This window comes from Planomonospora antibiotica (assembly GCF_014647955.1).
Classification (GTDB): Bacteria; Actinomycetota; Actinomycetes; order Streptosporangiales; family Streptosporangiaceae; genus Planomonospora; species Planomonospora parontospora.
Genome location: NZ_BMQE01000005.1, coordinates 1 through 54,726 on the forward strand (window position 1 = coordinate 1; position 54,726 = coordinate 54,726).

At 73.5% G+C, this 54,726-nt stretch carries 57 protein-coding genes and 1 pseudogene (1 of these 58 only partly in view); 29 read left to right on the forward strand and 29 right to left on the reverse strand.

Annotation, left to right across the window (positions count from 1 at the left end; all coding sequences use genetic code 11):
• The 6 genes from IEZ06_RS36120 to IEZ06_RS06060 all read left to right on the forward strand — a co-directional run.
• Positions 1 to 1,847 (forward strand): condensation domain-containing protein (locus IEZ06_RS36120; protein WP_229797823.1); only part of this gene is annotated, 1,847 nt, incomplete at its 5' end.
• Positions 1,844 to 6,013, forward strand: coding sequence for a non-ribosomal peptide synthetase (locus IEZ06_RS06040; RefSeq protein WP_189235656.1), 4,170 nt, complete (start codon positions 1,844 to 1,846; stop codon positions 6,011 to 6,013). The genes IEZ06_RS36120 and IEZ06_RS06040, both read left to right, overlap by 4 nt.
• A complete protein-coding gene (locus IEZ06_RS06045) occupies positions 6,010 to 6,231 on the forward strand; it encodes an MbtH family protein (RefSeq protein WP_189235657.1) in 222 nt (73 codons plus the stop codon). Before IEZ06_RS06040 ends, IEZ06_RS06045 begins: the two co-directional genes overlap by 4 nt.
• A 141-nt stretch (positions 6,232 to 6,372) precedes the next feature.
• The gene (locus IEZ06_RS06050; RefSeq protein ID WP_189235658.1) at positions 6,373 to 7,092 is read left to right on the forward strand and encodes a thioesterase II family protein; all 720 of its coding nucleotides are present in this window, start codon (positions 6,373 to 6,375) and stop codon (positions 7,090 to 7,092) included.
• Between the two features lie 207 nt (positions 7,093 to 7,299).
• Positions 7,300 to 7,638, forward strand: a complete 339-nt coding sequence (locus IEZ06_RS06055; protein ID WP_229797824.1) for a PadR family transcriptional regulator — start codon at positions 7,300 to 7,302, stop codon at positions 7,636 to 7,638.
• Positions 7,635 to 8,540 (forward strand): HAAS signaling domain-containing protein, encoded by a 906-nt coding sequence (locus tag IEZ06_RS06060; protein WP_229797825.1) that lies wholly within the window; start codon positions 7,635 to 7,637, stop codon positions 8,538 to 8,540. The genes IEZ06_RS06055 and IEZ06_RS06060 overlap by 4 nt, the downstream gene beginning before the upstream one ends.
• 87 nt (positions 8,541 to 8,627) lie before the next feature.
• Here the strand turns inward: IEZ06_RS06060 and IEZ06_RS06065 are convergent, their stop codons facing one another.
• A complete protein-coding gene (locus tag IEZ06_RS06065; protein WP_189235660.1) occupies positions 8,628 to 9,539 on the reverse strand; it encodes an esterase/lipase family protein in 912 nt (303 codons plus the stop codon).
• 342 nt (positions 9,540 to 9,881) lie between these two features.
• Here IEZ06_RS06065 and argG point away from each other — a divergent pair, with 342 nt between their 5' ends.
• Positions 9,882 to 11,327, forward strand: a complete 1,446-nt coding sequence (gene argG, locus IEZ06_RS06070; protein ID WP_189235661.1) for an argininosuccinate synthase — start codon at positions 9,882 to 9,884, stop codon at positions 11,325 to 11,327.
• Positions 11,328 to 11,345: 18 nt separating this feature from the next.
• Here argG and IEZ06_RS06075 read toward each other — a convergent pair whose 3' ends face one another.
• On the reverse strand, positions 11,346 to 12,023 hold the full coding sequence (locus IEZ06_RS06075) for a response regulator (RefSeq protein ID WP_189235662.1): 678 nt from the start codon (positions 12,021 to 12,023) through the stop codon (positions 11,346 to 11,348).
• Positions 12,020 to 13,084 (reverse strand): sensor histidine kinase, encoded by a 1,065-nt coding sequence (locus IEZ06_RS06080; RefSeq protein ID WP_189235663.1) that lies wholly within the window; start codon positions 13,082 to 13,084, stop codon positions 12,020 to 12,022. The genes IEZ06_RS06075 and IEZ06_RS06080 overlap by 4 nt, the downstream gene beginning before the upstream one ends.
• 131 nt (positions 13,085 to 13,215) lie before the next feature.
• Here IEZ06_RS06080 and IEZ06_RS06085 point away from each other — a divergent pair, with 131 nt between their 5' ends.
• The 3 genes from IEZ06_RS06085 (at position 13,216) to bar (ending at position 16,539) form a co-directional block, all read left to right on the forward strand.
• Complete coding sequence (locus IEZ06_RS06085; protein ID WP_203871770.1) at positions 13,216 to 14,289, forward strand: hypothetical protein; 1,074 nt, start codon at positions 13,216 to 13,218, stop codon at positions 14,287 to 14,289.
• 214 nt (positions 14,290 to 14,503) lie between these two features.
• Positions 14,504 to 15,412, forward strand: a complete 909-nt coding sequence (locus IEZ06_RS06090) for a carbamate kinase (protein ID WP_189235664.1) — start codon at positions 14,504 to 14,506, stop codon at positions 15,410 to 15,412.
• 26 nt (positions 15,413 to 15,438) lie between these two features.
• On the forward strand, positions 15,439 to 16,539 hold the full coding sequence (bar, locus tag IEZ06_RS06095) for a barbiturase (RefSeq protein WP_189235665.1): 1,101 nt from the start codon (positions 15,439 to 15,441) through the stop codon (positions 16,537 to 16,539).
• 120 nt (positions 16,540 to 16,659) lie between these two features.
• Here the strand turns inward: bar and IEZ06_RS37105 are convergent, their stop codons facing one another.
• A complete protein-coding gene (locus tag IEZ06_RS37105) occupies positions 16,660 to 16,794 on the reverse strand; it encodes a hypothetical protein (protein ID WP_268245581.1) in 135 nt (44 codons plus the stop codon).
• 380 nt (positions 16,795 to 17,174) lie between these two features.
• Here IEZ06_RS37105 and IEZ06_RS06100 point away from each other — a divergent pair, with 380 nt between their 5' ends.
• On the forward strand, positions 17,175 to 17,747 hold the full coding sequence (locus IEZ06_RS06100; protein WP_189235666.1) for an SseB family protein: 573 nt from the start codon (positions 17,175 to 17,177) through the stop codon (positions 17,745 to 17,747).
• Here IEZ06_RS06100 and IEZ06_RS06105 read toward each other — a convergent pair.
• Positions 17,656 to 18,687, reverse strand: coding sequence for a cation:proton antiporter (locus IEZ06_RS06105; protein WP_189235667.1), 1,032 nt, complete (start codon positions 18,685 to 18,687; stop codon positions 17,656 to 17,658). The two genes, IEZ06_RS06100 and IEZ06_RS06105, sit on opposite strands and share 92 nt — an antisense overlap.
• Positions 18,666 to 19,658 (reverse strand): hypothetical protein, encoded by a 993-nt coding sequence (locus tag IEZ06_RS06110; RefSeq protein WP_189235668.1) that lies wholly within the window; start codon positions 19,656 to 19,658, stop codon positions 18,666 to 18,668. Before IEZ06_RS06110 ends, IEZ06_RS06105 begins: the two co-directional genes overlap by 22 nt.
• Before the next feature lie 192 nt (positions 19,659 to 19,850).
• Between IEZ06_RS06110 and IEZ06_RS06115 the strand changes: the two genes are divergently transcribed.
• From IEZ06_RS06115 to IEZ06_RS06125, 3 genes are all read left to right on the forward strand, one after another.
• Entirely contained in the window at positions 19,851 to 20,672 is an 822-nt protein-coding gene (locus IEZ06_RS06115) for a prepilin peptidase (RefSeq protein ID WP_229797826.1), read from the forward strand.
• Between the two features lie 147 nt (positions 20,673 to 20,819).
• On the forward strand, positions 20,820 to 21,284 hold the full coding sequence (locus IEZ06_RS06120) for an excisionase family DNA-binding protein (RefSeq protein WP_189235670.1): 465 nt from the start codon (positions 20,820 to 20,822) through the stop codon (positions 21,282 to 21,284).
• 3 nt (positions 21,285 to 21,287) lie between these two features.
• Positions 21,288 to 21,839, forward strand: a complete 552-nt coding sequence (locus tag IEZ06_RS06125; RefSeq protein WP_189235671.1) for a PIN domain-containing protein — start codon at positions 21,288 to 21,290, stop codon at positions 21,837 to 21,839.
• A gap of 71 nt (positions 21,840 to 21,910) precedes the next feature.
• On the opposite strand, the gene IEZ06_RS06130 is transcribed toward IEZ06_RS06125, so the two are convergent.
• A complete protein-coding gene (locus tag IEZ06_RS06130; protein ID WP_189235672.1) occupies positions 21,911 to 22,870 on the reverse strand; it encodes a GlxA family transcriptional regulator in 960 nt (319 codons plus the stop codon).
• Positions 22,871 to 22,981: 111 nt separating this feature from the next.
• Here IEZ06_RS06130 and IEZ06_RS06135 point away from each other — a divergent pair, with 111 nt between their 5' ends.
• A complete protein-coding gene (locus IEZ06_RS06135; RefSeq protein WP_189235673.1) occupies positions 22,982 to 23,278 on the forward strand; it encodes a putative quinol monooxygenase in 297 nt (98 codons plus the stop codon).
• Positions 23,279 to 23,378: 100 nt separating this feature from the next.
• Here IEZ06_RS06135 and IEZ06_RS06140 read toward each other — a convergent pair whose 3' ends face one another.
• Entirely contained in the window at positions 23,379 to 23,588 is a 210-nt protein-coding gene (locus IEZ06_RS06140; RefSeq protein WP_189235674.1) for a hypothetical protein, read from the reverse strand.
• A gap of 156 nt (positions 23,589 to 23,744) precedes the next feature.
• Between IEZ06_RS06140 and IEZ06_RS06145 the strand changes: the two genes are divergently transcribed.
• On the forward strand, positions 23,745 to 23,882 hold the full coding sequence (locus tag IEZ06_RS06145) for a hypothetical protein (protein WP_189235675.1): 138 nt from the start codon (positions 23,745 to 23,747) through the stop codon (positions 23,880 to 23,882).
• Positions 23,883 to 24,062: 180 nt separating this feature from the next.
• On the opposite strand, the gene IEZ06_RS06150 is transcribed toward IEZ06_RS06145, so the two are convergent.
• From IEZ06_RS06150 to IEZ06_RS06170, 5 genes are all read right to left on the reverse strand, one after another.
• Positions 24,063 to 24,380 carry a helix-turn-helix domain-containing protein gene (locus IEZ06_RS06150; RefSeq protein WP_189235676.1) on the reverse strand — a complete coding sequence of 106 codons (318 nt, stop codon included), beginning with the start codon at positions 24,378 to 24,380 and terminating at the stop codon, positions 24,063 to 24,065.
• On the reverse strand, positions 24,377 to 24,742 hold the full coding sequence (locus tag IEZ06_RS06155) for a type II toxin-antitoxin system RelE/ParE family toxin (RefSeq protein ID WP_189235677.1): 366 nt from the start codon (positions 24,740 to 24,742) through the stop codon (positions 24,377 to 24,379). The genes IEZ06_RS06150 and IEZ06_RS06155 overlap by 4 nt, the downstream gene beginning before the upstream one ends.
• A gap of 70 nt (positions 24,743 to 24,812) precedes the next feature.
• Entirely contained in the window at positions 24,813 to 25,376 is a 564-nt protein-coding gene (locus tag IEZ06_RS06160; protein WP_189235678.1) for a hypothetical protein, read from the reverse strand.
• A 211-nt stretch (positions 25,377 to 25,587) separates the two neighbouring features.
• Positions 25,588 to 25,911 (reverse strand): ArsR/SmtB family transcription factor, encoded by a 324-nt coding sequence (locus IEZ06_RS06165; RefSeq protein ID WP_203871769.1) that lies wholly within the window; start codon positions 25,909 to 25,911, stop codon positions 25,588 to 25,590.
• 199 nt (positions 25,912 to 26,110) lie between these two features.
• Entirely contained in the window at positions 26,111 to 27,112 is a 1,002-nt protein-coding gene (locus IEZ06_RS06170; RefSeq protein WP_189235679.1) for a serine hydrolase, read from the reverse strand.
• Between the two features lie 135 nt (positions 27,113 to 27,247).
• Between IEZ06_RS06170 and aroC the strand changes: the two genes are divergently transcribed.
• The 5 genes from aroC to IEZ06_RS06195 all read left to right on the forward strand — a co-directional run bounded on the left by aroC (position 27,248) and on the right by IEZ06_RS06195 (position 31,377).
• Complete coding sequence (gene aroC, locus IEZ06_RS06175; RefSeq protein ID WP_203871768.1) at positions 27,248 to 28,426, forward strand: chorismate synthase; 1,179 nt, start codon at positions 27,248 to 27,250, stop codon at positions 28,424 to 28,426.
• A gap of 57 nt (positions 28,427 to 28,483) precedes the next feature.
• Positions 28,484 to 28,984 (forward strand): shikimate kinase, encoded by a 501-nt coding sequence (locus IEZ06_RS06180; RefSeq protein WP_189235680.1) that lies wholly within the window; start codon positions 28,484 to 28,486, stop codon positions 28,982 to 28,984.
• Positions 28,981 to 30,057, forward strand: coding sequence for a 3-dehydroquinate synthase (aroB, locus tag IEZ06_RS06185; RefSeq protein WP_189235681.1), 1,077 nt, complete (start codon positions 28,981 to 28,983; stop codon positions 30,055 to 30,057). The genes IEZ06_RS06180 and aroB overlap by 4 nt, the downstream gene beginning before the upstream one ends.
• A 71-nt stretch (positions 30,058 to 30,128) precedes the next feature.
• A complete protein-coding gene (gene aroQ, locus IEZ06_RS06190) occupies positions 30,129 to 30,560 on the forward strand; it encodes a type II 3-dehydroquinate dehydratase (RefSeq protein WP_189235862.1) in 432 nt (143 codons plus the stop codon).
• Between the two features lie 19 nt (positions 30,561 to 30,579).
• A complete protein-coding gene (locus tag IEZ06_RS06195) occupies positions 30,580 to 31,377 on the forward strand; it encodes an SGNH/GDSL hydrolase family protein (protein WP_189235682.1) in 798 nt (265 codons plus the stop codon).
• Positions 31,378 to 31,536: 159 nt separating this feature from the next.
• Here the strand turns inward: IEZ06_RS06195 and IEZ06_RS06200 are convergent, their stop codons facing one another.
• Positions 31,537 to 33,504, reverse strand: coding sequence for an ATP-dependent DNA helicase (locus IEZ06_RS06200; RefSeq protein ID WP_189235863.1), 1,968 nt, complete (start codon positions 33,502 to 33,504; stop codon positions 31,537 to 31,539).
• Between the two features lie 456 nt (positions 33,505 to 33,960).
• Between IEZ06_RS06200 and IEZ06_RS06205 the strand changes: the two genes are divergently transcribed.
• Together IEZ06_RS06205 and IEZ06_RS06210 are read left to right on the forward strand one after the other, a co-directional pair.
• Positions 33,961 to 35,361: a hypothetical protein gene (locus IEZ06_RS06205; RefSeq protein WP_189235683.1), complete on the forward strand. Its 1,401-nt coding sequence runs from the start codon at positions 33,961 to 33,963 to the stop codon at positions 35,359 to 35,361.
• 81 nt (positions 35,362 to 35,442) lie between these two features.
• Entirely contained in the window at positions 35,443 to 37,026 is a 1,584-nt protein-coding gene (locus IEZ06_RS06210; RefSeq protein ID WP_189235684.1) for a Na+/H+ antiporter, read from the forward strand.
• A gap of 103 nt (positions 37,027 to 37,129) precedes the next feature.
• Here the strand turns inward: IEZ06_RS06210 and IEZ06_RS06215 are convergent, their stop codons facing one another.
• Positions 37,130 to 37,720 (reverse strand): helix-turn-helix domain-containing protein, encoded by a 591-nt coding sequence (locus IEZ06_RS06215; RefSeq protein ID WP_189235685.1) that lies wholly within the window; start codon positions 37,718 to 37,720, stop codon positions 37,130 to 37,132.
• Between the two features lie 142 nt (positions 37,721 to 37,862).
• Positions 37,863 to 38,120, reverse strand: coding sequence for a ubiquitin carboxyl-terminal hydrolase 14 (locus IEZ06_RS06220; protein WP_189235686.1), 258 nt, complete (start codon positions 38,118 to 38,120; stop codon positions 37,863 to 37,865).
• Between the two features lie 115 nt (positions 38,121 to 38,235).
• Here IEZ06_RS06220 and IEZ06_RS06225 point away from each other — a divergent pair, with 115 nt between their 5' ends.
• The 4 genes from IEZ06_RS06225 to IEZ06_RS06240 all read left to right on the forward strand — a co-directional run bounded on the left by IEZ06_RS06225 (position 38,236) and on the right by IEZ06_RS06240 (position 40,486).
• Positions 38,236 to 38,634, forward strand: coding sequence for a DUF8711 family protein (locus IEZ06_RS06225; protein WP_068895742.1), 399 nt, complete (start codon positions 38,236 to 38,238; stop codon positions 38,632 to 38,634).
• An 80-nt stretch (positions 38,635 to 38,714) separates the two neighbouring features.
• The gene (locus tag IEZ06_RS06230; protein WP_068895740.1) at positions 38,715 to 39,056 is read left to right on the forward strand and encodes a YidH family protein; all 342 of its coding nucleotides are present in this window, start codon (positions 38,715 to 38,717) and stop codon (positions 39,054 to 39,056) included.
• Positions 39,057 to 39,062: 6 nt separating this feature from the next.
• Positions 39,063 to 39,449 carry a DUF202 domain-containing protein gene (locus tag IEZ06_RS06235; protein ID WP_189235687.1) on the forward strand — a complete coding sequence of 129 codons (387 nt, stop codon included), beginning with the start codon at positions 39,063 to 39,065 and terminating at the stop codon, positions 39,447 to 39,449.
• Between the two features lie 152 nt (positions 39,450 to 39,601).
• Positions 39,602 to 40,486, forward strand: a complete 885-nt coding sequence (locus IEZ06_RS06240) for an alpha/beta fold hydrolase (RefSeq protein WP_189235688.1) — start codon at positions 39,602 to 39,604, stop codon at positions 40,484 to 40,486.
• Between the two features lie 101 nt (positions 40,487 to 40,587).
• On the opposite strand, the gene IEZ06_RS37110 is transcribed toward IEZ06_RS06240, so the two are convergent.
• Positions 40,588 to 40,722, reverse strand: coding sequence for a hypothetical protein (locus tag IEZ06_RS37110; protein WP_268245582.1), 135 nt, complete (start codon positions 40,720 to 40,722; stop codon positions 40,588 to 40,590).
• Positions 40,723 to 40,817: 95 nt separating this feature from the next.
• Entirely contained in the window at positions 40,818 to 41,933 is a 1,116-nt protein-coding gene (locus IEZ06_RS06245) for a ferritin-like domain-containing protein (protein WP_189235689.1), read from the reverse strand.
• An 88-nt stretch (positions 41,934 to 42,021) separates the two neighbouring features.
• Here IEZ06_RS06245 and IEZ06_RS06250 point away from each other — a divergent pair, with 88 nt between their 5' ends.
• Positions 42,022 to 42,660 (forward strand): TetR/AcrR family transcriptional regulator C-terminal domain-containing protein, encoded by a 639-nt coding sequence (locus IEZ06_RS06250; protein ID WP_189235690.1) that lies wholly within the window; start codon positions 42,022 to 42,024, stop codon positions 42,658 to 42,660.
• Positions 42,661 to 42,732: 72 nt separating this feature from the next.
• On the opposite strand, the gene IEZ06_RS06255 is transcribed toward IEZ06_RS06250, so the two are convergent.
• From IEZ06_RS06255 to IEZ06_RS06270, 5 genes and pseudogenes are all read right to left on the reverse strand, one after another.
• Positions 42,733 to 43,209 (reverse strand): aggregation-promoting factor C-terminal-like domain-containing protein, encoded by a 477-nt coding sequence (locus IEZ06_RS06255; RefSeq protein WP_229797827.1) that lies wholly within the window; start codon positions 43,207 to 43,209, stop codon positions 42,733 to 42,735.
• Positions 43,210 to 43,725: 516 nt separating this feature from the next.
• Positions 43,726 to 44,604: an alpha/beta fold hydrolase gene (locus IEZ06_RS06260; RefSeq protein ID WP_189235692.1), complete on the reverse strand. Its 879-nt coding sequence runs from the start codon at positions 44,602 to 44,604 to the stop codon at positions 43,726 to 43,728.
• A gap of 3 nt (positions 44,605 to 44,607) precedes the next feature.
• Positions 44,608 to 45,300, reverse strand: a complete 693-nt coding sequence (locus IEZ06_RS37460) for a helix-turn-helix domain-containing protein (RefSeq protein ID WP_308427615.1) — start codon at positions 45,298 to 45,300, stop codon at positions 44,608 to 44,610.
• A 1,673-nt stretch (positions 45,301 to 46,973) separates the two neighbouring features.
• Positions 46,974 to 47,330 (reverse strand): annotated as a pseudogene (locus IEZ06_RS36130) (AAA family ATPase); the annotation flags it as partial.
• Positions 47,331 to 47,472: 142 nt separating this feature from the next.
• Entirely contained in the window at positions 47,473 to 48,078 is a 606-nt protein-coding gene (locus IEZ06_RS06270; RefSeq protein WP_189235693.1) for a TetR/AcrR family transcriptional regulator, read from the reverse strand.
• Between the two features lie 82 nt (positions 48,079 to 48,160).
• Between IEZ06_RS06270 and IEZ06_RS06275 the strand changes: the two genes are divergently transcribed.
• Positions 48,161 to 48,583, forward strand: a complete 423-nt coding sequence (locus IEZ06_RS06275) for a VOC family protein (RefSeq protein WP_189235694.1) — start codon at positions 48,161 to 48,163, stop codon at positions 48,581 to 48,583.
• Positions 48,584 to 48,699: 116 nt separating this feature from the next.
• Here the strand turns inward: IEZ06_RS06275 and IEZ06_RS06280 are convergent, their stop codons facing one another.
• The 6 genes from IEZ06_RS06280 to IEZ06_RS06305 form a co-directional block, all read right to left on the reverse strand.
• The gene (locus IEZ06_RS06280) at positions 48,700 to 49,320 is read right to left on the reverse strand and encodes a response regulator (protein ID WP_189235695.1); all 621 of its coding nucleotides are present in this window, start codon (positions 49,318 to 49,320) and stop codon (positions 48,700 to 48,702) included.
• A complete protein-coding gene (locus IEZ06_RS06285) occupies positions 49,317 to 50,525 on the reverse strand; it encodes a sensor histidine kinase (RefSeq protein WP_189235696.1) in 1,209 nt (402 codons plus the stop codon). The genes IEZ06_RS06280 and IEZ06_RS06285 overlap by 4 nt, the downstream gene beginning before the upstream one ends.
• Before the next feature lie 35 nt (positions 50,526 to 50,560).
• Complete coding sequence (locus tag IEZ06_RS06290; RefSeq protein WP_189235697.1) at positions 50,561 to 52,381, reverse strand: hypothetical protein; 1,821 nt, start codon at positions 52,379 to 52,381, stop codon at positions 50,561 to 50,563.
• Complete coding sequence (locus tag IEZ06_RS06295) at positions 52,366 to 53,133, reverse strand: ABC transporter ATP-binding protein (RefSeq protein WP_189235698.1); 768 nt, start codon at positions 53,131 to 53,133, stop codon at positions 52,366 to 52,368. The genes IEZ06_RS06290 and IEZ06_RS06295 overlap by 16 nt, the downstream gene beginning before the upstream one ends.
• A gap of 178 nt (positions 53,134 to 53,311) precedes the next feature.
• Positions 53,312 to 54,667 (reverse strand): FAD-binding oxidoreductase, encoded by a 1,356-nt coding sequence (locus tag IEZ06_RS06300; protein WP_189235699.1) that lies wholly within the window; start codon positions 54,665 to 54,667, stop codon positions 53,312 to 53,314.
• On the reverse strand, positions 54,664 to 54,726 hold the end of the coding sequence (locus tag IEZ06_RS06305) for an alpha/beta hydrolase (protein ID WP_189235700.1). Its footprint extends 786 nt past the window's final position; only the last 63 of its 849 coding nucleotides appear in the window; the start codon falls outside the window, past its right edge — the gene reads right to left on this strand; the stop codon is at positions 54,664 to 54,666. Before IEZ06_RS06305 ends, IEZ06_RS06300 begins: the two co-directional genes overlap by 4 nt.

Sequence of the window (54,726 nt, forward strand, 5' to 3'; positions counted from 1 at the left end):
GGTTGGTGGCGCGGGCGCGTGAGGCGGGGGTGGTGTTCTCGCCGCGGGAGGTGTTCCGGCACCAGAGTGTGCGGGCGCTGGCGGCGGTCGCGACCGAGGAGCCGGCCGGTGCGGTGGGGGAGCCGGAGGGGGCGGGGGTCGGCCCGGTGGACCCGACCCCGATCATGCACTGGTTGCGGGAACTTCCCGGTCCGGTCCGCGACTTCAGCCAGACGGTGGTGCTGCAGGTCCCGCCGGGCCTGGGACTGGAGGCACTGACGGCCGCGCTGCAGGCCGTACTGGACCGGCACGACACGCTCCGCCTGACCTGCCCCGACGGTGGACGGTGGCTGGACGGCGCGGACCCGGCACCCGGTGATCCCCCCGCGCTGGAGGTCCTGCCTCCGGGCGCGGTCCGGGCGGGCGGGTGCATCCAGCGGGTGGCGGCCGACGCACCGGAGGACGGGCCCGCCGGCGCCCCGGTGGACGGACCTGGTGGCACCTCGGTGAACAGATCTGGTGGCGTCCCGGTGGACGGGCCCGGTGGGCAGGACGCCTGGGCGCGGGCGGTGGCCGAAGCGTCGGCGCGGTCGCGGGCGGAGCTGGACCCCGCTACCGGCCGGATGGTCCGGGTGGTGTGGCTGGACGCGGGTCCGCGGGCGTCGGGCCGGCTGGTGGTGACGGTCCATCACCTGTCGGTGGACGCCGTCTCCTGGCGGATCCTGCTCCCGGACCTGTTCACCGCCTGGGAGGCCGCGACCCGGGGGCGGACCCCGGGGCTGCCGCCGGTGCCGGTCTCCTTCCGCACCTGGGCGCGGCGGCTCCGCGCCGAGGCGGAGATCAGAGCGGATGAGCTGGACTTCTGGCGCCGGACCCTGGACGGGGACACCCCGTCATCCGGTCCCGCGAGCGACGGCTCCGGACGTCCCGGCCCGGCCGGATCCCCTCCCGGCCCTCCACGGCCGGACGATCCCTCCCGGGACGGCTCCCGGCAGCCGGACCCGGCCCAGAAGGGCCGTCGGAGGCCGGTCCCGGCCCGGGACGGCTCCCGGTGGCCGGACCCCGTGCGGGACACCTTCGGCACCCAGCGCCACCTCACCGTCGAACTGCCCCCGGAGGTCACCGAGCCCCTGCTGACCCGCCTCCCGGCGGCCTTCCACGGCAGGGTCGGCGACGTGCTGCTCGCCGGGCTCGCCCTCGCGGTGGCCCGTTGCACCGGGCAGGAGTCGGTCCTGGTGGACCTGGAGGGCCACGGCCGGGAGGAGATCACCGGCGCGGCGGACCTGTCGCGGACCGTCGGCTGGTTCACCACCATCCACCCGGTACGGCTCGAGCCCGGCCCGGCGGACTGGACCGACCTGCACGGCCCCACCGCGGCCCGGGCGGTCAAGCGGGTCAAGGAGCAGCTGCGGGCCGTCCCGGACAACGGCATCGGGTACGGCCTGCTCCGCCACCTCGACCCGGAGGCCGCCGCCGAGCTGGCCGCCCGCCCGGTGCCGGAGCTGGCCTTCAACTACCTCGGCAGGACGCAGGCCGACACCGGGGCGGACTGGTCCCCGGCCCCCGAATCCGATCTGGTGGGCGGCGGCCATTCCGCGGACCTCGCCCTCCCGCACGCCCTGGAGGTCAACGCCCTCACCCTGGACGCGCCCGGCGGGCCGCGCCTGCGGGCGACGTGGTCGTGGGCGGCCCGCCTGTACGAGGAGGAGCGGGTCCGGGAGCTGGCGGAGGCGTGGTCCACCGCGCTCACCGGGCTGTCGCGGCACACCGGTGGCGGCCTCACCCCGTCGGACCTGCTGGTGCCCGTCAGCCAGGAGGAGATCGACGCGTTCGCAGCGGAACTCGACGCGGAGTGGAGCGCCCGATGACCAGTGCCGGACCGACGAGCGGTACCCGCCGGGCGGGCACCGGAGCACAGGGCACCGGAACACAGGGCACCGGGGCACAGGACGCCGGACCGCGGGCCGCCGACCCGGTGAACCCGGTGAGTCCGGCGCCGTCCGTCCCGGGCGGCCAGCTCGAGGACATCCTGCCGCTCTCACCGCTGCAGCAGGGCCTGTACTTCCACGCCCTGTTCGACGAGGCCGCGCCCGACGTCTACACCGCCCAGCTCACCCTCGACCTGGAGGGCCCGCTGGACGCGGACAGGCTCGCCGCGGCCGCCGCCCGGCTGCTGGCCCGCCACCCCAACCTGCGCGTCTCCTTCCGGCAGCGGGCGGGCGGCGACCCCGTCCAGCTGGTGCACCGGCGGGTCGAGGTGCCGTGGCGTCTGGTGGAGGGCTCAGATCCGGAGCGGGTGGCGGCCCGGGAGCGGGAGCGCCGTTTCGAGCTGGTGCGGCCGCCGCTGGTGCGGTTCGCGCTGGTGCGGCTCGGGCCGGAGCGGCACCGGCTGGTGTTCACCAACCACCACATCGTGCTGGACGGCTGGTCGACGCCGTTGCTGGCGGCCGAGCTGCTGGCGCTGTACACCGGGGAGGAGCCCGCGCCCGCGCCGCCGTACAAGGAGCATCTGGCCTGGCTGGCCCGGCAGGACCGGGCGGCGGCGCGGCAGGCCTGGCGCCGTTCCCTGGCCGGGCTCGACGGGCCCACCCTGGTCGCGCCCGAGCTCGGCGATGGGCCTCCGGGGGACCCCGGCCGGGTCCGCGCCCGCCTCGGCGAGGAGGCGACCGGCCGGCTCACCGCGGCCCTGCGCGCCCGCTCCCTGACCCTCAACACCGCGGTCCAGGGGGCCTGGGCGCTGCTGCTCGCCCAGCTCACCGGCCGCGACGACGTCGTCTTCGGAGGCACGGTCTCCGGCCGCCCGCCCGAGCTGCCCGGCGTCGAGCGCATGGTCGGCCTGTTCATCAACACGCTCCCCGTCCGGGTACGGCTCCGCCCCCGCGGGACCCTCTCCGGGCTGCTGGCGCGCCTGCAGGCCGAGCAGGCCGAGCTGCTGCCCCACCACCACCTCGGTCTGGCCGAGATCCAGGGCCTCCACGGCGCGGGCCGGCTCTTCGACACCATGACGGTCCTGGAGAACTACCCCGCGGGCACCGCCGTGACGGAGATCGACGGAGGGCTCCGGCTCGCCGGGGCCGGGGGGACCGACGCCACGCACTACCCGCTCGCCCTGGCCGTCACCGGCGGGCGGACCGTCTCCCTGCGCCTGGACCACCGGCCCGACGCCTTCTCCCCGGCCGAGGCCCGGCGGCTCCTGGACCGGCTCGTCCGCCTGCTCGAAACCGCGGCGGCGGACCCCGACGTGCCGCTGGCCCGGCTCGACCTGCTGACGGACGAGGAGCGCGCCCTCGTGCTGGCGCCGCCGGAACGGGAGGCGCCCCCGCCGGACGGGAGCGTGGTGAGCGCCTTCGCCGCGCAGGCGGCCCGTACCCCGGACGCCGAGGCGGTCGTGGCGGAGGGCACGAGCCTGACCTACGCCGAACTCGACCGGCGCGCCGACCGGCTCGCCCGCCGGCTGACCGCGCTCGGCGTGCGCGCGGAGACCCCGGTCGCGGTCCTGCTGGACCGCTCGGCGGAGGTCGTCGTGGCGACCCTGGCGATCGCCAGGGCCGGCGGGGCGTACGTGCCGCTCCACCAGGGCCACCCGCCCGACCGGATGAGCTGGGTCGTGGCCGACACCGGCGCGCCCGTGCTGATCGCCGACCGCGACCCCGGCTTCGCCTGCGACGCCGCGGTGCTCCGCCTCGACGCCCCGGACGGCGCGGCCGGAACGGGCGGTCCTGGCACCTCGGCAGGCGCGGCCGGAACGGAACCCCCGGCCGGTGCAGCGGGAACGGGCACCGCGGGCGCCCCGGCCACCTCGTACGGCGCCGAGGCCCAGAGCCCCTCCGGCGGCACGGACACCGAACCCGGGCGGGACCCGCGGCACGTCCGGATCCACCCTGACCGGCTCGCCTACGTGATCTACACCTCCGGCTCGACCGGCACCCCCAAGGGTGTGGCCGTACGGCACCGGGACGTCCTCGCCCTCGCCGCCGACCACCGGTGGGCCGTACGGCACCGGCGGCTGCTGATGCACTCGCCGCACGCCTTCGACGCCTCCACCTACGAGCTGTGGGTGCCGCTGCTGACCGGCGGCACGGTCGTCGTCGCGCCGCCCGGCGGGCTGGATCCCGGCCGCCTGCGCGACCTCGTGGCACGGCACCGGCCGACCGCCCTGTTCATCACGACCGCGCTGTTCAACCTGGTCGCGGAGGAGGACCCGGCCGCGTTCGGCGCCCTCGCGGAGGTCCTCACCGGCGGCGAGGCCGCCTCGCCCGAGGCGATGCGCCGGGTGCTCCTGGCCTGCCCGGACACGGTGCTCGGGCACGTCTACGGGCCCACCGAGACCACGACCTACGCCACCTACCACGCCGTGCGAGCCGTCCCGGGCGCCGCCGCGCCGCCCATCGGCCGGACCCTGGACGGCATGCGCGCCCACCTGCTCGACGGCTTCCTCCGGCCGGTCCCGCCCGGGGCGGTGGGCGAGCTGTACCTGTCGGGCGCGGGCCTGGCCCGCGGCTACCTGGGCCGCCCCGCCCTGACCGCCGAACGGTTCACCGCCTGCCCGTACGGCACGGGCGAGCGGATGTACCGGACCGGGGACCTCGCCAGATGGACGGCCGACGGCGAGCTGGAGTACGCCGGCCGGGCCGACGCCCAGGTCAAGATCCGGGGCTTCCGGATCGAACCGGGAGAGATCGAGGCGGCGCTGACCCGGCACCCGTCGGTCGGTCGGGCGGCGGTGGTCGCGCGGGGCGACCACCTGGTCGCCTACGTCACCGGCCTCACGGACGCCCCCGCGGGCGGCCTCACGGGCGGTCCCGCGGATGGCTCTGCGGACACTCCCGCGGGCGGCTCCACAGCCGGTCCCGGCGGTCCCGCGGGCGGTCCCGCCGGAGCGTCCGGCGGGGCCGCGGATCCCGGAGGGCTGCGGGAGCATCTGGCGCGGACCCTGCCCGAGTACATGGTCCCGCGGACCGTCGTGGTCCTGGACGCGCTGCCGCTCACCCCGAACGGAAAGGTCGACCGGGCCGCCCTCCCCGAGCCGGACGCGCCGGCGTCCGGGCGGGATCCCCGGACGCCCGCCGAGGAACGGCTCTGCCGCCTGTTCGCCGAGGTCCTCGGCCTGGACCGGGTCGGCGCCGACGACGGTTTCTTCGACCTGGGCGGCGACAGCATCGCGGTCCTGCGGCTCGTCTCCCGCGCCCGGAGCGAAGGACTGGAGATCAGCCCCCGCGAGGTGTTCGCCCGCCAGACGCCCGAGGCCCTGGCCCCGGGGGCCCCCGGCGGCTCCACCGGCCGGGAGGTGCTGCTCCCGCTCCGCGCCGCCGGCGGCAGGCCCCCGCTGTTCTGCGTGCACCCCGGCGCCGGGCTCGGCTGGCCGTACTCCGGCCTGCTCCGCCATCTCGGTCCCGACCAGCCCGTCTACGCCCTCCAGGCGCGGACGCTGACCGAGCCCGGCCACACCGCCCCGTCGATCGAGGCCGCGGCCCTGGACTACCTGGAGCGGATCCGCGAGGTCCAGCCGCGCGGGCCGTACCGGCTGGCGGGCTGGTCGATGGGCGGCCTGATCGCGCACGCCATGGCCGTCGAGCTGCGCGGGCGTGGCGAGGAGGTCGCGCTGCTGGCGCTGCTCGACGCCTACCCCGGCGCAGGCCCCGGCGTCGTCCCGGAACAGGACGAGGCGCTGTCCGGCCTGCTGGCCGCGATCGGCTATAGAGGATCGGGGGAGGCCGATGACATCATGGCGTTCGTGCGCGCACACGGCGGCCGGTACGCCACCCTCGACGAGCCGACCCTGCGCGCCGTCCACCGCCACTACCGCAACGGCGTGAAGATCTCCCGGGAGTACGCCCCGCGCGTCTTCGACGGGGACGTGCTCTTCTTCACCGCCGCCCGGGGCCGTGAGGCGGACGCCCCCGCCGCCGCCGACTGGAAGCCGTACGTCACCGGAGCCGTCGTCGACCACGCCGTCGACTGCGACCACGAGAGCATGCTGAACCCCGGACCGGTCGCGGAGATCGCCGCGCTGCTGAGGAAGGAACTGCCATGACGACCAACCCCTTCGAGGACCCCGACGGCACCTACCTGGCCCTGGTCAACGACGAGGGCCAGTACTCCCTGTGGCCCGCGTGGGCCGAGGTCCCGCCCGGCTGGACCGTCGCCTTCGGCGAGGACACCCGCCAGGCCTGCCTGGACCACATCGAGGCGAACTGGACCGACATGCGCCCGAGGAGCCTGATCGAGGCGATGGGGGAGATGGGAGAATGATCCGCCGGACCGGGCGCGCAGCCCGGCCCGGAGCGGGAGCCGGAGCATGACCTGGGCCCGCAGCGGGAGCCGGGGCACGACCTGGGCCCGCAGCACGCGGGACCCGGGACAGGACCGGGCCCGGAGCGGAGGAGAGACCCGATGACCTGGTTGCGCTGCCCCCGCCCCCGCCCGGCGGCGACCACCCGGCTGATCTGCTTCGCGCACGCGGGCGGCTCGGCCACCGCCTACCGCGACTGGCCCGCGCTGCTGCCGGACACCGTCGAGCTGTACGGCGTGCAGCTCCCCGGCCGCGCCGACCGCTACGGCGAGCCGCTCCCCGAGAGCATGGACGCCCTGGCCGCCGCGGTCGCCGGGGAGCTGGCCCCGCTGCTGGACCGGCGGTTCGCGCTGTTCGGGCACAGCCTGGGGGCCCTGGTCGCCTACGAGGTCACCCGGATACTGGAGGGACGCGGCACCGGCCCGGTCCGGCTGTTCGCCTCGGGCTGCGCGGCGCCGCACGAGCGCCGGGACCGCGGATACGCGGAGTACGACGACGACCGCCTGGTCGCCGTGCTCAACCGGCTCGGCGGCACCGAGACGGAGGTCCTGGCCCACGGGGAGCTGCGCAAGCTCGTCCTGCCGTACGTCCGCGGCGACTTCCGGCTGGCCGAGAGATACCTCCACCGGCCCGGCCTGCCGCTGCGCACCCCGATCTCCGTCCTCGTCGGCGACGCCGACCCGGTCGTCACCCCCGCCCAGGCCAAGGCCTGGGAGACGCACACGGCCTCGGACTTCTCCATGGCCGTCTTCCCCGGCGGCCACTTCTACCTGCAGCCGCTGCGGGAGCAGGTCGTCGCCGAGGTCGCCGGAAGGATCTAGCCGAGCGGCTCCGCAGGGGCGGCAGGCGGCCGGGTCGGGGCGGGGCCGCGCGACCCGGGCCCGGGCAGCCGGGAGGCAGCGTTGACGCGGGTGGCCCGGTGGCCCCGGAAGCACCGGGCCGAGGGGGGTTCCACCGCGAAGCGCGGCGTCCCCGGCGGCCGGGATGATCGATCGACAATACTGTGCGGCGCACATTATGGTGTGAGTGTGACCCCTGAGGATCTGATCCAGAGCCAGGCGCAGGAGCTGCGCCGCGGCACGGTCGTGCTGGCCTGCCTGATGCTGCTCGAGCAGCCGCAGTACGGCTACGCCCTGCTGGAGACGCTCAACCGCGCCGGGGTCGCCGTCGACGGCAACACCCTCTATCCGTTGCTGCGCCGCCTGGAGAAGCAGGGGCTGCTCACCAGCGAGTGGAACACCGAGGAGTCCCGGCCGCGGAAGTTCTACCGGGCCAGCCCGGAGGGCTCCCGCGTGGGCGCGCTGCTGGCGCGCGAGTGGGAGGACCTCGTCACGACGATCCAACGGCTTATCGAGGAGAATCGTTGAGCACGCTCACCGAACGTTACGTACAGGAGGTCGTCCGGCGGATCCCGGGCGACCAGCGCGACGAGGTCGCCGGCGAGTTGCGCGCCACGATCGCCGACACGCTCGAGGCACGCGGCGCCCCGGAGGCCGAGCGCGACGTGCTCATCGAGATGGGCGATCCGATCAGGCTCGCCGCCGGTTACGCCGACCGTCCGCTCACACTGATCGGCCCCGAGCTCTACCCGGCGTACACGCGGCTGATGGCGGTCCTGCTCTCCACGGTGCTGCCGCTGACGGTCGCCGCGGCCGTGGTGCTCGACGTCCTCGACCACAACGACGCCGGTTCGGCGATCGGAGCGGGCATCGGCGCGCTGTTCGCCGTCGGCGCCCAGCTCGTCGTCTGGCCGACCGCGGTGTTCGCGCTGATCGAGCGGTCACGGCTGCGCCGCGGCAGCGCGCTCACCGCCCCGTGGACCCCCGACGACCTGCCGGAGCCCGGCAGGTCGCCGGCCAGGCGGACGGCGAGGGCCTACGCCTCGGCGGTCTGGGACATGCTGCTGCTGGCGCTGATCGTCTGGCAGCACGCCGCGAAGCCGTACGGCACGGACGGCGGCGAGCGCGCGGAGGTGCTCCTGTGGTCGGGCTGGATGTGGCCGGTGGTGGCCGGCCTGGCCGGGATGGCGCTGGCCGAGCTGGTGCGGATCGCCGTCGGAGGATGGAACCTGAGACTGGCCACCGGGTACGCGGCCGCCGGCGCGGTGTTCGCGCTGCCGCTGGCATGGGTCCTGTACCGGCACGAGTTCTTCGACCCGGCCTTCCTCGCCGACGTGGAGGTGGCCCCGGCCTTCTACACCGTCGCCGCGCTCGGCGTGCTCGCCGTGACCGCGGGCGACGTGGTCAGGCGGTTCCGCGAGGCCGTATGAGGCGGTCCGTCGCCGTCCCGCGCGCCGGAGGTGAGGCGGCCGTCCGGTTCGAACGGCCGCCTCCGCGGCAGGCCGGGTGGAAGGCGGTCAGAGGATGAGGGCGGAGCAGTCCGGGCGATAGTCCCCGGGCAGCGGTCCGGGCTCCTCCAGCGCCTTGCCGACGTAGGAGAGCATCACCGGGTCCAGCGTCGTCAGGTTGTGCCCGAAGGCCCCCTCGATGAGCCCCTTGAGCGGGCAGTCGTCCTGGAGCATGCGGTTGCCCACCTGCTCCGGCGGGCCCTCGACGAACGTGGAGGCGGCCGTCTGCTCGGCCTTCAGCCCGAGGGCGGTGTAGTCGACGCCGGGCTCGACCATGGAGGGCGTGTTGAGCGCCTCCATCAGCTCCGAGCCCGGCGCCAGCTCCTCGCAGACGGTCTCCGGCCCGCAGTCCTCGCGCAGCCCCTCCGCCGGGCTGTGGTGCGGTGACCCCAGCGTGACCAGCTCGGACACCTTGGCCGCCCCGCCCTCGAACCGCATGTACGCCCGGGGGACGATCCCGCCCAGGCTGTGCCCGACGATCGCGGCCTTCTCCGCCCCGGTCGCCTGGAGCACCCCCTCGACGAAGATCCCCAGCGTCCGCGCCGACTCCCGGACCGACCGGCTCCACCCGTAGTCGAGCGCGAAGACGCAGTAGCCCTGCTTGGACAGGTACGCCGCGGCCACCGGCCACGTCACCGCCCCGGTGGTCCTGGCCCCGTGCACCAGGACCACCGGGTACGGCGTCGCTTCGCGGGGCCGGCAGCCGAAGTCGTTGGCGTCCGCCAGCCCCTCGGAGGCCAGCCGCCGGGCCTCGGCGACGTGGTCGGCCTGCGGCGAGGGCGGCGCGGCGGGCGGCCCGCCCTCCCGCCGCACCAGCGTCTCGGCCAGCAGGACGAGCGCCGCGAGCCCGGCCGCGACGCACAGGGCGACCACGGCGAGCACCGCGGCCGCGGCGGCGCGGCCGGGACGGAGCCGATCCACGTGATCTCTCCTCCGACTCTCGGATGGGGGTGTGCAGAGGCGTTCAGGGTGTGCAGAGGCGTTCAGGGTGTGCAGAGGCGTTCAGTGCGTGCAGGCGTTCAGTGCGTGCAGGCGTTCAGTGCGTGCAGAGGCGTTCGAGGCAAGCCTCGCGCTCCGCCGGGTCCCGCTCTAGTGCATCCCCGCACCGGTCGCCGCCGCGTCGTTGGCGCGGTGTGACAACCGGCGGATCCCGGTCCGGCGACCGTCTCGTGCCCCTGCCGGCCGAGAGGTCCGGCGGCCCGCTCCGACCCGGGAGCCGGGAAGCGGTTGCATGAACATGCGCTTCTATGTAAATTCATTCGTATGTCGAAGGTACTCACCTCTCTGCCCGTGGGCCAGCGTGTCGGAATCGCCTTCTCCGGGGGGCTGGACACCTCGGTGGCGGTCGCGTGGATGCGCGAGAAAGGGGCGGTCCCCTGCACCTACACCGCCGACATCGGGCAGTACGACGAGCCTGACATCGGGTCGGTGCCCGGGCGGGCCACCGCCTACGGGGCGGAGGTCGCCCGGCTGGTCGACTGCCGGGCGGCGCTCGTGGAGGAAGGCCTCGCGGCGCTGGCCTGCGGGGCGTTCCACATCCGATCGGGCGGGCGCGTCTACTTCAACACCACGCCGCTCGGGCGGGCCGTCACGGGGACCCTGCTGGTGCGGGCGATGCTCGAGGACGACGTCCAGATCTGGGGCGACGGCTCCACGTTCAAGGGCAACGACATCGAGCGGTTCTACCGGTACGGCCTGCTCGCCAACCCGTCCCTGCGGATCTACAAGCCCTGGCTGGACGCCGATTTCGTCACCGAGCTCGGCGGCCGCAAGGAGATGTCCGAGTGGCTGCTCGCCCGCGGCCTGCCCTACCGGGACAGCGCCGAGAAGGCCTACTCCACCGACGCCAACATCTGGGGCGCGACCCATGAGGCCAAGGCGCTCGAGCACCTCGACGTCGGCGTCGAACTGGTCGAGCCGATCATGGGCGTGCGGTTCTGGGACCCGGCCGTCGAGGTCTCCCCCGAGGACGTCACGATCGGCTTCGAGCAGGGGCGGCCGGTGACGATCAACGGCAAGACGTTCGCGTCCGCCGTCGACCTGGTGCTGGAGGCCAACGCCATCGGCGGACGGCACGGCCTGGGCATGTCCGACCAGATCGAGAACCGCATCATCGAGGCCAAGAGCCGCGGCGTCTACGAGGCTCCGGGGATGGCCCTGCTGCACACCGCGTACGAGCGGCTGGTCAACGCCATCCACAACGAGGACACCGTCGCCGTCTACCACAACGAGGGGCGCCGCCTCGGCCGGCTGATGTACGAGGGCCGCTGGCTGGACCCGCAGGCGCTGATGCTGCGCGAGTCGCTGCAGCGCTGGGTCGGGACGGCCGTCACCGGCGAGGTGACCCTCCGGCTGCGGCGCGGCGAGGACTACTCCATCCTGGAGACGTCCGGCCCGGCCTTCAGCTACCACCCGGACAAGCTCTCCATGGAGCGCACCGAGGACTCGGCCTTCGGCCCGGTCGACCGCATCGGCCAGCTGACCATGCGCAACCTCGACATCGCCGACTCCCGCGCCAAGCTCGAGCAGTACGTCGGCCTCGGCCTGCTCGGCACCCCCCAGCCGATGATCGGCGCCGCCCAGGCCGCCGCGACCGGCCTGATCGGCGCCATGCCCGAGGGCGGCGCGGAAGCCATCGCCTCCCGCGGCAAGCTCCCGGACGCCGACGAACTCCTCGACCACGCCGCCATGGAGTCCGGCACCGACTGACCCGCCGGGAGACCGCCCCTATCCGCGATCCATGTGGCCGGCGCCCCACGCCCATGCCGCGATGCCGACCCGGTTGGCCGCGCCGGTCTTGCGCTGGACGTTGGCGATGTGCGTCTTGACCGTGCCGACGCTGATCGTCAGCCCGGCGGCGATGTCGGCGTTCGTCCCGCCGCGCGCCACGAGCCGGGCGATCTCCAGCTCGCGGTCGGTCAGCGACTCGGCGGGCGGTCGCTCCGGCGCCGGGGGGACGCGCAGGTGGCGGAGGAGCCGGACGGTGATCTGCGGGCTGATCAGCGCGTCGCCGGCCATGGCCGCGCGGACCGCCTCGACGAGCAGCGCGGGCCCCGACCGCTTCAGCAGGAACCCGCAGGCGCCGTCGCGCAGCGCCGTGTGGACGTACTCGTCGAGGTCGAAGGTGGTCACCACGATCACCCGCGTCTCGGCCGCCAGCAGCCTGGTGACCTCCAGCCCGTCCAGACGCGGCATGCGGATGTCGGTGAGCACCACGTCGGGGCGCAGGTGGCGGGCCTGTTCGAGCGCGCTGCGCCCGTCGGCGGCCTCGGCCACGACGGTCATGTCCGGCTGGGAGTCGAGGATGAGCCGGAAGCCGATCCGCACGTCCTCCTGGTCGTCGGCGATGAGGATCCGGGTGCCGGCGCCGCCGCGGTGGCGGGGCGCGGGATCCGGCGCCCTCATGCGGCGTCCTCACGCGGGGCCTTCGCGGGCAGGAGAGCGGTGACGTGCCAGCCGTCCCGGGTGGGGCCCGCCGACAGCGAGCCGCCCAGCACGCCCGCCCGCTCCGTCAGCCCGGCCAGCCCGAAGCCGCCCCTGCGGGTGCCGTCGGACCGCCCGCCCCTGCCGGCGGCCTCGGACCGTCCGCCGCCGTCGTCGGCGATCCGCACCCGCACCGACCGTCCCTGCGCGGTGACCTCGACCTGGACGCGGGTCGCCCTCCCGGCGTGCCGGCGCACGTTGGTGAGCGCCTCGGTCACCACGCGGTAGACCGTGGCGGACGTCTCGCGGGACAGGTCGAGGCCGGGGTCCACCGTGAGGAGCACCGGCGGAGAGAAACCGTCGACGAGCCCTTCCAGGCCTTCGACGCCCGGCAGGTGCCGGTCTCGCCCGGCGCCCGGCCGGTCGTGGAGCATCTCCAGGGTCCTGTCCATGGAGGCCAGCGCCCGTACGCCGGCCTCCTCGATGCGCCGCAGGGCGTCGGCCACCGCGGGCGGCAGCGGGCCGGGCACGGTGCGGGCGGCCTGGGCCTGGACGAGCATCCCGTTGACGTCGTGGGCGACGTAGTCGTGCAGGTCGCGGGCGAGCGCGAGGCGCTGCTCCCGCTCGGCCCCGGCCACCGCGCGGCGCCGGGCGGAGTCCAGCGAACGCATGTACAGGCCCAGCGCGGCGGCGGCGACCGCCAGGAGGGACCAGCCCGCGCAACCGGTGACCATGAGCGACGGCTCACCCGGCCACAGCGCGCGTATGAGCACCGAGGCGATCGCGGCGCCCGGCAGCCCCGCCGCGGAGATCACCCGGCGGCCGGGCGCACGCCGGGCCGCCAGCAGGACCAGCGTCATCAGTGCGAGCACCTCGGCCATCATCCACAGCGGGGCGGAGGCCTGCCGTCCCAGCAGCGGATGGGCGGCGGTGATCACGAGCGACACGGCGCCGGCCGCCTCCGCCGCCGGGGCGACGGGCACCCGCGGGGCGAGAGCCGAGATCACGGCGCCCAGCGCCGTGAGAACCGCGATCATGTCCATGGCACGGACTCTAGAAGGAAAGCGGCGGCGGGCGGATCCGCCGAACGGCGGATCATCGGGGGCCGCGGCCGCGCAGGATCCGCCGGATGGCGGATGGGCGACAAGCCCGGCCCCGGACCAGGCTTGTCGCCGTGAACATGCCACTGAACACGACACTCACTCGGACAGAGGCCCGATGGACCCGGTGGGCGGCGCCCGCGGCGGGCGCGTGGTCGCTCGGATACGGCGCGCTCGGGCTGTGGTGGTCGCGCGGCGGGCCCGGATTCCCCTTCGGGGAGGGGGACGTCCCCGACGCGCGTGCGGAGTCGCTCCTCGGCTCGGCGACCGCGGCGGGGACCGCCCCCGCCATCGCGGTCCTCGGAGCCGCGGGCGCACTGCTGGCACTGCTCCTCGCTCTGGTACGGCCGCGCGGTGCCCTCCGCGCCGTGGTGCTCGCCCCCGCGTGGGCGGTCGCCTTCACGCTGGCCGCGCTCGTCCCCGACGGACGGGTCCTGCTCGCGCTGGCCTACGCGCCGATCGCCCTGATCGGGGCGCCGTGGGGCTGGCCCGACGTGGACTACTTCGAGGTCGCGCTGCCGTGGCCGGTGCTGAACATGCTGGTCTGCCTGGCCGGCGGAGTGCTGTGGGGTGCCGCGGCGCTGGCGTTCCAGCGGCGCACCCGGGGCGCCTGCGAGGGCTGCGGCCGGGTGGAGGGCCGGGCCGCCGGCTGGGCGAGCCCCGCCTCGGCGGGGCGGTGGGGCCGCCGGGCGGCGTACGTCGCCTTCGTCGTGCCGCTGCTCTACGCCGTGGTGCGGTGGGCGTGGGCGCTGGGCGTCCCGCTGCTGATCTCCGAGCGGGAGGTCGAGGGGCTGCACCGCAGCGGACTGGTCTGGGGAGGGGCGGCTCTGGCGACGCTGGCGGTGCTCGGCGGGATCCTCTCGCTCGGGCTGACGCAGCGCTGGGGGGAGGTCTGGCCCCGCTGGGTGGTGGGGCTGGCCGGCAGGCGGGTGCCCCCGGCCTTCCCCGTCGGCTTCGCCTCGCTGGTCACGCTCGTGCTGGCGTCGGCCGGCGCCATGATGGTGCGCATCACCGACTGGGGCGACCCGGCCGCCTGGCTGGTCAACCCGATGGCGTACTGGCCCCTGTGGGCCGTCGCGCTCGGTGTCGCCACGCTCGGGTACCACCTGCGCAGGCGGGGCGGGTGCCGCCGCTGCGGGTCGCCCTGAGAGGCCGTCCCCGCCCGGGGCGGCGCGGCCACCGGCGGGAGGCGGTGAGGCCGCCCGGGACGGCGGGCGAGTGCCGAAGCGCTGGTGCCGGCCGGAGCGGTGGGTGCCGGAGCGGTGGCGCCGGCCGGGGTGGCGAGTCCTGTCGAAGAACACCGGTTCCTTGGGCAACGAGTGCCCATGAGCCGGTGCCCGGCGGGCGGCTACCGTCGCCCCTGTGGGTGAACGTGTGCTGATCGCGCTCGGCGGCAACGCCATGACGGCCTCGGACGGGAGCGCCTCCCCGGATGACCAGCGCCGTGCGGTCGAGGGGGCGATGGGCCACGTCGCGGCGCTGCTCGCGGCCGGCCACCAGGTGGTCCTCACCCACGGCAACGGCCCCCAGGTCGGCAACCTGGTGCTGAAGAACCAGCTCGCCGCCGACATCGTGCCGCCGGTGCCGCTCGACTGGTGCGGCGCGCAGACCCAGGCCACGATCGGCACGCTCGTCCTCAACGCCCTGGAGGGCCGGGCCGCCGTCGTGGTGACCCGCACGCTCGTCGACCCCGCAGACCCCGCCTTCACCGATCCGGTCAAGCCGATCGGCCGCTACTTCACCGAGGACGAGGCCCGCCGGTTCGAAGTGCTCGGCCAGACCTGGCGCCGCTTCGAGCGCGGCTGGCGCCGGGTGGTCGCCTCCCCGGAACCGCTGCAGATCCTGGACGCGCCCGCGGTGGCGGCGCTGATGGCCGCCGGGTTCGTCGTCGTGGCGGCGGGCGGCGGGGGAGTGCCGGTGGTCCGCACCCCTTCCGGGCGGCTGGCCGGAGTCGAGGCCGTGATCGACAAGGACCTCGCCGCCGCCCTGCTGGCCCGGACCGTCCGGGCGGCCACCCTGGTGATCGCCACCGACGTGCCCTGCGCCTGGACCGGCTTCGGCACGCCCGCCGCCCGCCCGATCGGCGCGGTCACCGCCGCCGGCCTCCGGGAGCTGCAGACGGCCGGCCACTTCGCCGGGGGCAGCATGGGCCCGAAGGTGGAGGCCGCCCTGCGCTTCGTCGAGCACGGCGGCGACCGGGCGGTGATCACCTCGCTGGAGGGCATCGGAGCGGCGGTCGCCGGGGAGACCGGAACCGTGGTGCGAAAGTGAAACCCTAGGACGGAAAGGCGGCCGGGATGCCGGAACCGATCGAAGTGCGCAAGGTGGCCATCGAGAGCGTGACCGACGCCTCCGGGCTGGAGAGGCTGATCGACGACGGGGTGATCGAGGCGCACCGGGTGCTCGCGGTGATCGGCAAGACCGAGGGCAACGGCGGGGTGAACGACTACACCCGCATCCTCGCCGACCGGGCCTTCCGCGAGGTGCTCGCCGCCAAGGGCCACCCGGCCCCCGACAGCGTGCCGCTGGTGTGGTCCGGCGGCACCGACGGCGTGCTCAGCCCGCACGCCACGATCTTCGCCACGACGGACCCCGGTCCGGACGCCGCACCGGGCGACGAGCCGCGCCTCAGCGTCGGGATCGCGATGAGCGACGTCATCCTGCCCGAGGACATCGGCCGCCCCGCCATGGTGGAGAAGGTCGCCGCCGGGGTGCGCGAGGCCATGAAGGCCGCCGGGATCGACGACCCCGCCGACGTGCACTACGTGCAGACCAAGACGCCGCTGCTGACCCTGGCCACCATCAACGACGCCAAGTCGCGCGGCAGGGACGTGGTGACCGAGGACACCGGCCCGTCCATGGACATCTCCAACTCCACCACCGCGCTCGGCATCGCCGTCGCCCTCGGTGAGATCGAGATGCCCCGGGCCGACCAGATCCACCGGGACCTGTCGCTGTACTCCTCCGTGGCGTCCTGCTCCAGCGGCGTCGAGCTCGACCGGGCCCAGATCGTCGTCGTCGGCAACGTCCGCGGCATCGGCGGGCGCTACCGTATCGGCCACTCGGTCATGAAGGACGCGCTGGACGCCGACGGCATCTGGGAGGCGATCCGCTCCAGCGGCATCGACCTGCCCGAGCGCCCGCACCCGTCCGACCTGAAGGGCCGCCTGGTCAACGTCTTCATGAAGTGCGAGGCCGACCCCTCCGGCAGCGTCCGGGGCCGCCGCAACATCATGCTCGACGACTCCGACGTGCACTGGCACCGCCAGATCAAGGCCACCGTCGGCGGTGTCGCGGCCAGCGTCACCGGCGACCCCGCCGTCTTCGTCAGCGTCGCCGCGGTCCACCAGGGCCCCAGCGGCGGCGGCCCGGTGGCCGCCATCGCCGACCTCGGCTGACAGTGAGGACGCAGGCGAACGCCGCCCGGCCCGGTCCTGCCCCGGGCCGGGCACTCCCGCCGCCCTCCGCCCGCCGCCCGCCGCCCTCCGCCGGCCGCCCGCCGTACGGCGTGCGGCGCGTCAGCTCCAGAGCGCGTAGATGACGGCGAGGGTCCCGCCGAAGAACAGGGCCTCGACCGCGTAGCGGGCGGCCCGAGTGACCTGCGGCTCGCCGGTTCGGTTGCCGCTTCCGACCGTGTCCAGCATCGTTCTCACCAGATCCTCCGGAGGAGGCCCCGGGCTTCAGACCGGGGAGGAATCGGGACCCCCGAGCGCCGCGTTCTGGTAACGTCTCGCGCGGTGGCGATAACCAAGCCACCACCAGTACGACCGCCCCAGGGCATGGGGTGGCTGCGCGGGGAGGCTTCGGGGTTGCCCAGCCGGCGAACCGCGAACCTCAACATGGTTCCCTCCTCAGGGATCAGGTTGGAATCCTCCGCCTTCCGGCGGAGGAGGATGTCAACTTCCGTCTCCTCCGTCGAGGGGCATCGTCGCCCGCCCCCGTCCCGGGCGCACAGGGTGGGCGTCCCGGTCCGACCGGGACGCCGGAACCGCGCGTCCCGGTCCTTATGACGCCGCCGGTAGGGTGAATGTTCGTGCCGACCATTCCGCAACCCCTGGTCCCCGGAGACGACGGCGGCTCCGACGCCGCCGTGGCGTCCGCGCTCGCCGCCCACGCCGCGGGCACGGCCGGCGCGGCCGAGGTGATCGCCGCGCTGAGCGGCGCCCGGCTCCTGGTCCCGGTGGTCGCGCTGCTGACCTCCTCGGAGGTCGGCGAGCACGGCCTGCGGCAGGAGAAGGAGAGCGAGATGGCCCTGCCGAAGCTCGTCGGCAGGGACGGCCGGGAGGCGGTGCTCGCCTTCACCGGGGCCGAGCCGCTGCGGCTCTGGCGCCAGGACGCCCGCCCCATCCAGTCCACGACGCCCCAGGTCTGCCAGGCCGCCGCGGCCGAGGGTGCCGCCGCCGTGGTGGTCGACGTCGCCGGGCCGGTGCCGTTCGTGATCGAGGGCGGCGTGCTCGCCGCGTTCGCCGCCGTGCGGTCCGGGACCCTCGATCAGCTGGGCCCCGACAGCGGGGTCACCGTGGCGCGGATGGCACAGGCCCCCGAGCCTCCCGCCCCGGCCCCCAGGCGTCGGCGGCTCGGTTGGCCACGACGTGGACGAGGTTGATCGTCAGGATCGCCGGAGCGACCACGGCGACGAAACCGCCGAAGTCGCGTTCGAAGACCAGGGCGAGGATCACCGCGGTGACGCCGTTCTGCTGGGCCAGCCCCAGGTGCACCCGGTCGACCACCGGAAGGCCGCGGGTGAGCACCAGCGCCGCGACCATCTGCGCGGCGAACGCGGCCAGGCCGAGCAGCACGCCCATGCCGAGGCTCGTGCCGCCCACCAGCAGCAGCCCCATCAGGAACGCCGAGAGCGCGAACGCCGCGCTCACCGCCCGCAGCAGCCAGCGCGAGTCCGGCAGCCGCAGATACAGGCCCGCCGCCGCCAGGCCCAGCATGAGGGAGCTCCACGCGGCCGACACGACCGCGCCGGCCGCCGCCAGGTAGCTCAGCACCGGCGGGGCGTTCCTGACCAGCCGCCACACCAGGTAGGCGACCAGCGCGAACAGCGCGTTCAGCCCCAGGTCGGCGAAGTAGTCCGCGGACAGGCCGCCCTCGCCCGAGCCCCGGACCAGCGCCGCCGCGTAGACCGCCAGGATGATCGTCACCGGGTCGTCGAAGGACGACCACGCGCCGAGGATCGTCTTGGCCCGCGCGGAGAGCCGGTCGTCCTTCATCACGGAGGCGACCGAGAGCGGGTCGATCTGGGCGACCACCACCGCCATGATCAGGGCGCGCGGATCACCCGAGACGAGGTAGACCACCCCGGCGATGAACGCCGTCTTCAGCACCACCCCGACCGTGACCGCCAGCACGATCAGCCGGGTGTGCTCCCTGGCCTCGGCCCGGTCGATGCCGTGCGTGCTGCCGTACAGGCCGATGGCCAGCAGCAGGCTGCTGAACAGCACGTAGGCGGAGGAGTGCTCCAGGCCGTCCAGCCCGCCGAGCTCGGCGGCCAGCCAGCCGGCGGCGACGACGGCGATCAGGAGCCCGATTCGGGCCAATGCTCACTCCTCTGGACGGACCGCAGGTGGCCCCCGGGCTTCGGGGGCCGCTCGCGCTGGTTGATCGGGGGAAGGGTGAAGTGGCCGCGGATCATGTCCACCAGCCGGGCCATCTTGTCGTCGGCGACGTCCACCTTGCGCTGGTCGAGCGTCACCCCGACCAGGTAGCGGGTCTCGTCGACCCAGTACAGGTACAGCGCGCCGCGCTCGACGTCGAGCACGGTCCGGATGAGGATGCCGCCCTCGATCCGCCGGAACTGGTTGTTGAGCCTGCCGGTGAGCCAGTTGAGCTGGTTGCCGGCCTTCAGGTAGAGCTCCCGGCGCTCCTCCTGGACGGTGTCGTGGAAGAAGTGCGCCAGGTCGGCGTCGTCGAGCACGTCGGTGTAGAAGCAGCACCGCCCGCCGGCGTAGTAGGCGACGAAGTGCAGGTCGTCCTGGTCGAGCATGGAGACGCAGCTGCCGAGCGCCTTCTCCACCGACGGCCCGACGTCCGGCACGGTGCGGATCAGGATCTCCGACTCGCCGATCACCTTCCGTTTGGTGGCGGTCGGCAGCGGGCCCATCCCGGCCTCCAGGTACGGCAGGTACAGGCCCCGGTTGTACTGGATCAGCAGGTAGACGCCGGTGGTGAGGGCGAACGCGCTGACCCCCGTGGTGATGAGCCCGTGCAGCTCGCCCGGGACGCGGCCCCGCCACAGCACCGGGCCGAACGCGGCGGCGAACCCCAGCGCGGCCTCGCCCGCGGCGGTGACCGTCAGCGCGGCCACCATCAGCACCGGGAGCCGGGCCCGGATCCGGCCGAGCACCGTGGCGATCGCGGCGAGCGTCACGATCACCCCGACGACCGTGACGGCGCGGGCGGTGTCGTAGTCCTCGCCCTCGATGTACCACGCGAGGAACTCCAGCAGGACGGGGAGCAGGACCAGCGACGCGATGACGACCGGCAGCCGTGCGAAGCGGTCCCTGTCCACGTGATCCGGCCCTCCCCGGGGGTAAGAGTGGCCTCCAGACTCCATGATCGTCACGACGGACGTCAATGACCTCCGACGTCAGGTGGATCAACGACCGGGGGACGGCCGGGGTTCCCCGTCCTCCGCAGGCCGCACGCCCCCGGTGAGCCGATGCCGCAGGACAGGGAGGACCCGCCGGGCTATGGTCGGTCGGTGATCCTCGTGCCCGTCCTCGCGGCCCTCGCCGGTCTGCTGATCGGACTGCGGTCCCGTGTCCTGGTGGTCCGGTACGCGGTCCCCGAAGGAGGACGAACCGGAGCAGGACCCGGCCCGGAGCCCGGAGCAGGACCCGGCCCGGAGCCTGGAGCCGGGCCGGAGCCCGATCGCCGGTCCGGACCCGGCGCCGCCGCCCGTGCCGTACGGCCCGAGCCCGGTCGCGCCGTACGGCCCGGCCCGCCGCCGCTGGCGGTGGAGGCGCTGACGGCGGCGGCGCTGGGGGCGCTCGCCCTGCGGGCGGTGGCGGGCGGGCCCCTCCCGGACCGGTCGGCGGCCGCCGCCGCCGTGGCGTGGTCGGCGGAACTGCTGGCCCTGTGCTGGCTGGCCGCGGTCTGCGTCCTGCTGGCCTTCGTCGATGCGGCCGTCCACCGGCTGCCCGACCGGTTCACCCTCGCCGCCTACCTCGGCACCGCCGCCCCCCTCGCGGTGGCCGCCGCGGCCGGCGGCCGGTGGGACGACCTGCTGGGAGCCGGACTGGGCGGCCTGGCGCTGGCCGTCTTCTATCTGGTGCTGTTCCTGGTCAACCCGGCCGGCATGGGGCTGGGCGACGTCAAGCTCGCGGCGAGCCTGGGCACGGCGCTGGGCTGGTTCGGCTGGGACGTCCTGGTCGCCGGTGCTTTCCTGGGCTTCCTGGCGGGCGGCCTGTACGGCGGGGCGCTGCTGCTCGCCCGCCGCGCGAACCGCAAGAGCGAGATCCCCTTCGGCCCGTTCATGATCATCGGCGCGTTCGCCGTCCTCCTGGCGGGTCCTGTCCCCTGATCTGCCCTGTGCGGCCCGGAGGCGCCGGCGCCACACCGGTTGGTCTGTCCGTGAACTCTGCCGACAGGGGTGAAGATCTTTCCGCTCAGAGGCCCATCTCCTTGCGTTTGTATCGAGTAATGCGAATAATGCGAATAGGAGGTGGGGATGACTTCTATCGCACAGGTCGGCTCGGTGTCGCCTGGAGCTGTTGATCCCGAGAAGGCGGCCAGAGCGCTGCGACGCATCAACGACTACCTCGTCCACAGTCCGAGCGACAGCGAGGAATTCGAGATCCTCGTCGAAGGCGGTGGCGATCAGGCTCTGGTGCTGCCGCGTCAGGCGGTGGAGATGTTCGCGTACATCCTCGGAGCAATGGCACGAGGACAGGGCGTCCAGATCATGCCGCTCAACGCCGAACTCACGACTCAGCAGGCCGCCGACCTACTCAACGTCTCCCGCCCGTATCTCATCGGTCTTCTCGAACGCGGTGAGATCGACTATCGCCTCGTCGGGCGCCATCGACGGGTCCGGTTCGAGGCTGTCACGGAGTACATGCGCCATGACGATCTCAAACGCAGAGCCGTGGTCGACGAACTGTCACGCCTCGGACAAGAGCTCGGCGAGGATTGATCCGTGGCTCCGGTGGTCGTCTACGACGCCTGCGCGCTGTACGGCAACGCCGTTCGGGACCTGCTCATTCGAGTGGGTCGGGCACGCCTCGTACAGCCCCGATGGACCCATCAGATCCTTGACGAGCTCGACCGTGCACTCGCCAGGCGTCCCGCCGCGACAGAGGCGAAGCGTGAACGTCTGCGGACGCTCATGCTCCAAGCGGTGGCGGACTGCCTTGTCACCGGGTTCGAGCCGCTGGTCGAAGGGCTGAAACTGCCGGACCCGGACGACCGCCACGTACTCGCTGCAGCGATCAAAGCCGGAGCGGAGGTCATCGTCACCTCGAATCTCGCGGACTTCCCCGCCGATGCGTTGGACCCGTGGGGCATCGTCGCCAAGTCTCCGGACGCGTTCCTGCTGGACCTCGTGGACATCGCTGACAGAGTCGTCTTCTCGTGCGTTCAGCAGATAGCCGACCAACGGATCAATCCGCCGGAGACGCTGGACGAGGTGCTCAAGCAGCTTGAGCGCGGCGGTTTGGTGGAGACCGCCGCCGCGCTGCGCTTCGGCTGAGCGCACCCGGATAGGCCGTCGCAGATTCCATTGGCGGCGGTCATCGCCGGTGAGATGCCGACGGTCCCGGTTCACCGCCCGCGCAGATCCGCGACCGTGCTTCCGGTACGGCGGCGCAGCAGGACGCGCAGCGTGCCCGGATGCTCGTAGCCGACCCTGCGGGCGATGGACTCCATGGACAGGTCGGTGGTGCGCAGCAGGTGGCGGGCCTGCTCGACGCGCAGATCCTGGACGAACCGCACCGGCGAGGTGCCCATGACGCGGCGTACGGCCCGCTGGAGGGTGCGCTCGCCGACACCGAGCGCACCGGCGGCGTCGGCGATGCTGAGCGGCTGGTCCAGGCGCGCGCGGATCCAGCGTTCGAAGGCGGCGACGGTCGGATCGTGCTGGGCGAGCGCGCCGGGGATGGTGTAGGCCGACTGCGACGGCCGCTCGTCGACCACCAGGTAGCGGGCGACGAGATCGGCCAGGGCGGGGCTGCTCATCCGCACGACCGCCAGGGCCAGGTCGACGTGGCCGAAGGCCGCGCCCGCCGTGATCACGCCGTCGGAGGCGGTCACCATGCGGGTCTGGTCGAGCGTGACCTTCGGATAGCGGGGCCGGAAATGCGGTGCCAGCCACCAGCTGGTGGTCGCCCGCCGCCCGTCGAGCACCCCGGACTCGGCCAGCAGGAAGGTGCCCGTACAGGCGGAGGCGACCGAGACGCCCCGCTCGCGGGACTCGGCCAGCAGCCGCCGCACCTCCGCCGTCGCGGGTCCGGCCGCCTCGGCGAGGAGGGCGCCGGGCCGGCGCTCGGCGAGCGCGGGCACGATCAGCAGGTCGGCCCGCCCGGCCTCGCCGACCGGCGCGCAGGACACCAGATGCCCCGCACCGGTGCGGACCTGCGGGTCGAAGCCGACCGTGGTCACCCGCCACGCGGGCGGCGGCTGCGGGAGCTCCTCGCGCATCGCGCCGGCCGCCTGCAGCACGTCCAGAATCGCCGCGAACCCGGAGTCGAACACGCCGTCGTACGCCAGCACCGCCACATCCATGACGGAAACGGTACCGGCAAAGTCGTTTCCGCCGCTGGGGCCGGAACCGGCGCGGTCTTAGGTTTCTGCTGACACCGAGATTCCTCCCGACACCGAGATGAGGAGCACACGATGAAGATCGGACTGCTGGCCCGGATCGAGGCCAAGCCGGAGTACGCCGACAAGGTCGAGGCCCTGCTGGGCGAGGCGCTCGAACTGGCCCGGCAGGAGGACCACACCCTCGCCTGGTTCGCCTTCCGGCTGGACGCGAACACCTTCGGGGTCTTCGACACCTTCGCCGACGAGGAGGGGCGTACCGCCCACCTGGAGGGCCGGATCGCCGCGGCGCTGATGGAGGTGGCGCCGACCATGCTGAGCGCGGCCCCGGACATCCGCCCGGTGGACCTGCTGGCGGTCAAGCTCCCTTGAGCCGGACGCGACGGACGGCGGTGGCCTTCCCGGCCGCCGCCGTCCGTCGCGATGACAGGTTGGAGTGCCTGATCCAGATCGTCGAGTGCCGCGAGCAGAACTACTGGAACAGCCAGGAGATCGACTTGATCTTTGAGACGCCGACAGCCATGCCGATGAGTTTCGCGTCCGTGGTCGCCATATCCGTGATGTGCAGGGGTTCGGCCATGGCGATGACCGTCGCATCGACGCAGCCGAGCGGCGCGGTCACCAACCGACGGGCCAGTTCGGTGGCGCGGTCCAGGTCCTCGCGGGTCGGCGCCACGATCATGAAGTCGCCGCCCGAACAGGTCCGCGCGCCAAGCTCTCACCGCAGAGCGACCTGTACGCCCTGGGCTGCGTCCTGCACGAACTGCTCGCCGACGAACTGCGCGCTTACCCGGCCGACGATCCCAGGCCTCTGGAGCTGCGACGGCAGATCGGCGAGTTGGAGAAGGGCAGGGGCGAGGCCGAGGCCGCCCGCCGTACGCTCACCGACCTCCTCGAGGATCTCACCCGCCTGTACGGCCCGTGCCACCCCGCGGCGGTGCGGGTCCGCGAGAGCCTGGGGCGCCTGGAGCTCTGAACCGTCCCCGGCCCGCAGGCCGGACGCCGTCCTTCCTCATGCACCTGGTCGGGTCGGCCTGGGCGATACCGGCCTCGACTGCGAATGCCTCACCCGAGGATCGGTTATCGGGTTGAGTCCCGCCTGAGGTGCCCCATCAACTCTCGGCAGACTTGTGGCGTTCCTGAAAGAGGATGTTCTCTACGCGATGGCCGTGATGTCCCCGTCATCGAAGTAGATCGATTGGTGGAGGCGTCCTCCGATGGCGATGGCGTAACGTGCGAGGACGTCGTTTCCGGAGACCTTGCCCTGCTCGATCTGGGAGATCCGGCCCTTGGTCACGCCCATCCGGACGGCGACGTCCTGCTGGGTGAAACCGCGAGATCGGCGGATTTCGGCAAGCCGGTGCCCGCGCACTTGAGCGAGCAGTTCCTGCTTGCCCGCCTCCACGGCTTCTTCGCCGCCGGCCCGTTCGACATGCTCTGCTCGAACGTCGCTCCAGCGCACGTAGCCTGTCATCGCCCCTCCTCGTCTTCTTGGGCTCGTTCCTTCAGGTAGATCTCGTAGCGCTCTTCCGCCAGCGGGATGGCTTCTTTGTGCCAGTCGTTCCATCTTCCCGCCTTGTCGCCGGCCACCAGCAGGATGGCCGATCGCCATGGGTCGAAGACGAAGAGGACTCTCACGGTTCCGGGTCGTAGCTCCTTGAGGTTCTGAATCGTAGAGCTGGTGATCGTGTCCACCAGGGGTCTGCCGAGGCCCGGTCCTCCTTCGGCAAGGGCATCGATCGCCTGGACGACGCGAGAATGATCAGACCCGTCAAGCTGTGAGATCCACTCATGTACTTCATGGACAACGTATATGTCCCATTCTCCCTCGACCATGGGCGGAAGTATAGTGATCGGTAAACCTCCGGTTGAGGTATGGAGAGATTGGAGGGGCGTTTTCCTCCGGTCAGGCCGGGACGGCCGGGACGATCAGTTCCTCGCCGATGAGCCCGTTCAGCCGGCGGGCCTCGTCCTCGGTGAGGAGCATCAGCACCGTCGCCTGGCCGTTGTCCATGCCGTGGAAGCGGCGGCCGTCGCCCTCCAGCTCGTCCATCAGGTAGGAGACGACCATCGGGTCGGCCCAGTCGTCGACGACGTCGACGGTCCAGCGCCGCCGCCGGCCGCCGGCGGTGTACTCGAGCCAGGCCTGACCGGTGCCGAGGTCGACGTGGTCGCGCACGTCGGTCAGCGCGTCGGGGCGGCCCGCGATCCGGCAGAGCTGCCGGGTGATCTCGACGTAGGCGCCGGGACCGTCGACGCACTCGGTGTCGAAGTTCCACACGCGCTCGGAGAACCGGCGTCCCCACGGCTCGGCCTCGACCTCGATGCCCAGCACGAACAGCAGCAGGGTGAACGGCTCGCTCTCGTACGCCTCACGGGGGAACGAGTGCAGCAGCTCCTCCACGGTCCTGCCGGGGGCGAGGCCGATCCCGGCCCCGGCGAGCGCCGCGAGCTGATCTTCAAGCGTCATGCGCCGATGCTAGCGAGCGGCCGGTGCGGAGGCCCCCCGCAGGGCGAGGAACCGTGCCGGTGCACAGGGCGGCGGGCGGCGCGGCGGCCCGGACGCCGGCGGACGGGAGCCTCGACGGGACGCCTGTGGCGGTGAGCCCGAACGGATGGGAGCCCCGACGGGACGCCTGTGGCGGTGAGATCCGAAACCGCCGGCCGCCTGATGCCCGCCGTCAGCCGGGCTCCGTGCCGGAGCGCTCGGCCACGTCGGTGGCGGCGGCGGCCAGGGCCAGCACGGGGAAGATCGCATGCGCCGGCACCCGGTAGACGCCCCGCTCGGGCTGCTCGACCAGCCCGGCCGAGGCCAGCGTCTTGAGGTGGTGGTAGAGCTGGCCGGGGGAGGCGAGCCCCAGCGCGGTCTGCAGTTCGGCGATGGGCCGGGGCCCGGTGACCAGCAGCTGCAGGATCTCGAAGCGCGCCGGGTGCCCGGCGGCGGCCAGCACGGCGGCCAGCGGCCCGGCCGGCCTGCGCAGCAGCCAGCCGGGGAAGCGGTTCATCTCCCACTCCCACCCGTAGCCGCCGAACCGGGCCCGGCCGCCGTAGGTGAACAGACCGGTCTCGTCGTCGGCCGTCTCCGGCTCCCGCGCGGCGGGGGCGGCGAGCCGGGCCTCGAGGGCCGCGACCCGCGCCTCGAGGTCCTGGAGCCTGTCGTCGACGCCGGTCAGCGGAACCTCACCTCACTGCCTCACTGCTGTCTCACTTCAGCGCCGCGCGCACCTTCGCGAAGAAGGCGGGGTCGGTCGCCAGCCGCACGATGAACTCCTGATGAGCATAGCTGCGCATCGCGGAGTACCAGGTGGCCTCCGGGAGCCGGTGCAGGACCAGGACGGTCTCGCGCGGCTTCTCGCCGGGCCGGACGGTGTACATGGCCTCGCTGACGACGCCGGGCAGCGCGCCCCCCTTGGTGCCGATGCGCAGCTGGGCGGGATCGGCGCCGGGCTGCCGCATCGGCCACTCCAGGTGCCTGCTCGCCACCGCGTCCTTCCTGAGCCCGGCGAGCACCCGGCGCAGGACGCCGGGTTCGACGCGGGTCACCGTCTCGGCCCAGGCGGCCTGCCGGGTGAAGTCCGGCAGCGCGGGCGTCACCTGCCTGCCCGCCTTGACGTACCGCTTCAGGCAGGCGTCGGCGGACAGCGTGCAGCCGCCGAAGGCGCGCAGCATCTCGCCGTTGATCGTGCCGACACCGGTCCGCGCGATCCGGCGCAGCTCGCCGGGGCCGAGGCGGTCGCGGAGCAGGTCGGCGGCGGCGTTGTCGCTCTCCTCGATCATGGCGGAGACGAGCTGGTCGAGCGTGACGCTCGCGCCCGCCTTGAGCCGCTTGAGCGCCCTCTCGTGGGCGCCGCCGTCGGTGCCGGGCACGTGGTAGGCGTTCCACAGGGCCACCGGGACGCGCTCGCCCGGCGCGGCCCGGCCCCGGCGGACCGCGTCGGCGTAGGCGGCGAGGTGAATGATCTTGATGCTCGACGCCACCGGGGAGAGGCGGCCTGCGTTGTGGCTGATGCCCCGGGTCACCAGCGCGACGTCGCCGGGATGCTCCTTCATGTAGGCGAACACCGCCTCGGCGTCCTTCAGCTCGGTGGGAGTGGGAGTGGGAGTGGGACTGGAGGTGGGAGCGGGAGTGGAGGTGGGAGGGAGGGCGGCGCCGGCCATCGGGGCGGTCAGGGCGGCGGCCAGGGAGATGCTGAGGATGGTGTTCATGACTCCACGCTAACCGATAATCCGGAATTTCGAAGTATCAAGTTTCCAGAAGCGTGGATACGTGGTGATCCGCCCGGTGTCTCACCTGGTGAGCTGCGGCCATTCCAGTGGGCGACACGTGGAAGACTGGTCCCCATGTTGCGCTGGTTGACCGCCGGAGAGTCCCACGGCCCCGAACTCGTCGCGATCCTCGAAGGACTGCCCGCCGGGGTGGAGGTGACGACGGCCGACATCGACAGGGCGCTGGCCAGGCGCCGCCTGGGCTACGGCCGCGGCGCCCGGATGAAGTTCGAGCAGGACCTGGTCACGATCGTCGGCGGCGTACGGCACGGCCGCACGCTCGGCAGCCCCGTCGCGATCCGCGTGGGCAACACCGAGTGGCCCAAGTGGGAGACCGTCATGGCCGCCGACCCGGTGGACCCGGCGGTGCTGGAGGGCCAGGCCCGCAACGCGCCGCGCTCCCGCCCCCGCCCCGGCCACGCCGACCTCGCCGGCATGCAGAAGTACGGCTTCGACGACGCCCGCCCGGTGCTCGACCGGGCCAGCGCCCGCGAGACCGCCGCCCGCGTCGCCCTCGGCCAGGTCGCCAGGGGCTTCCTCAAGCAGGCCCTCGGCGTCGACATCGTCAGCCACGTCGTCTCCATCGGCTCGGCGCAGACCACCGAGGGCGTCGTGCCGGGCCCCGGCGACATGGACGCCGTCGACGCCGACCCGGTGCGCTGCGCCGACCCGGCCGGCAGCGCCGCGATGGTCGCCGAGATCGACAGGGCCCACAAGGACGGCGACACCCTCGGCGGCGTCGTCGAGGTGATCGCCTACGGCCTCCCGCCGGGCCTGGGCAGCTACACCCACTGGGACCGCCGCCTCGACGCCCGCCTCGCCGCCGCGCTGATGGGCATCCAGGCGATCAAGGGCGTCGCCGTCGGCGACGGCTTCGAGACCGCCCGCCGCCCCGGCTCCCGGGCCCACGACGAGATCGAGAACACCTCCGACGGCGTGCGCCGGATCACCAACCGGGCCGGCGGCGTCGAGGGCGGCATGACCAACGGCGAGGCGCTGCGCGTCAGCGCCGCGATGAAGCCGATCTCCACCGTGCCGCGCGCGCTGGCCACGATCGACGTGCTGACCGGCGAGGCGGCCCGCGCCCACCACGAGCGCTCCGACGTCTGCGCGGTCCCGGCCGCTGCGATCGTCGCCGAGGCGATGGTCGCGCTGGTCCTGGCCGACGCCGCGATCGAGAAGTTCGGCGGCGACTCCGTCGAGGAGGTCGCCCGCAACCTGTCGGGCTACCTGTCGTCACTGGTGATCAAATAGTCGGTGGCCGGTCAGGTGACCGGATCGAACGAGCGAGAGAGCGGAACGAGGGCTGTGATGGGACCGCGCGCCGTACTGATCGGTGCTCCCGGGTCGGGCAAGTCGACCGTGGGCAGGCTGCTGGCCGAGCGGCTCGGCGTCGCCTTCCGCGACACCGACGCCGACGTGGAGGCCGCGGCGGGCAAGCCGGTGAGCGACATCTTCGTCGAGGACGGCGAGGAGCGCTTCCGCGAACTGGAGGCCGAGGCCGTACGGCGGGCGCTGGCCGAGCACGACGGCGTGCTCTCCCTGGGCGGCGGCGCGGTCCTGGACGAGGCGACCCGCGGGCTGCTGGCCGGCCACCGCGTCGTCTACCTGGAGGTCGGCCTGGCGCAGGCGGTGACCCGGGTGGGCCTGGGCTCGGCCCGGCCGCTGCTGGTCTTCAACCCGCGCAGCCAGCTGAAGAAGCTGATGGACGCCCGCCGCCCGGTCTACGAGGCGCTGGCCGCCGTGACGGTCGCCACGGACGAGCGCGAGCCCGCCGAGGTCGTCGACGAGATCGTGAAGGGACTGGCGTGACGATCACCAGGATCAGCGTCGGCGGGGAGTCCCCGTACGACGTCGTGGTGGGCACCGGGATCCTCGGCGAACTGCCCGGCCTGCTCGGGCCCCGGGTCCGCACCGTCGCGGTCGTGCACCCGGAGGGCCTGCCGGAGATCGCCCGGCCCGTCTGCGGCGCGATCGAGACGGCCGGCTACGAGGTCGTCCGGCTCCCCGTGCCCGACGCCGAGCAGGCCAAGACGGCCGAGGTGGCCGCCGCGCTCTGGTCGGCCTTCGGCCGCCACGGCATGACCCGCTCCGACGCCGTGGTCGGCGTCGGCGGCGGAGCCACCACCGACCTGGCCGGGTTCGCCGCCGCCACCTGGCTGCGCGGCGTCAAGGTGGTGCAGGTCCCGACCACCCTGCTCGGCATGGTGGACGCCGCGGTCGGCGGCAAGACCGGCATCAACACCCCCGAGGGCAAGAACCTCGTCGGCTCCTTCCACCCGCCCGCCGGCGTCCTGTGCGACCTGGCCACGCTGGTGACGGTGCCCCGCGCCGACTACGTCGGCGGGCTCGCGGAGATCGTCAAGGGCGGCTTCATCGCCGACCCGGAGATCCTGGCGCTCATCGAGGCCGACCCCGAGGGCGCCCGCCACCCCGACGGGCGGCACACCCGCGAGCTGATCGAGCGGAAGATCCGGGTCAAGGCCCGGGTCGTCGGCGCCGACCTGCGCGAGAGCGGCCTGCGGGAGATCCTCAACTACGGCCACACGCTGGCGCACGCCATCGAGCGGGTCGAGGACTACCGGATGCGCCACGGCGAGGCCGTCGCCATCGGCATGGTCTACGCCGCCGAGCTGTCCCGCCTGGACGGCCGGATCGGCATCGACCTGGTGGACCGGACCCGCGCGATCCTGACCGCGGTCGGCCTGCCCACGGCCTACCGCCGGGAGGCCTGGCCCGAGCTCCGCGACCACATGCGGCTGGACAAGAAGAGCCGGGGCGCCACGCTGCGCTTCGTCGTCCTGGACGACCTGGCGAAGGTGTCCGCTCTGGAGGACCCGCCGGAGGCCCTGCTGGAGGCCGCCTACAACGAGATCGCCAGGTGAGCGGGGCGGCGGACCCGGTACGGCGGGGCGGGACGCCCGCCCGCGCCGCGAGTGAGGAGTGTGACGAGCAGATGAGGACCGTCTACGTTCTCAACGGCCCCAACCTGTCGCGGCTCGGCACCCGCGAGCCGGACGTCTACGGCGCGGAGACCTTCGCCGACCTGGCCGCGCTCTGCCGGCAGACCGGCCGGGAGCTGGGCCTGTCGGTGGAGGTCAGGCAGACCGACGACGAGGCCGAGCTGGTGGGCTGGCTGCACGAGGCGGCCGACGGCAAGGTCCCGGTGGTGCTGAACCCCGCGGCGTTCACCCACTACTCCTACGCGCTGCGCGACGCCATCGCCCAGCGCACCGCGCCCCTGGTCGAGGTGCACATCTCCAACCCGGCCGCGCGCGAGGAGTTCCGGCACACCTCGGTGGTCGCCGCCGTCGCCACCGGGACGATCGCCGGGTTCGGCCTCGCCTCCTACGTGCTGGCGCTGCGGGCCGTCGCCGACCTGGCCTGAACCGGACCGGAGGATCACCATGACGCGCTACAGGTCCTTCGTCGCGCTCGGCGACAGCTTCACCGAGGGCATGAACGACCCGGCCGTGCACCCGGCCGTGGACGCCTCCGGCCTGCCGGTCGAGAGCGGGCGCTTCCGCGGCTGGGCCGACCGGGTGGCCGAGCGCCTGGCCGCGCTCGACCCGGAGTTCCGCTACGCCAACCTCGCCGTGCGCGGCAAGCTCATCGACCAGGTCGTCGCCGACCAGGTGCCGGTCGCCGTCGAGATGCGCCCCGACCTGGTCAGCTTCTGCGCCGGCGGCAACGACCTGCTCCGCCCGGGCAGCGACCCGGACCGGATGGCCAAGAAGCTCGCGGGAGCCGTACGGCGGCTGCGGGCCACCGGGGCCGAGGTGCTGCTGTTCACCGGGGTGGACCCGCGCGACACCCCGCTGATGCGCCGCGCCCGCGGCACCTTCGCGGTCTTCTACCTGCACGTCCGCTCCATCGCCGACCTGTACGGCTGCCGCCTGGTCGACCAGTGGTCGATGCAGGGCCTGCGGGACTGGCGGGCGTGGAGCGACGACCGCCTGCACATGAACGAGGAAGGTCACCGGATGGTGGCCGCCAAGGTGTGCGAGGTGCTCGGCGTGCCCTGCGACGACGACTGGCGGTTCACCTGGCCGCCCCGGGAGAACGTCGATCCCCGGATCAAGCGCCGCGAGGACGTCCAGTGGGTCCGCACCCACCTCGGCCCGTGGGTGCTGCGCCGCCTGCGCGGCCGCTCCTCCGGCGACGACCTCGACCCCAAGCGGCCGGACCTGAAGCCCTTCGCCTGACGTCCGGGCGCCCCGGCCGGGGACGCCGACCGCGGGGGACGGCCGGGGAAGGCCGGGGCCGGGGCGGGCGGAGGAGCGCCGCGCGGCGGCCCGCGACGGGGCCTGGACGCGGAAGGGCGGCGGGACCCGCCGCGGGCGGACGACGGGATCCGCGACGGGTCAGGACGCGGACAGCCGGCGGAGCGCCTCGCGGACCTTGGCCGGGTCGTTCGTGGGCCAGAAGGGCGGCAGGGAGGCGCGCAGGAAGCCGGCGTAGCGGGCGGTGGCCAGCCGGGGATCGAGGACCGCGACCACGCCCTTGTCGTGCTGGCTGCGCAGCAGGCGGCCGGCGCCCTGGGCGAGCAGCAGGGCGGCGTGCGTGGCGGCGACCGACATGAAGCCGTTGCCGCCCTTGGCCGCGACGTGGCGCTGCCGGGCGGAGCTCAGCGGGTCGTCGGGGCGGGGGAAGGGGATGCGGTCGATGATGACCAGCCGGAGCGACGGCCCGGGCACGTCCACGCCCTGCCAGAGCGAGAGCGTGCCGAACAGGCAGGTCGGCTCGTCCTCGGCGAACCGTTTGACCAGCTGCATCGTGGAGTCGTCGCCCTGGCAGAGCAGCGGCACGCTCAGCCGGTCGCGCAGCGCCTCGGTGGCGGCCTTCGCCGCGCGCATCGAGGAGAACAGGCCGAGGGTCCGGCCCCCGGCCGCCTCGATCAGCTCGGTGATCTCCTCCAGGTAGGCCTCCGGCAGGCCGTCGCGGCCCGGCTGGGGCAGGTGCTCGGCGACGTAGAGGATGCCGCTGCGGGGGTGGTCGAAGGGGGAGCCGACGTCCAGGCCGGACCAGCCGGACCGGTCGCCGTCGGCGGTGCTCAGGCCCCACTGGCGGGCCAGTCCGTCGAAGGCGCCGCCCAGGGCGAGGGTGGCGGAGGTCAGCACCACCGTGCGGTCGCCGAACAGCTTGTCGCGGAGCATCCCGGCGACGGTCAGCGGGGCGATCCGCAGGGTCGGGGGACGGCGGTCGGTGGCCCCGTCCAGCCAGACCACCTCGGCCCGGTCGACCTCCTCGGCGTGGCCGAAGGCGTCCAGCATGCGCTGGGCGGTGTCGTGGACCTCGTCCAGCGCGGTGAAGGCCGCCTTGCGCAGCCCGGCGCTCTCCGGATCGTCCTTGTCGCTCGCGCCGCGCGGGCCCAGCGCGGTGACGCAGGCCGACGCCGCGTCGCGGATCAGGGCGAGCGTCAGGCCGAGCACCTGGGGCAGTTCGTCGAGCCGTCCGGGCGGCGCGACCGCGAGCAGGGCCTTGAGGTCCTCTCCCGCCTGCAGGAGCCGGTCGGCGATGCCCTGCTCGACCAGGCGCCCGACCCGCCGCACGGCCAGCGAGACGGTGTTCTCCGACAGCTCGCCGGTGACCACGGAGGTGACCCGGTCGACCAGCTCGTGGGCCTCGTCGACCACCACGACGTCGTGCTCGGGCAGGAGCGGGATGTCCTCCATGGCGTCGATGGCCAGCAGAGCGTGGTTGGTCACCACGACGTTCGACTCGGCGGCGCGGCCGCGGGCCAGCTCGGCGAAGCACTCCGTGCCGCTGGGGCAGCGCTGCGCGCCCAGGCACTCCCGGGAGCTCACCGAGAACTGCCGCCAGGCCTGCTCGTTGACGCCGGGGACCAGCTCGTCGCGGTCGCCGGTCTCGGTCTCGTCCGCCCAGTCCTGGATGCGCTGGACCATCCGCCCGGTCAGGCTCACCTCGCCGGGATCGAAGAGCTGGTCCTGCTCGTCGTCGGGCCAGCCCGCGCTCGCCTTGTAGCGGCACAGGTAGTTGCGGCGGCCCTTGAGGATCGCGAACGTGGGCTCGGCGGGCAGCAGCGGGGCGAGCGCCTCGGCCAGGCGGGGCAGGTCGCGGTCCACGAGCTGGCGCTGCAGGGCGATCGTCGCGGTGGAGACGACGACGGCGCCCTCGGAGGTCATCGCGTGCCGGATCGAGGGGATCAGGTAGGCCAGGGACTTGCCGGTGCCGGTGCCGGCCTGGACGGCCAGGTGGTCGCCGGAGTCGACGGCCCGCTGGACGGCCCGGGCCATCGCGAGCTGGCCGGGGCGCTCGACCCCGCCGACGGCCTTCACCGCCAGGGCGAGCAGCTCCTCGACCGGGGGCAGGTCGGCGCCCGCGGGGGCCTTCGGGCTCTTCGCGCCCCTGGGAGCCTTCGAGGTCTTCGCGTCCGAGGTCCCGGAGCGGCGCTCCGCGCGGGTTCCCGCAGGGCTCTCGGCGGAGCTCTCGTCCAGGTTCAGGGCAGGGCTCGGGGCAGGGCTCTCGGCGGGGCTCTCGGCGGGGCTGAGGGAGTCGGTCGGCACGACAGCCAACCGTACCCGCTCGCTCCGACAACCGGGCCTGGCTCCGGAGAGTCACCGAGCGGACTCGTCCCGGCGTTCCGGACCGCGGCGTTCGTCTCGCATGGCAAACTGGCGGAACCACCGCTGCGCGTACGTGAAGGACCGGACAGGACCGTCCTCCCGGTGTGCGCGGGGCTGAAGATGGGGATGGAAAGACGGATTCGGTAGGGTTTCCCGAGGTCGAGTGGACGAATAAAGGCTGGTTAAAGCACCATGTCATCCATGTCGGAAGTTGTCCCGTTGCCGTCGTTCGGCGAGGTGTTCTTTGACGAGCGTGGCCAGGAGCGGGTGCTCCGGGTCACCTGGCACGACGGCACGCTGGTGCTGAGCCTCTGGCGCGGCGAGATGTGCACCGCCAGTTTCCGCATGCCCATGGACGACGTGGCCCGCCTGGTGGACACCCTCGACGAGGGGTTCGTCGAGGCCGGGGGCCGCTATCCCGACGAGGTCGGGGAGGACGCCCCGGCGGGGGGCCACCCGGAGCACGCCGGGCACACGGAGCTCCCCGGCACCGGGCAGTACGCCCGGCCGCGCCCGGAGGACTACGCCCAGCCGGCCCCGCCTCCGCACTACGCCGACCCGGCCGCCACCCAGGTCACCCCGCCGCACTACGCCGACCCGGTCGCCACCCAGGTCACCCCGCCCCATTACGCCGACCCGGTCGCCACCCAGGGCGTCCTGCCGGAGGAGCCGCGCCCGCCGGCGCTGGGGCCCAACGACGTGCTCGTGGCACGGGGCGCGGTCCCCCCGCCGGACGCGGTCCCGGACCGCGTCCCGGGGTACGGCGCGACCGATGTGGTGCCGCCGGAGAACATGATCGTCGGTGACTCGCTCCCCTACGGAGCGCCCCAGCCGGGCGAGCCGCCGTACCCCGCGCAGCCCGATCCCTACGCGCAGCCCGATCCCTACGCGCAGCCCGATCCCTACGCGCAGCCCGATCCCTACGCGCAGCAGGTCCCGCAGCCCGACCCGTTCCCCCCGGCGTCCCGGCCGGCGACGGACCCGTTCGCGGCGCCGCACTCCCACCGGCAGGCCGCCGACCCCTTCGCCGCGGGCCGGCAGCCCGACGTCTTCACCCCGGCGCAGCCCGATCCCTACGCGCAGCAGGTCCCGCAGCCCGACCTGTTCACCCCGGCCCCCCAGCAGGGGGCGGACCCGTTCGCGGCGCCGCACTCCCACCGGCAGGCCGCCGACCCCTTCGCCCCGCCCGCCGACAGGTTCCCGCCGTCGCATCCCGACGCCGCCTACCCCTCCCAGGCGCACTCCACCGACCCCTACGGCATCCCGCCGGTGGGACACCAGCCCGACCCCTACGGCTATCCCGCTCCGGCCCAGCCCGATCCCTACGCGTTCGGGAACCGGCCGCAGCCCGCTCCGGAACGGCAGGCCCCGCCGGGCGGGCACCCGGCGGACCTGCGCGACCTGTACAGCACGCCGCCGGCCTACGACCAGCCGTACGAGCAACCGTACGATCCCGGCGACCCGCTGAACCTGCGCGCCCAGCAGGCCGAGCAGCAGCACGGGCAGCCGCCGGCGCCCCGCGCCCACCCGGACGCGCCGCACTCCACGGGGGAGCGGCTCCGCCCCGAGCAGGGCTACGACGACGTGCGCCGCGACTGGTGACGTGCCCCGCCTCCCGGCCCGCCACCGGCGGAGGCCGGGAGGCTAGGCTCCCTTCCCGGGTCTTCGGACGGGAGGGGTGGGATGGACCAGTCGATCGCACTGCAGCTGCTGGTCGTGCCGGTCGCCGCGGTCGCGGTGGCCGCCGTGTCCCGGCGCCGGGGATGGCCCGCGCCGCTGCTGCTGGTCCTGGCCGGGCTGGTGCTCTCACCGCTCGTGCCGGAGTACGCGCTCGACCCTGAGATCGTCCTGCTGGTCTTCCTCCCGCCGCTCCTCTACTCCGCCGCGATCGACAGCTCCTACCTGGGGCTCAAGGCCGTCCGCAGGCCGGTCGCGCTGCTCTCGGTGGGGCTGGTGCTGTTCAGCACACTGGTCATCGGCTGGGTCACCCACCTGCTCCTGCCGGATCTGCCGCTGGCGGCGGCCTTCGCGCTGGGGGCGATCGTGGCGCCGCCCGACGCGGTCGCCGCGGTCGCGGTGGCCCGCAGACTGGGACTGCCCCGCAAGGTGATCACCATCCTGGTGGGGGAGAGCCTGTTCAACGACGCCACCGCGCTCACCGCCTACCGGGTGGCGGTCGCCGCCGCGCTGGGACAGGGGATCACCTGGCTGGGCGCGGTCGGCCAGTTCGCCTACGCGGCGGCGGGCGGCGCGGCGATCGGCCTGGTGCTCGCGTGGCTGCTGTCGAAGGTCCTCAGGGCGCTCGGGGACGCGCTCGTCGAGAACACCGTGATGCTGCTTACCCCCTTCGGGGTCTACCTCACCGCCGAGCTCGCGCACACCTCCGGGGTGGTCGCGGTGGTGGTCGTCGGCCTGTACATCGGCCACCGCCTGCCGCGGAGCGGCTTCGGCACCCGCCTGCTGTCCGGCGCGGTCTGGAAGGTCATGGACTTCTTCCTGGAGTCGGTCGTCTTCGCGCTGATCGGCCTGCAGATGTGGCCGATCGTCAGCGCGCTCGACTGGTCCGAGCCGCTGGAGCCGGTCGGCACCGCGCTGGCCGTGTTCGCCGCCGCCGTGCTGGTCCGGGGCGTCTGGGTGGTGCCCGCCACCTACCTGCCGAGGCTCCTGTTCCGGGGGGTCCGCCGCCGCGAACCCGAGGCGCCCTCCTGGCAGCACATCACGATCGTCGGCTGGGCCGGGATGCGCGGCGTGGTCTCCCTGGCCGCGGCCTTCGCCGTCCCGGAGGACTTCCCTGGGCGGGCCACGCTGCTGTTCCTCACCTTCACGGTGGTGATCGGCACGCTCCTGCTGCAGGGACTGTCGTTCCCCGCGCTGATCCGGCGGCTGGGGGTCTCCAACGAGCGGGAGGCCTTCGCCGACGACCTGGCGGAGGCGGGTGCGCAGCAGGCGGCGGCCGCGGCCGCTCTCGCCCGGCTGGACGAGCTGGTGGCGGACGGGGTCGCCGACGTCCATCGGGAGGTCGTGGAGCAGCTCAGGCTGCGGGCCGAGCGCCGTACCCTGAGCGCCTGGGAGCGCCTGGGCGGAGGCACCGGCCCGGGCGGTGCGGACACGCCCGGCACGGTCTACCGGCGGCTGCGCAGGGAGATGCTGGCCGCCGAGCGCGAGGTGTTCGTGCGCCTCCGCGACGAGCGCCGCATCGACGACGAGGTGCTCCGCCGGGTCATGCACGAGCTCGACTTCGAAGAGGCCACCCTGGAGCGGGACTGACCGGTCCGCCCCGCCGATCCCGGCCGGTCACCCGGACCGTCCTCCGGAGCACGGGACGCCCGGGGTCACCCGGACCGTCCTCCGGAGTACGGGACGCCCGGGGTCATTCCCCGCTCCTCCGGGGGCGGGCGCGCAGGTGCGCGCGTTCGCCCTGCGCGCCGAACAGGCTGAGGAACTCGACCGGTTCGGCGTCGGCGGCGCCGAACCAGTGCGGGATGCGGGTGTCGAACTCGGCCGCCTCGCCGGGGGACAGGACCAGGTCCTGCTCGCCGAGGACGACCCGGAGCCGCCCGTTGAGGACGTAGAGCCACTCGTAGCCCTCGTGGGTCTGCGGATCGGGCTCCCTGCGACGGCCGTCGGCTGGGATCACGAGCTTGAACGCCTGGATGCCGCCGGTCCTGCGGGTCAGGGGCACCATGATCATGCCATGGCGGTTGACCGGGCGCAGGTGGATGCGCGGATCTCCGGTGGGCGGCGCGCCGACGAGCTCGTCGAGCGTGACGCCGTGGGCTCTGGCCAGGGGGAGCAGGAGCTCGAGGGTCGGCCGGCGGGTGCCGGACTCCAGCCGGGACAGGGTGCTCACCGAGATGCCGGTCGCCGCCGACAGATCGGCCAGCGTGGTCTCGCGCTGCCGGCGCAGCGCGCGCAGCCGGGGTCCGACCGCGTCGAGCGCCTGGTCGAGGTCGTCGTCCATGTCCGCCAGCTTGCCATGCCGGCAACGTCGCTTGCGTGAACGGCCTGCGGATCCTCCCGGTGGGAGGGACCGTCCGCTCCGCCGGGAGGATCCGGCGGCGGCCGCCCGCCGGGCCCTCCACCGGGGACGGGAGGGGCCGGGCTCAGCCGACGACCTGGTCGACATAGCACCAGCGCCAGGTCTCGCCCGGCTCGAACGAGGAGATGACCGGGTGGCCGGCCTGGTTGAAGTGGGCGGTGGCGTGCCTGCCCGGCGAGGAGTCGCAGCAGCCGACGTGGCCGCAGGACAGGCAGCGGCGCAGGTGCACCCAGCCGCTCCCGGCGGCGAGGCACTCCTCGCAACCCTCGGGTGTGCGCGCGGGCGGGTCCTGGGTCTCGGTGAGGTGCTGGCAGGTCGGCATGGTCGTCCCCCTCGGTGGTATCACGATCATCGTACGGCCGGTGCGGCCCGCCGCACGGTTCGGCGGGCCGCCGCGGGCACGCCGCACCGTACCGCCCGTTGGGTAGAGTCGGGACATGAGAGCCCTTCCGCGACGAACCGTCTCCCTCGCCGCCTCCGCCCTGGCCGCCGCCCTCCTGACCACCGGGTGCGCCGAGATCCAGGAGGTGAGCCAGGGCGTCGACCGGGCCCAGCAGTGCATCCAGGCCGCGGGCATCGTCACCGACACCATGGCGAAGGTCGCCGGCCTGCTCAACGACCCCGCCGGGATGGAGAAGGCGCTGAACGACGGAGCCGCCAAGCTGGGCGACGTGGCCGACAAGGCCGCCAACACCTCCCTCAAGGAGGCGGCCGACGGCGTGGCGGGCAGCCTGGAGGCCATCAACGTGCAGAACGCCAACGACGCGGTCGACGCGGCGCAGAAGGTCGCCGCCGACGGGGTGAAGTGGGCGGAGCAGCTCACCAGCGCCTGCTGAGGCCCCCGGGCGATCCCGGTTTCCCTAGAGGAGCAATCCCAGCTTCTCTAGGGGAAATGTCGCTGAAATAGCGTCGGTCCATGGAGACCCCCGGGAAGGAACCGGATCCCCGGTTCACGCTGGCCAACGAACGCACCTTCCTGACCTGGCTGAGCACGTCGCTCGCGCTGACCGCGGGCGGCGTCGCCATGGCGGCCGTCTCGCCGGACGTCTTCGTGCCCTGGATGCGGACGCTGCTCGCGGTCGTCCTGGTGTCCCTGTCGGCGCTGGCCGCGGCCATGGCCTACCCGCGCTGGCGCCGGGTCCAGCACGCCCTGCGCACCTCCGAGCCCCTCCCACCGCCCGCCCTCGCCGCGCTGTTCGGGTACGGCGTGGCGGCCGTGGCCGTGCTGGCGCTCGTCCTGATCCTGACGGCCCGGTGAGACCGGATGCCGGAGAAGAAGGGCGTGCGCCCCGCGGGACGGGGAGGTGACCGGGCCGGCGGGCGGGCGGCGACCGAGCTCTGGGACGAGGGCCTGCAGAGCGAGCGGACCCGGCTGGCCTGGGTCCGCACCGCGGCCATGCTGGCCGCCGGCGGTCTGGGGATGGGCGGAATGGCCCTGCGCGCCGGAGCGTCTCCGCTGGTGGCCGCGCCCTTCGCCCTGACGGCCCTGTGCGGGGCCGCGCTGCTGGCCCGCACCGGCGTGCGCTACCAGCGGGTCCAGGAGGCCCTGCACGGGGGCCGCCCGCTCGACGAACGCGCCGACGCCGTCCTGGCCTGGCTGGGCACCCTCGCCGCGGTCGCCGCCTCCGCCGTCTTCGTCCTGTCCCGGTAGGGCCTCCCGGCTGTCCGGCGGATCCGGCCGGGACGACCGGGAGTGGATCGCGGGGCGGCACCGGACCTCCGGGCCCGCCGTACTGGAGGCCGGATCCGCCGGACGGCCGGTCCGCTGCATTGAACGGCCGGAGCCGGGGCAGTGCGGGTGGGATGTTCGAGGATTTCGCCGACGAGCGCGTCGACGTGGGAGAGGCGGAACTGCGGGTGCGGCACGGCGGTTCCGGGCCGCCCGTGCTGCTGCTGCACGGCCATCCCCGCACGCACGCCACCTGGCACCGCGTCGCGCCGCTGCTCGCCACCGGCTTCACCGTCGTCTGCCCGGACCTGCGCGGCTACGGACGGTCGTCCAAACCGCCCAGCACCCCCGACCACGAGCCCTACTCCAAGCGGGCCATGGCCCGTGACTGCGTGGCGCTGATGCGTGCCCTCGGCCACGAGCGCTTCGCGGTCGCCGGGCACGACCGGGGCGCCTACGTGGCCCAGCGCCTGGCCCTGGACCACCCGTCGGCCGTGACCCGCGCCGCGGTGCTCGACGCGGTGCCGATCGGCGAGGCGCTGGCCCGCTGCGACGCGACGTTCGCGAGGCGCTGGTGGCACTGGTTCTTCCTCGGGCAGGAGGAGAAACCCGCCGAGCGCGTGATCAACGCCGATCCCGACGCCTGGTACCGGCTGGACCCGCGGGCGATGGGCGAGGAGGCCTACGCCGACGTGCGAGGGGCGATCCACGACCCGCGGACCGTGCACGCCATGTGCGAGGACTACCGGGCGGGGCTCGGCGTCGACCGGGCCGCCGATGACGCCGACCGCGCCGCGGGCCGCCGGATCGGCTGCCCGCTCCTCGTGCTCTGGTCGACCCGCGACGACATGGAGGACCTCTACGGCGACGTGCTCGCGGTCTGGCGGGACTGGGCCGACGACCTGAGGGGCGGTGCCGTCGAGAGCGGGCACCACATGGCGGAGGAGGCCCCGGAGCGGCTCGCCGCCGAACTGCGCGCCTTCTTCGGAGAGCCCGGCCCGCCGGGATCCGCGCGGTGACAGCCGCGCGCCTTCACCGGTCCGGCCCACCGGTCCGGCCCACCGGTCCGGCCAGGAGGTCCGGCCAGGAGGTCCGGACCCGCCGGGACGGGGCGACGGGCTCAGCGGGGCAGCCGCCCGGCGGTCTCCGCGGCCAGCCGCCGGAGGACGGGAGCGAGGTCGGGACGGCCCTGGAGCAACTCCTCCAGCCGCGCCCGCCAGGCTCCCGCCTCGGCGGACACCGCGTCCTCAGCCATGGCCGGACGGTACGCCCGATCCGGCTCTCCGGCAAGGTCGTACGGCGGCCCGGCGAGACCGCGCGCCGTCCCGGCGCGGCCGTACGGCGGCCGGGTCAGGAGTCGGTGCCGAGGGCGACGGTCTCGGCGACCTCGGCGTGGCGCTCGGCCTCCTCGGCGGCGAAGCGCTCGGCGTCGAGCTTCTCGGCGATGTCCTCGTCCTGCCGCATCAGTTTGTCCAGGCTCTGGCCGGCCATGTCCAGCACGCCCATGTCGGCGTAGGCCTGCTGCAGGCGGGGGCTCCACAGGCCGATGTCCTTGACGCAGGGGACGATGCGGCTGAACAGCAGGGAGCGGAACAGCCTGAGGTACTCGGAGCGGTCGACGCACTCCATGGCCTCGGCCACCTCGGACCTGTTCAGGCCGAGGTTCTCCCAGGTCTCCCTGCCGCGCAGGCGGTCGCGCATCAGGTAGCAGCCCTCGATGACGAAGTCCTCGCGTTCGCGCAGCTCGGTCTCCGACAGCCCGGCGTAGTAGTCGCGCAGCGCCATGCGGCCGAAGGCGACGTGGCGGGCCTCGTCCTGCATCACGTAGGCGAGGATCTGCTTGGGCAGCGGCTTGGTGGTGATGTCGCGCATCACGCCGAAGGCGGCCAGGGCCAGGCCCTCGATGAGCACCTGCATGCCGAGGTAGGGCATGTCCCAGCGGGAGTCGCTCAGCGTGCTGTCCAGCAGCGCCTTGAGGTGCTCGTTGATGGGGTAGGCCAGGCCCACCTTCTCCTGCAGGAAGCGGGCGTAGGTCTCGGCGTGCCGGGCCTCGTCCATGGTCTGGGTGGCGGCGTAGAACTTGGAGTCGAGGTCGGGCACCGACTCGACGATCCGGGCCGAGCAGATCATCGCGCCCTGCTCACCGTGCAGGAACTGGGAGAACTGCCAGGCCGCCCCGTGCAGGCGCACGTCCTGGCGCTGCCTGTCGCCCATCCGCTCCCAGAGCGGGGTGCCGTAGATCGCGATGGTGGTGTCGGGGATGCCGAGCACGTTGTACGGATCGACCTCCAGGTCCCAATCGATGCGCTTGACGGAGTCCCACTGCTTGTCCTTGCCCTTCTGGTAGAGGGCGAGCATGCGGTCCCTGCCGTCGTCGTACTCCCAGGTGAAACGGGCGGCGCCGGCGGCCTCCACGTCCCACGTGGAGAGCTCGGCCGGGATCGTGTAGAGATCGTGCGTCGACATGCGGCCTCCAGAGACGTACACCGTACGTATGCATCGAGCGTGGCACGTACGGTGTACGTGCGTCAATGGGCGGAGGGAGAATGGGAGCATGTCGCCCGAGCCGCTGTCCCGCCCGCGCATCGTCGCCGCCGCCATCGACCTGATCGAGCGGGAGGGCGCCGACGCGGTGTCCATGCGCAGGATCGCGGGTGAGCTGGGCGTGGGCGTCATGTCGCTCTACAACCACGTGCCCAACAAGGCGGCACTGCTGGACGCGGTGGCCGAGACGGTGCTGTCGGAGATCGAGTTCGCCGACGACCCCGACGCCGAGTGGACCGAGCGGGTGCGCATCCAGGCACGGGCGTTCCGGCAGATCGCCCACCACTACCCCCGGTGCACGATGGTGGTGGTCAGCCGCCAGCTCCAGTCGGCCGCCGGGCTGCTCCCGGTCGAGCGGGCGCTGGCCACGCTGCGCAGTGCCGGGTTCGGCGGCGAGGAGGCGGTGCGCATCCTGCGCACGTTCATCGCCTACATCGTGGGCTCGCTGCTGCGGGAGGTCGGCGTGACCCCGACCTTCGCCCCGGTCCACCACTCCCAGGCGGAGATCGGGAAGGTGGACCCGGTGCTCTTCCCCGAGACCAGCTCCCTGGCCGCCGAACTGGGCGCGTGCGACCACGAGGCCGAGTTCGAGTTCGGGCTGGAACTGCTCATCCGGGCCATCGCCGTACAGCGCGGGCGGCACGGGTGACGCCCGGGGCCGACGGCCCCGGGCGTCCGGCGGGAGCGCGCCCTTCCCCTGGACGCTCCCGGAGAGAAGGGGTCAGTACCAGTTCGTCGACCGGAAGTGACCCCACGCACCGCACGGCGAGCCGTAGCGCTGCTTGATGTACCGCAGACCCCAGCGGATCTGCGTGACCGGGCTCGACCGCCAGTCCCTGCCGCTGCCGCTCATCTTCGAGCCCGGCAGCGCCTGGGGGATGCCGTAGGCACCCGAGTAGCGGTTGTACGCCCGGTGGTTCCAGTTGCTCTCCCTGGTCCAGAGACTGTCCAGGCAGCGGAACTGGTCGTGGGACCACGCGCGGCGGGAGACGAGACGGAACGCGATCGCCTTGTTCCTGCCCTTCGTGGTCCTCGCGAGAGACCTGGTCCCGGGCCTGGCCCGGGTGGACCAGGTGGCCAGGTGAATCCGCTCCGCCGTCACTGCCGCGGCCGTCCTCTCCACGACCGGCGCACGGGTCGCCTCGGTCGTGCCGGTCGCCGTGGAGCCGACCACGGCGGAGGCGGCGACCACGGTCACGGCTGCGGCGCGTAAAACGCGGTGACTGTCCAAAACCGTCCTTCCTTCGGGCCGCGTGCGGGAGACGCGTCCGGGCGCCGTGACACCCGGGAGCGCCGGTCGGTCCCGCGTCCGTGGATCGCACGAAGGACGCCCGCCCGCCCTGCCGGCATGCTTCCGGCAGGGCACCGCGGCGGTCTCTCTACGCGGTTTCTAGTACGCCGGGGAAACGCCGGACGGGCCCTGCGACACGGTCGGGAAGGCTGTTTGCATGATCTTCGCGGTTGGGGGGCGGTTCGAGTGGTCCGGGCTGACCGGGGCGGGCGCACCGAGGCGGAGGAGTGGCGCAAAGATCGCCCCGGTATGGGGTTTGGATCGTCCGCATCCGTGGGAGGGCGGCTCCCGGGGCGCGCCCGCCCCGGCGCGTCGCCCGCTTTACCCACTCTCCGGAGACCCCGTACCCGCCCGCCGGAAGTTCCGGGCTCGATTGCCGCCGGACCCCCTTCTGCGGTGGCTCGACCCGATCTCGGACACATGTCACTCGGCCGTGTGCGCGAGGACGGCGGCCGCCAGCTCCTTGTGGGTCTCCGGCGGCAGCGTGTGTCCCATGCCCGCCACGATCACCAGCCGCGCATCCGGGATCCGCTCGGCGATGATCGCGCCGTGGCCCGGCTTGACCGGCTCGTGGCTGCCCTCGACGACCAGGGTGGGCGCCTTCACCCGGTGCAGCACGCCCACCGGCTCAAAGTCGGGTCTGGCCATTGCGGCCAGCCGATGGTTGGCCACCGCCGCCAGGTCGCGGGCCCGGTCGTGGATCCGCTCCTGCAACCGGCGCGCCGCGTCCTCATCGAAGGGCAGTCCGGTGCCGTGCAGCACGCGCTGCTCAGCGATCATGCCGTTGATCCGCGCGCGCCGGTCCTGCGGCGGAGGGGCGGCCATCAGCTCGCGGTAGAAGGCCACGAACTCCGGTGTCGGCTCCGGCAGGCTCCCTTCAAGCCGCGGCTGTCCCGTCAGGGCCCGCACGAGTACCTGGCCCTCACCGCCGCCGAGCGGCGATGAACCGATGACGGTCAGCGAGCGCACCCGCTCCGGTGCCTCCACGGCGACGAACTGGCCGAGCAGCCCACCCGCCGAGTGCCCGACCAGGTGGGCGCTGTCCAGGCCGTGGGCGTCCATCACGCGGTAGACGTCATTCTTGATGTCGTCCCAGGTGTACGGCTCCGTGCCGAAGTCGACGGTGCCCGACATCCCGGTGTCGCGGTGGTCGTACCGGATCACCCGGCGGCCTCCGGCGGTCAGGCGTCCGACGAACTCATCCGGCCACAGGACGCCCTGCGACATCGAACCCATGATCAGCAGGATCGGCGTATCCGTCTCGGCGCCGAATTCTTCGCTCCAGATGTTCACTTCTTGCATGACTCAGAGCATGCCGTGTTCGGTTGCGGGAGCCTTCTGTAGAACTACCAGTCGCGCCAGTTCCGTACGGGAGCCGATGCCCAGCTTCGGATAGACCTTGTACAGGTGGTACTCGACCGTACGCGGGCTGAGGAAGAGCCGGGCGGCGATCTGTTTGCTCGACAACCCGTCGGCGACCAGGCCCGCGATGCGCAGCTCCTGCGGGTGAGCGCGTCGAGCACAGGCGTGGGCGGGGCTTGCCCGCTCTCGCCCGCCGCCCGCAGCTCGTCCTGCGCGCGCCGGGCCCACGGCCGCGCGCCCGCCCGCTCGAATGTCTCCCACGCCATCCGCAGATGCGCCCGCGCCTCGCCCGGCCGCTGGGTACGGCGCAGGCGCTCGCCCAGCAGCAGCGCCGTCCTGGCCGCCTCGAACGGGTTGGTGTGCAGCCGCAGTGCCTCGCCGAAAGCATCTTCGGAAGAGGTGGCCAGGCCCCGGCAGCGGGCCGACAACGCCTGCGACTCGGGCGTCGCGGCATGCGCCGACCACCGTTCGTATGCCTTCAGCACTGCCCGCGCGCCCGCCTCGTCGCCTGCGCCCACGGCGGCCTCGACGCGGTCCGGCGCCGTCCGCCACACCACGGTCGGATGCCCGGCGCCGGGTCCCGCTGCGGCGAGGGCCGTGAAGCGGTCGTGCGCCGCCGCGTGGCGGCCCAGGCACAGGTCGAGCAGGGCCAGCGCGTATGCGGCCACCCCCGCCCGCAGTCCCACCCGGTGCGGGACGGCGATGGCCAGCGCCTCACGGGCGTGCCGCTCGCAGTCCTCCTGCTCCCCCCGCAGCGCCGCCACCGCCGCCAGGTTGGCCAGGTGCGCGGCCACCGTATTCTCGTATCCGGCCTCCCGCGCCAGCGCCAGCCCTTCCTCGGAGACGGCCTGGCTGCGTGACAGTCGTCCGGCGATGCGCTCGGCCGTGGCCACGAACTCCAGCACGACGGGCAGTTGCCCGGCCATCCCCGAGACCCTGGCCACCCGTCCGGCCCGCTCGGCCATCTCGGTGGCCAGGTCCGGCTCGCCCAGTGCGCTGGCCGCGGCCGCCGCCCACAGGTACTGCGCCGCATCCTCCAATTCGCCGGCCCGCGCCAGCGCCCTCCGGAGCAGGCCCGGCCCGGCGGCGTCGCCGTCCATCGTCAGGCCGATCCCGGCCACCGCGTCCCGCAGGAACCCCTCGGGGTGCGCGGCGGCCCGGCGGCCGATCTCGACGATGGCCGCCGGGTCACCGACGTAGGAGGCCGCCTCCGCCGCATCGGCCAGCATGTCCAGGCTTTCGCCCGCCGCCAGGATCCGTACGGCCTCGGCGGCGCTGCCCGAGTTCAGCTCGAACCGGCCCCGGAGCCGGGCGATCTCCATCACGAGGGCGGCGTCGCCGCCGGCCTGTCCGCGGGCCTCGGCCAGCAGCGACTCGGCCTGTCCGGGGCGGCCACCGAGCCAGGCCGCGGCAGCGGCGTCCTTCAGACGGGTGGCCCGGGCTCGCGGCTCGGGAGTCAGCTCGGCGGCCCTGGCGAGGGCCGTGGCGGCGACGCCGTACCCGCCGCGGTCGCGCGCCCGCTCTGCGGCTGCCACCAGTACGGCGGCGACCCGCTCGTCCCTGCCGAGGGCGGCTGCGGCCAGATGCCAGGCGCGGCGATCATCGACGGTCAGCTCCGCCAGGACGGCATGCGCCCGGCGTACATCACCGGGGGCGGCCGCCTCGTGCACCGCGGATCGGATGAGCGGATGGCGGAAACGCACACTTGGGCCCGACACCCCGGCAAGCCCGGTCCCCTCCAGCTCGGCCAGCGCCATCCGCCCCGCCCCGCCCGTCACCGTCTCCTGCCCTGCGGGTTCCGGAACGGCCGTCTCCGGCTCGAACGGGGACGGCCGGGTCAGGTTCGCTCCAGGCCGTACCGCTTGCTCGGCGGACAGTCGGTCGGTGGCGCGTAGAACCAGGTCGAGGTCGGCCTCGACGGCGGCGACCAGCGCGACCAGCCGGGCGGGGACGGACAGCGCGGCCACCCGCTCACCGAAGAGCCGGACCCCACCGGGCAACGGGTCGGGCAGCGGTTCGCGCCCGGCGAGCTGCGCGGGCGTCAGGCGGGCGGCGATCTCACCCAGGGCGAGCGGGTTCGCGCCGGTCGACGTGACGAGTTCCCGCGCCACGTGGGCGGGCAGCGCACCGTACAGGGACTCCAGCAACTCGGCCGCGGCGGCCTCGGTCAGGCCGCGCACGTCCACCGTCGATGACACGCCCTTGACCGGAGCGTCCCCGCGCACCGCGAGCAGCATCGCGATCCGTTCCGTCCCCAGTCGCCTGGCGGCGAACAGCAGCGCGTCGGCCGAGGCCCGGTCCACCCATTGGAAGTCGTCGACCAGGCAGATCAACCCGTCCGGCGCGGCGGCCTCGGCCAGCAGCGAGAGCACACCGGCGCCCAGCAGGAACCGATCACCGACACCGCCCGCGGCAAGCCCCAAGGCCGCTCGCACAGCGTCGCGCTGCGGCTCGGGCAACGCCTCGAGCGAGCCGACCACCGGCCGCAGTACCTGGTGCAGCACCGCGAACGCGAGGTCGGCCTCGGACTCCACGCCGGCGGTCCGCAGCACCCGCATCGCGCCGCGGCTCGCAGCCGCCGCGTCGAGCAGGGACGTCTTGCCCGCGCCCGCCTCGCCCCGCAGCACCACCGCACCGCCGGAGCCGTCCCGGGCTCGTGCGATCACCTCGTCGAGTGTGCTGATCTCCGCTGATCTACCTTAAAGCACAGACACCCACTGTAGGAGGCCTCCAGGCTGTCCCGTGCCCACGGAGGCCGCCGCCCTCGATCATGATCTACCGTCCCGGGCAACGAGGGGAACTGCGGGGTCATTCCTTGCAATCGGTGCGGAGCACTTTCAGCAACCGGCCCAGCGCGGCCCTGGTGGAGGCCAGGTCCTCGGGGCCCGCCGACGACGACGCCAGCCAGAGCGCCGCCTCGTTCATCGCTCCCGACAGCAGGTGGACCAGCGGTGCGACCGGTTGGGGGGCGATGATCCCCGCGTCGGCGAGGGCGGCCAGCGCATCCGCGAGGTGGCGGGTCGAGTTGGCCTCGTCCATCGCCCGCCACTGGCTCCATCCCAGTACGGCGGGCCCCTCCACGAGCATGACCCGCTGGATCTCCGGGTCGGCCGTCGCGGTGAGGAACTCCTGGCAACCGGCGGTCAACCGGACCCAGGGATCGTCGTGGGCGTCGGCCGCGTCAGCCACGCGCCGGCCCACCTCCTGCTGCGCCTCCTCCAGCACGGCGCGGAACAGGTCGGCCTTGCCGGTGAAGTGGTGATAAAGCGCGCCCTTGGTCACCCCGGCCGCCCGGACGATCTCGGCCAGCCCCACCTCGCCATAGCCGCACTCCGAGAACAGCCGCCTGCCCTCCCTCAGCAGCGCCTGCCTGGTCTGCTCCCGCCGCTGTGCGCGGACGCCGTCCTCCCGCATCGCACCCCTCCTCATTGACATACCGATGGTACGTGAATAATCTTTTCCGCATACCGATGGTACGTGAAAAGGAGTTCAAGGCATGAGGCTGACCGGCTTCTATCCGGTGATCTGCACGACGAGGCTGCAGGAGTCCCGTGACTTCTACACCCGGCTGCTGGGGTTCGAGACGACGTTCGAGGCCGACTGGTACGTCAGCCTGCGGCGACCGGGAGATTCCGGATACGAGCTCGCCCTCCTCGACCCCGCCCACCCGACGGTTCCGGAGGGACACGGCGTCCCCGCCAGGGGACTGCTGCTCAACTTCGAGGTGGAGGACGTGGACGCGGAATGGGACCGGCTCGTCACCGGGGAGGGGCTGCGCCCCGTCCTCGGACTGCGCAGCGAGGACTTCGGGCAGCGGCACTTCATCGTGGCCGACCCCGGAGGCGTCCTGATCGACGTCATCACCCCCATCGCCCCCACCGCCGAATACGCCGGGCAGTACGCCGATCACCGGGCCTGATCCCGCCTTCGGGCAGGGCGTCGAAGGTCTGTTGGAAGGGCGGCTCCACCAGCCGCCATCTGCATCGTCCCCGCAGGTGGGAGGGGTGGGATCGATAAAGGCGGGCTGTTGGCCGATTAACTGAGCAAACCGCGTCGATACCCCTCGCCGACGGCGGCGGCGCGGTCGCGAACGCCGAGTTTGTCGTAGATGTGCAGCAGGTGGGTCTTGATGCTCGCCTCGCTGATGAAGAGTTTGGCGGCGGCCTGGCGGTTGGAGGCGCCTTCGGCGACGAGGGTGAGGACCTGGAGTTCGCGGTCGGTGAGGGCGATCTTGACCGGTCGGCGTATCTGGCCCATCAGGCGGCCGGCGACCGAGGGGGACAGGACCGGCTCGCCGGCGGCGGCGGCGCGCACGGCGCGCAGGAGTTCGTCGGTGGGGGCGTCTTTGAGGAGGTAACCGGTGGCGCCGGCTTCGATGGCGGGCAGGACGTCGGAGTCGCCGTCGAAGGTGGTCAGGACGAGGGTCTTGATGTGGGGGTGGGAGTGGTGCAGGGCGGTGATGGCGCTGACGCCGTCCATTTCGGGCATGCGCAGGTCCATGAGGACGATGTCGACCTCGAGTGCGGCGGCGCGGTCGATGCCTTCGCGGCCGTTGGCGGCTTCGCCGGCGACATCGATGTCGGGTTCGGCTTCGAAGGCGGCGCGCAGGCCGTCGCGGACGATGGGGTGGTCGTCGACGATGAGGAGGCGGATCACCGGGGGTTTCCTTGGAGCGCGGGGACGGTGGCGCTGACGGCGGTGCCCTCGCCGGGCGTGCTCTCGATCTCGAGGGAGCCGCCGACGCCGCGTAGGCGTTGTCGCATGCTGTTGAGTCCGAATCCCTTCGCGTCGGGGTTGCGGATGCCGGTGCCGTCATCGCGGACGTCGAGGAGGACGACGGCGCCGGTGTAGGAGAGGGTGAGGCCGACGCGGGTGGCGTCCGCGTGCTTGGCGACGTTGGCGAGGGCTTCCTGGGCGACACGGAAGAGGGTGACCTCGATGGCGGGGCTGAGGGGGACGCGGTCGCCGGTCACTTCGACGCGGAGGTCGACGCCGGTGGTCCGGGTCCAGTTGCGGGCCAGGGTGGTCATCGCGTCGGGGAGGTGGGCGTCCTCGAGCTGGTGCGGCTGGAGGGCGGCGACGGAGCGGCGGGCCTCGGTGAGGCTGTCCTGGGCGAGGCCGAGCGCGAGTTCGAGGTGAGTGCCGGAGGACTCGACGCGCTGGGCGGCGCGTAGCTGGGTGATGATGCCGGTGAGGCCCTGGGCGAGGGTGTCGTGGATCTCGCGTGCCATGCGGTGGCGTTCGTCGAGGATGCCGGCCTGGTGGGCCTGGGTGAGGAGCCGGGCGTGGAGGTCGGCGTTCTCGGCCAGGGCGATCTGAAGGTCGCTGAGCGCTTTGCGGTACTTGCGCTGCCGGTCCTCGATCCTGACGCCGGCGATGTGGCCACCGCCGATGGCGACGGTCTGCACGGCGACGATCGCCAGATGGAAGGCGATGAGCTGGACGGTGGCCTGGGCCCAGTCCAGCGTCGAGCCGTACAGGACGAAGGAGGTGGCGGCGACGGCGGCGAAGGTCCACTTGGAGGGGGCGAAGTGGGCGGCGAGGAAGAAGCCGGAGATGCAGTAGATGATGAAGATGGGGTCGTGGAAGGTCAGCAGTGCGGCGGTGGCCAGGACGCCGGCGAAGTGGACCGTGACGGCGGCCCTGCGTCGGCGCACGGCGACCGGGAGGAGGGTGCGGGCGCCGACGGTCCAGGCGAGGGCCAGAGCGGTGAGGGCGAGGGTGCGGGGGATCCCGCCTTCGGGCCGGTCGGGCGAGACCAGGCTGATGGCCAGGGAAGCCGCGAGGGTGATGTAGGGGACGATCTCGACGATGTTCTCGAAGCGTCGTTCCCAGGTGGAGAGCGGGAAGGGGTCGTTCATCCGGAGCGTGCCCTCCTCTCGGGTACGGACGGGTCTCACCCGGTGGTGGCCGACGAGGACGAGCTTAGGCGCATGGGGATCAAGACGGCGTAGCCGTACATGAGCAGCCCCAGGGCGATCATGAAGATGATGGTGGGCCACTGCCAGATCGGCGGGAGATGAAGGGCGAGGAACCATACGCGGTCCTCGACGCCGAAGATCTTCATGAACATGGGTGCGAGCCCCTGGGGGAACAGCGGAAGCCAGGCGACGGTGTAGCAGACCGTGACACCGATGCGGTGCCGGATGGGGAGATCGGCGGTGGTGGGTTCGTCGGCCTGGGGCGGCGGGCCGTACTTCATGAGGTTGAGCAGATCGATTCCGTGGCTCTCGAGTCTGCGACAGGCGATCCTGCCGAGTCCCCAGGCGCCGAGGGCGCCGGTCAGCACGCCGGTGGCGATGCCGGCCCATGGGGCGAGGAGCGTGGCGCCGGCCGCGGGCAGGGCGGTGGCGGGAACGGTGACGAGCACGAGCCAGGCGAGGCCGGTCTCGGCGGTCTCGTCGGCGCCGGTGCTGAGCGGGTTGCCGCCGCGCTTGTGGGGGTCGGTGCCGGGGACGAGCGAGGTGACGGCGAGCATGACGATGACCCCGGCGCCGCCGCCGAGGAGGGCGGGGAGCAGGCCGAGCACCCACGGCCAGGCCCAGCTCTGGCCGCTGACGAGGGTGCCGGTCAGGGAGAGGAGCACCGCGGCCGGGCCGACGACGAGGAGCCAGGCCAGCTGGCGTCCGCGTACGTCGGCGCGTTCCGCGCCGGGGGTCATGAGGGTGAGCCACAGCGCGGTCCCGTCGGAGCCGTAGAGGTTGGCCGAGGACGCGGCGGCCATCACGATCGCGATGAGTCCCGTGAACGGGACCATGATCCAGACGTCGATGGTGACGAGCAGGAGGGGGGTGACGACGGCGTAGGAGAAAGCGGTGGCGAGGAGCTGGATGCGGACGAGGTCGCGCCACCAGACGCGCAGTTCCTTGGCGGCGGCGATGCGGGCGCCGCCGACGGCGGGGAGGGGGCGGGGCGTGCCGCGGCGGGGCGGCACACCGCCGCGCGCGGCCGAGACGACGCGCCGCGACAGCAGACCGGCCCAGGCGGCCAGGAGGAGGGCGATCACGCCGGCGTCGGCGGCGAGGACGGCGAGGGCGAGGGGCCAGGGGGCTTCGACGGCGGCCACGCCCCATCCGGAGGGCAGGACACGGACGAGGATCCGGGACCAGGCGGCGGTGTCGGCGCCGCCCACGGCAACGGCGGGTGCCCAGCCGTTGCCGCACAGGGCGATGGCGGTGCCGGTCACGATGCCGACGGCGGCCGCGGTGGCGCGGGACCTGACGAACAGCCCGATGAGCGCCACGACGACGCGGGAGATCATCACCATGGTAACGAGCGTGGCGACGGCCGCCACCAGGCCGATGAGCACTCCGGCCGGGCCGAAGCGCCAGCCGTACACGGGCAGGGACAGCAGGGCGATCAGATTGACCGCGGGTGCGGGTCCCGCGAAGGCTCCGGCGAGCAGGGCCGCCGCGATCCGGCCAGGCGTGGCCGGGAGCGTGGAGAAGTACTCGGGGCGGAGGGCCTCGCCGCCGCCCCCGATGAAGATGGGGCCGAAGATCCAGCCGGAGAGCCACACGGCCAGGGTGAGGGGCAGGTAGGCGGGCCACAGGGCGGCGACGGCGATCGTTGCGAAGGCCAGGATCAGCCCGAGCGAGACGCCGGCGTAGAGGTTGGAGGCGTTGTCGCCGCGCAGGGAGTTGCGCATGAGCGCCAGCCGCATGCGGATCATGTGCTGGGCCAGGGCGGCCGTGCCGGGGGTCAGGAGGTGAGCCATGCCAGCCCCTCCGTTCCTCCGGTGTGGGCGCCGACGAGGTCGACGAAGGCGTCCTCCAGGGTTCCGGCGCCGCGTACGTCGGCCAGCGGCCCGGCGGCCACGACGCGGCCGCCGGAGATGACGCCCACGTGGTCGCAGACCTGCTCCACGAGGGCCATGACGTGGCTGGAGATGATCACGGAGCCGCCGCCGGCGGTGAACCTGCGCAGGATGGTCCTGATGGTGGCGGCGGAGACGGGGTCGACGGCCTCGAAGGGCTCGTCCAGGACGAGCAGGCGGGGCGCGTGCAGGAGGGCGACGGCCAGGCCGATCTTCTTGCGCATGCCGGTGGAGTATTCGATGACCAGGGTCCGCTCGGCGGAGTCGAGTTCGAAGACCTGGAGGAGTTCGTCGGTGCGCTCGGCGACGACGGCGGGGGGCAGGCCGCGCAGCAGGCCGAGACAGGTGAGGACCTCGCGGCCGGTGAGCCGTTCCGGCATGGCGTTGCCGTCGGGCAGCACGCCGATCAGTCCCTTGGCGCGGACGGTGTCACGCCAGACGTCGACGCCGAAGATCTCGGCGCTGCCCGCGTCGGGGCGGAGCAGGCCCACGGCCATGGCCAGGGTGGTGGTCTTGCCGGCTCCGTTGGGGCCGACCAGGCCGTAGAAGGATCCGGCGGGGACGGTGAGGTGGATGTCGTCGACGGCCAGGTGGTCGCCGAAGGCTTTGCGGAGTCCGATGGCGCGCAGGGCGGGCTCCCGGTGTGTTGGCATGCATCGAGAATCCCGCGGGGCCGGCGGGTGGGGGATCGTCCGGACGGAGAGCGGGACGGTGGATCCCGGCATCAACCGATCGGTTGATGCCACTGCTGATGCCTGCGCCGATCAGTCCGGCGAGGACAGTGGCGACGGTGCTGAGCGATGAGTCGTCCCCCCGATCCCGGAGCGGACCTCAGCCGGGCGGGATGTTGTGGTTGAGACGGAAGACGTTCTCCGGGTCGTAGACGGATTTGAGATTGGTCAGCCGCCGGTAGTCCGTGGCGTTGTAGGCGGAGCGCACCTGAGTGGCGGCCTTCTCGCCGTTCATGAAGTTGAGGAACCGGCCGCCGGTGCTCCATGGCGCGATCGCCTCGAACACGCGCGCGTGCGCCGGCCGGATCCGGGTGATGTCGGCGCGTTCGAGCCGGGACACCACGTTGAACAGGTATCGCGCGTCGCGGTTGCCGACGGCGTTTTCCACGGCAGGCGGGTGGGCGAGCCTGCCGCCGAGGTGGCGCAGTTCGACGATGTGCGGCACCGGCGCGTGGGGGCCTGCCAGATCGAGGATGGCCTGCACAGTGGTGGCGTCGAGTTCGCCGAGCATGGCCGTGCCCGACTCGACCGCACTCGATGCGACGGGGTCGTTGTAGATCGACCCGGCTTCGGCGTAAGCCAGCGCACCCAGGGTGTCGCTCATCGGGCCGATGGCCCGCAGCGGCGCCACCAGGTGCTCGCCGGCTCCGGGATCGCCGGCCGCGCAGGCGATGCGGACATGGACGGTGTAACGGCCGCGCAACGGCTCCGGGATCGCTGGAACGTCCGGCAGGGAGATCAGCGCGATCGAGGAGTTCATCGCCTCCGGCACCGTGGCGGCCCATTGCAGGTAGGTGCCGAACACATCGGCGGCCTTCTCAACGGGAAAGACCAGTGCTCCGCCGTACAGCGTGGTGACCGGCATCAGATCGATCTCCATTCCGGTCACCACGCCGAAGTTGTCCCGCCCTCCGCGCAGAGCCCAGAACAGGTCCGGCTCGCAGTCCCGGGTGACGCGCCGCAGGCGGCCGTCCGCCGTGACGACGTCGAGGCCGCGCACATGGTCGGCGGCGTAACCGAAGGTCCGGGACAACAGGGCCAGACCACCGCCGAGGGTGTAGGAGACCGCGCCCACGCGCGGGGCCGAACCGGACAGGGGCGACAGCCCGGCCGGCGCCGCCCTGCGGATCACCTGATCCCACCGTGTCCCCGCGGCCACCCACGCAGTGCCGGCATCGGCGTCCACCCGGACGGCGCTCATCCGCGCGGTGGTGATCAGCACTCCGCCCTCGGCGGCGACGGCCGCCGAGGCGTGCCCGGTGCCCTGCACCGCCACCGGGAGCCCGCGGCCGCTCGCGTACGTCACCGCCGCCTGCACGTCGGCGGGTCCGGCGGCGCCCACCACCAGGTCGGGACGGTGCCGGCGGGCGGTCTGCCAACCGGCGCGTTCCGCGTCGTACCCCTCGTCGCGGGGCGCGAGTACCGGCCCCATCACCTGATCGGCCAGCCGGTTCATGATCTCCCCTGCTCGCCGCCGAGCCGGGTGGCCAAGAACCGGCCGGCACGCTCGAGCGC

What these genes read in the sequence shown, in the direction of transcription:
- IEZ06_RS06040 (WP_189235656.1), top strand. Translation starts at nt 1,844, where the DNA reads ATGACCAGTGCCGGACCGACGAGCGGTACCCGCCGGGCGGGCACCGGA.
- IEZ06_RS06045 (WP_189235657.1), top strand. Translation starts at nt 6,010, where the DNA reads ATGACGACCAACCCCTTCGAGGACCCCGACGGCACCTACCTGGCCCTG.
- IEZ06_RS06050 (WP_189235658.1), top strand. Translation starts at nt 6,373, where the DNA reads ATGACCTGGTTGCGCTGCCCCCGCCCCCGCCCGGCGGCGACCACCCGG.
- argG (WP_189235661.1), top strand. Translation starts at nt 9,882, where the DNA reads ATGTCGAAGGTACTCACCTCTCTGCCCGTGGGCCAGCGTGTCGGAATC.
- IEZ06_RS06075 (WP_189235662.1), bottom strand. Translation starts at nt 12,023, where the DNA reads ATGAGGGCGCCGGATCCCGCGCCCCGCCACCGCGGCGGCGCCGGCACC.
- IEZ06_RS06080 (WP_189235663.1), bottom strand. Translation starts at nt 13,084, where the DNA reads ATGGACATGATCGCGGTTCTCACGGCGCTGGGCGCCGTGATCTCGGCT.
- bar (WP_189235665.1), top strand. Translation starts at nt 15,439, where the DNA reads ATGCCGGAACCGATCGAAGTGCGCAAGGTGGCCATCGAGAGCGTGACC.
- IEZ06_RS06120 (WP_189235670.1), top strand. Translation starts at nt 20,820, where the DNA reads ATGACTTCTATCGCACAGGTCGGCTCGGTGTCGCCTGGAGCTGTTGAT.
- IEZ06_RS06130 (WP_189235672.1), bottom strand. Translation starts at nt 22,870, where the DNA reads ATGGATGTGGCGGTGCTGGCGTACGACGGCGTGTTCGACTCCGGGTTC.
- IEZ06_RS06135 (WP_189235673.1), top strand. Translation starts at nt 22,982, where the DNA reads ATGAAGATCGGACTGCTGGCCCGGATCGAGGCCAAGCCGGAGTACGCC.
- IEZ06_RS06140 (WP_189235674.1), bottom strand. Translation starts at nt 23,588, where the DNA reads ATGATCGTGGCGCCGACCCGCGAGGACCTGGACCGCGCCACCGAACTG.
- IEZ06_RS06150 (WP_189235676.1), bottom strand. Translation starts at nt 24,380, where the DNA reads ATGACAGGCTACGTGCGCTGGAGCGACGTTCGAGCAGAGCATGTCGAA.
- IEZ06_RS06155 (WP_189235677.1), bottom strand. Translation starts at nt 24,742, where the DNA reads ATGGTCGAGGGAGAATGGGACATATACGTTGTCCATGAAGTACATGAG.
- IEZ06_RS06160 (WP_189235678.1), bottom strand. Translation starts at nt 25,376, where the DNA reads ATGACGCTTGAAGATCAGCTCGCGGCGCTCGCCGGGGCCGGGATCGGC.
- IEZ06_RS06165 (WP_203871769.1), bottom strand. Translation starts at nt 25,911, where the DNA reads ATGAACCGCTTCCCCGGCTGGCTGCTGCGCAGGCCGGCCGGGCCGCTG.
- IEZ06_RS06170 (WP_189235679.1), bottom strand. Translation starts at nt 27,112, where the DNA reads ATGAACACCATCCTCAGCATCTCCCTGGCCGCCGCCCTGACCGCCCCG.
- aroC (WP_203871768.1), top strand. Translation starts at nt 27,248, where the DNA reads ATGTTGCGCTGGTTGACCGCCGGAGAGTCCCACGGCCCCGAACTCGTC.
- IEZ06_RS06180 (WP_189235680.1), top strand. Translation starts at nt 28,484, where the DNA reads ATGGGACCGCGCGCCGTACTGATCGGTGCTCCCGGGTCGGGCAAGTCG.
- aroQ (WP_189235862.1), top strand. Translation starts at nt 30,129, where the DNA reads ATGAGGACCGTCTACGTTCTCAACGGCCCCAACCTGTCGCGGCTCGGC.
- IEZ06_RS06195 (WP_189235682.1), top strand. Translation starts at nt 30,580, where the DNA reads ATGACGCGCTACAGGTCCTTCGTCGCGCTCGGCGACAGCTTCACCGAG.
- IEZ06_RS06205 (WP_189235683.1), top strand. Translation starts at nt 33,961, where the DNA reads ATGTCGGAAGTTGTCCCGTTGCCGTCGTTCGGCGAGGTGTTCTTTGAC.
- IEZ06_RS06210 (WP_189235684.1), top strand. Translation starts at nt 35,443, where the DNA reads ATGGACCAGTCGATCGCACTGCAGCTGCTGGTCGTGCCGGTCGCCGCG.
- IEZ06_RS06215 (WP_189235685.1), bottom strand. Translation starts at nt 37,720, where the DNA reads ATGGACGACGACCTCGACCAGGCGCTCGACGCGGTCGGACCCCGGCTG.
- IEZ06_RS06220 (WP_189235686.1), bottom strand. Translation starts at nt 38,120, where the DNA reads ATGCCGACCTGCCAGCACCTCACCGAGACCCAGGACCCGCCCGCGCGC.
- IEZ06_RS06225 (WP_068895742.1), top strand. Translation starts at nt 38,236, where the DNA reads ATGAGAGCCCTTCCGCGACGAACCGTCTCCCTCGCCGCCTCCGCCCTG.
- IEZ06_RS06230 (WP_068895740.1), top strand. Translation starts at nt 38,715, where the DNA reads ATGGAGACCCCCGGGAAGGAACCGGATCCCCGGTTCACGCTGGCCAAC.
- IEZ06_RS06235 (WP_189235687.1), top strand. Translation starts at nt 39,063, where the DNA reads ATGCCGGAGAAGAAGGGCGTGCGCCCCGCGGGACGGGGAGGTGACCGG.
- IEZ06_RS06240 (WP_189235688.1), top strand. Translation starts at nt 39,602, where the DNA reads ATGTTCGAGGATTTCGCCGACGAGCGCGTCGACGTGGGAGAGGCGGAA.
- IEZ06_RS37110 (WP_268245582.1), bottom strand. Translation starts at nt 40,722, where the DNA reads ATGGCTGAGGACGCGGTGTCCGCCGAGGCGGGAGCCTGGCGGGCGCGG.
- IEZ06_RS06245 (WP_189235689.1), bottom strand. Translation starts at nt 41,933, where the DNA reads ATGTCGACGCACGATCTCTACACGATCCCGGCCGAGCTCTCCACGTGG.
- IEZ06_RS06250 (WP_189235690.1), top strand. Translation starts at nt 42,022, where the DNA reads ATGTCGCCCGAGCCGCTGTCCCGCCCGCGCATCGTCGCCGCCGCCATC.
- IEZ06_RS06260 (WP_189235692.1), bottom strand. Translation starts at nt 44,604, where the DNA reads ATGCAAGAAGTGAACATCTGGAGCGAAGAATTCGGCGCCGAGACGGAT.
- IEZ06_RS06270 (WP_189235693.1), bottom strand. Translation starts at nt 48,078, where the DNA reads ATGCGGGAGGACGGCGTCCGCGCACAGCGGCGGGAGCAGACCAGGCAG.
- IEZ06_RS06275 (WP_189235694.1), top strand. Translation starts at nt 48,161, where the DNA reads ATGAGGCTGACCGGCTTCTATCCGGTGATCTGCACGACGAGGCTGCAG.
- IEZ06_RS06285 (WP_189235696.1), bottom strand. Translation starts at nt 50,525, where the DNA reads ATGAACGACCCCTTCCCGCTCTCCACCTGGGAACGACGCTTCGAGAAC.
- IEZ06_RS06290 (WP_189235697.1), bottom strand. Translation starts at nt 52,381, where the DNA reads ATGGCTCACCTCCTGACCCCCGGCACGGCCGCCCTGGCCCAGCACATG.
- IEZ06_RS06295 (WP_189235698.1), bottom strand. Translation starts at nt 53,133, where the DNA reads ATGCCAACACACCGGGAGCCCGCCCTGCGCGCCATCGGACTCCGCAAA.
- IEZ06_RS06300 (WP_189235699.1), bottom strand. Translation starts at nt 54,667, where the DNA reads ATGAACCGGCTGGCCGATCAGGTGATGGGGCCGGTACTCGCGCCCCGC.